This is a genomic window from Paractinoplanes pyxinae, from assembly GCF_026626335.1.
GTDB lineage: Bacteria > Actinomycetota > Actinomycetes > Mycobacteriales > Micromonosporaceae > Actinoplanes > Actinoplanes pyxinae.
The window spans coordinates 624527-682197 of the sequence record NZ_JAPNTZ010000002.1; the positions used below are offsets into that span (position 1 = coordinate 624527).

Consider the following 57671-nt stretch of genomic DNA (forward strand, 5'->3'; position numbering starts at 1 on the left):
ACCCCGGCCGTGGCCTACCTGGTCGGTCAGACCAACGCCGACCTCGGCGTGATGCTCTCGGCCTCGCACAACCCGATGCCCGACAACGGGATCAAGCTCTTCGCCGCCGGCGGCACCAAGCTGCCGGACGAGCTGGAGGAGCGGATCGAACAGGCCATCGAGGACGGGCACGGGCTGATCGGCCGGCCGACCGGCGCCGGCATCGGACGGGTCCACGACCTGCTCGACGGGGCCGAGCACTACGTCAAGCACCTGGTCGGCTCGACGCCGCACAGCCTGGCCGGCGTCAAGGTCGTGGTGGACTGCGCGAACGGTGCGGCCAGCGAGGTCGCCCCGGTCGCCTACGAGGAGGCCGGCGCCGAGGTCATCGCGATCCACGCCGACCCGGACGGCCTGAACATCAACGAGGAGTGCGGCTCGACCCACCTCGACAAGGTGCGCGACGCCGTGCTGGCCGAGGGGGCCGACCTGGGCCTGGCCCACGACGGCGACGCCGACCGCTGCCTGGCCGTGACCGCCTCGGGCGACGTCGTCGACGGCGACCAGATCATGGCCATTCTGGCCCTGGCCATGCGCGACGCCGGCACGCTGACCGACGACACGCTGGTCGCCACGGTGATGAGCAACCTCGGGCTGCGGATCGCCATGAAGCAGTCCGGCATCAAGCTGATCGAGACCAAGGTCGGCGACCGGTACGTGCTCGAGGAGCTGAACGCGGGCGGGCTGGCCCTGGGCGGCGAGCAGAGCGGGCACATCGTGATGCCGGCCTTCGCCACCACCGGGGACGGCGTGCTGACCGGCCTGCACCTGATGGCCCAGCTGGCCTCGACCGGCAAGTCGCTGGCCGACCTGGCGTCGGTCGTGCACCCGCTGCCGCAGGTGCTGATCAACGTCCGCGTCGGCGACCGCGCGGCGGGCGCGTCGGCTCCGGCCGTGCAGGCCGCCGTGGCGCTGGCCGAGAACGAGCTGGGCGAGACCGGCCGGGTGCTGCTGCGCCCGTCGGGCACCGAGCCGCTGGTCCGGGTGATGGTCGAGGCGGCCACCGAAGAGCAGGCCCGCGAGGTGGCCGAGCGCATCGCCGACGAGGTCCGGTCGGCCTCCCCGGCCTGATCAGTACTTTCAGCGGCCCAGCTTCGACAGACGCTGGGCCGCTTCGTCGATCACCGACTCGCGCTTGCAGAAGGCGAACCGGATCAGGTGGCGGCCCGCCGCCTGGTGGTCGTAGAACACCTGGGTCGGCACGGCCACGACGCCGCAGCGCTCGGGCAGCCGGCGGCAGAACTCGATGCCGTCAGTGCCGCCCAGCGGCGTGATGTCGGCCGTCACGAAGTAGGTGCCGTCGGACGGCTGCACTGCGAAACCGGCCTCGGTCAGCCCCGCCGCCAGATGGTCGCGCCGGGCCTGCAACTCGTCGCGGAAGCCGGTGAAGTAGTCGTCGCCCAGACCGAGCGCCACGGCCACCGCCGGCTGCAGCGGCCCGGCGTTGACGAAGGTCAGGAACTGCTTGACCCGGGTCACCGCGGACACCAGCCGGGCCGGTCCGGTGGCCCAGCCGACCTTCCAGCCGGTGCACGAGAACGTCTTGCCGGCCGACGAGATGCGCAGCGTGCGCTCGCGCATGCCCGGCAGGCTAGCCAGCGGGACGTGCGGCTCGGCGGCGTCGGTGAAGACCAGGTGCTCGTAGACCTCGTCGGTGACGGCGTACGTGTCGTGCTCCTGGCACAGCGCGGCGATCAGGTCCAGCTCGGCCCGCGTGAAGACCTTGCCGGTCGGGTTGTGCGGCGAGTTGAGCAGCACCAGCCGGGTGCGTGGCCCGAACGCGGCGCGCAGCTCACCCTCGTCGAAGCCGTAGCGCCCGCCCGGGCCGGGACGTAGCGTCACCGGCCGCCGGACGGCGCCGGCCAGCGTGATGGAGGCGGCGTAGGAGTCGTAGTACGGCTCGAACGTGACGACCTCGTCGCCGGGCTCACACAGCGACAGGATGGCGGCGGCGATCGCCTCGGTGGCCCCGGCAGTGACGACGACCTCGCCGCCCGGGTCGCGTTCCAGGCCCCAAAAGCGTTGCTCGTGCCCGGCGATGGCCTCACGCAGGGCGGGGATGCCCGGCAGAGGCGGGTACTGGTTGGCGCCCGTCTGCAGGGCCCGCGCGGCGGCGGCCAGCATCTCGGGCGGGCCGTCGGTGTCCGGGAAGCCCTGGCCCAGGTTGATCGATCCGGTGCGGGTGGCCAGGGCCGACATCTCGGTGAAGATCGTGGTGCCGAACGGGCGCATCCGTTCGACCAGCGGGTCGCTCGTCATCTGCTCTGCTCTGCCTTTAGTAGCCGCGCTCGCTCAGTCGATCGCGAAGTGGGTGCACGAGGCGGTGGCGACGGTACTGGCGCTCGAGGTCCGCTGCTTGACCTCGGCCCCGTCGACCAGGGCCCGGCAACTGATCGTGCCCTCCGCGTCGCCGATCCGCATGGCGACGACCGAGACCAGGGCCGGCGTCTCCATCCGGGTGGTGACCTTCCACGGCAGGTCGACGTTCTCGAGCCGCTTGGGCGCCTCGCCCAGCTTCTCCACGTACAGGATCTGCGACGCCTGACCCTCGCCGCTCACCTCGTACGTCACCGAGATCTGCCGGCCGTCCAGCCCGGGCCCGGCCGGCAGGCTGGGCAGGTCGGGCAGCTCGGTCGGCAGGTCCGGGATCTCGGGCACGGCCGTGGGCAGCTGGTTGATCGGCTCGACCGCCTTCTCGGCCCGGTCGGCCACGTTGCGGGCGATGAGCACGCCCGCGGTGGCGACGCCGCCGCACAGAAGCAGGGTGATCGCCACGAGCACGGCGACGATCGGCAGCTTGCTCTTGCGCGGCCGTGGGGCGGGCGGGCCCGGGTACGGCGGCTGCCCGGGATAGCCGGGAGGGGGATAGCCCGGCGGTGGGTAGCCGGGTGGCGGGCCGTAACCCGGGGGCGCGTACGCCTGAGGCGGGAACTGATCGGTCGGTGTGGCCGGGAACTCGGACGTCGGCGGGTAGTCCGGATTCGGCGGCTGAGGCAGGGGTGCGGACCCCGGCGTGAACGACGGCGGGCGCGGCGCACCCGGCTCAGAACCGCCGTCCGGCGGCCGATTGTCGGGTTGATTGCTCACCATGTCTCCCGAAGCGAGCGCGCTGTTGTGGCGCGGTAGCCGACGGTACGCCAACGACGCCAGCCGTCCGAGGGCGCCGTCGGCCTTTCGGTCTGTTCTGCGCAGACCGTGTGCTCGAAAGGGTGCTTCTCGAGCATGACGGGTGAGCGATCGTCGGCTAGAGTCACCGCCATGTGTGGCATCGTGGGGTACGTCGGCGGTCGTCCGGCGCTCAGCATCGTGATTGACGGACTGCGCAGGCTGGAATACCGCGGGTACGACTCCGCCGGTGTCGCTGTCGTGGACGACGGCGCCGTTCTGACCGAGAAGAAGGCGGGCAAGCTCGCCAACCTTGAGAAGGCGCTGGCCGAGGCGGCCGATCCCGGCATCGCGGCCGGTCTCACCGGCATCGGGCACACTCGGTGGGCGACGCACGGCGGCCCGACCGACCGCAACGCGCACCCGCACGTCTCGCAGGACGGCCGGGTCGCGGTCATCCACAACGGCATCATCGAGAACTTCGCCCGGCTGCGGGCCGAGCTCGAGGCGACCGGCGTCGAGTTCACCAGCGACACCGACACCGAGTGCGCCGCCCACCTGCTGGCGGCCGAGGTGCGCGCGCTGCGCGAGTCGGGCCACGCCGAGGGGCCGGAGCTGCTGGCCGAGGGCATGCGCCGCACCGTGCGCCGCCTCGAGGGCGCCTTCACCCTGCTCGCCATCGACGTCGAGGTGCCCGACGCGGTGGTCGCCGCCCGGCGCAACTCGCCGCTCGTGGTGGGCCGCGGCGAGGGCGAGAACTTCCTGGCCAGCGACGTGTCGGCGTTCATCGAGCACACCCGCGAGGCGATCGAGCTGGGCCAGGACCAGGTCGTGCTGATCACCCCGGCCGGCATCGAGATCACCGGCTTCGACGGCTCGCCCCAGCAGGGCAACGAGTTCCACATCGACTGGGACGCCTCGGCCGCCGAGAAGGGCGGCTACGACTACTTCATGCTCAAAGAGATCGCCGAGCAGCCCCAGGCGATCGCCGACACCCTGCTGGGCCGGCTGTCCGACCGGGGCGAGATCGTGCTCGACGAGGTCCGCCTCACCGACCAGGACCTGCGCGACGTCGACAAGATCTTCATCATCGCCTGCGGCACGTCGTACAACGCGGGCATGGTCGCCAAGTACGCGATCGAGCACTGGGTGCGCCTGCCGTGCGAGGTCGAGCTGGCCAGCGAGTTCCGGTACCGCGACCCGATCCTCGACCGCTCGACGCTGGTGATCGTGATCAGCCAGTCCGGCGAGACGATGGACACGCTGATGGCGCTGCGCCACGCGAAGGAGCAGAAGGCCCGCGTGCTGGCCATCTGCAACACCAACGGCTCGACGATCCCCCGCGAGTCGGATGCAGTGCTCTACACGCACGGCGGTCCCGAGATCGCGGTGGCCTCGACCAAGGCTTTCCTGACCCAGCTGGCCGCCTGCTACCTCATCGGCCTGCACCTGGCCCAGATCCGCGGCGTCATGTACGCCGACGAGGTCGCCGCCGTGGTCGAGAAGCTGCAGAGCACCCCCGACAGCCTGCGCCGCCTGCTGGGCTCGATGGAAGAGGTGCGCGCGCTCGGCCGTGACCTCAAGACCGCGTCGACGGTGCTCTTCATCGGTCGGCACGTCGGCTACCCGGTGGCCCTGGAGGGTGCGCTCAAGCTCAAGGAGCTCGCCTACATGCACGCCGAGGGCTTCGCCGCCGGCGAGCTCAAGCACGGCCCGATCGCCCTGATCGACGAGGGCACGCCGGTGGTCTGCGTGGTGCCGTCGCCGGCCGGCCGGGGCGTCATGCGCGACAAGGTCGTCTCGAACATCCAGGAGGTGCGCGCCCGCGGCGCCCGCACCATCGTGATCGCCGAGGAGGGCGACGACAGCGTGGCCGCCTTCGCCGACCACCTGATCCCCGTGCCGGCCACGCCGACCCTGCTCGCGCCGCTGATGACCACCGTGCCGCTGCAGATCCTGGCCTGCGAGATCGCCTCGGCCCGGGGCCACGACGTCGACCAGCCCCGCAACCTGGCGAAGTCGGTCACCGTCGAGTAGCCCGTTGCGTCCCGTGGCCGTCATCGCGCTGACCCCAGCGTGATGGCGGCCATCGTGTCGAGCGAGGGCGTGCCCGGCTCCCAGTAGCCGATGTGGCCGCTGCCGGGCGAGCTCGCGAACACGTGGCCGCCGAACCCGGGATCGCTCGGGTTGTGGCCGAACCACAAGTCGCGTTCGGGGCGCCCGAAGGCCAGCCACGGGCCGGCCACCGGCACGCCGCTCGCCACGGCCATGTCGCGGACGAACCCGCCGGGGGCGACCGCCGCGTACTGGATGACGTCGCTCCGCGAGGTGGTCGACCAGACTTCGCCCGCGGGCACCCGCAGGTCGCGGGCTGAGTCGACGCCGACCCCGGGCGAGCCCACGAAGACGACGCCGTCGGCCTCGAACCCGTCTGTGGCCGCCGCCCGGCCCACCACCAGCGACCCGTAGCTGTGGCCGAGCACCACCTGCCGGGCCGGCGATCCCTCGTGCGCTGCTCGCAGTCCCTCCTGGAAGTGCCGGAGCGCGGGCGTGGCGGCCTCGGCCCGGCGCGCGCCGGCCGCCTCGTCGACGAAGTCCGGCGCGTCGTAGTCGAGCCAGAGGATCGCGCTGGTCGGCGACCTCGGGTCCAACTCGGCCGCGCGCACGGCGACCCGCTCGGCCCGGGCCAGCTCGCCCCCGAACGAGGCCAGGTCGGCCGTCATCCCCGGCACGTGGGTGAGCACGCTGCTCGCCCGGTCGGGATCGCCCAGCGCCACCACGGCCCGGCCCTCCTCGCCGGTGTCCAGGCTCAGCAGGTAGGCCCGTGGGCCGTCCTCGTCGGCCAGCCGGTCGCTCAGGGCGGCCAGGCCGTCCCGCACCTTCCGCAGGCGGCCCCGCTCGCGGCCGGACGCGGCGGCGATGGCGCGGTCGAGCTCGGTCCGGCGGTCGTCCAGCAGCAGGCGGTTGGCGATATCCCGGTCGGCCGCCGGCAGCCCGTCGAGCCGGGCCAGCCAGGGCGCCTCGGTGGCCAGCAGCCAGTTGCGCTCGTCGACCGGCAGGGCGGACCACCAGCGGCGCACGCCGGCCGGCGGACTGGCGCAACTGGGCCGGCTCGCCTCGGCCGGCGCCCAGGGTGGAGTGCGCATCGCCAACGCCAGCCGTTCGAGCCGCTCGGTGGCCTCGGCGTCGGCCGGGCCGCCAGCGCGAGAGCGGCCGCCCGGTCGCCGGCCAGCAGCGCCCGGGCCCGGGCCAGGGCGGCGGCGAACTCGCTGGCCGCCTGGTCGGCCCGCCAGCAGTGCAGCCGGAACAGGGTGAGCCGGCGCCGCAACTCGTCGAGACGGCGACCGGCCGCCGTGGCGGCGGCGCCACGCCAGGCGCCAGCGACGGCGGCCACGCGGGAACCGAACTCGGCGGCCAGCCGGCCCGCCAGCGCCGCCCACCGGCGCCAGGACAGGGCGAACGCCCGCCAGCGGGCCGGATCGGTGACACGCAGGCGCGCGTGCACGGCGGCGGGGGTCATCGAGGCGGTGGTCATCGGGTCAGCCGCAGGCGGGTGACGGCGCGGGCATCGGCCAGCTCGTACGCCGCGGAGCAGTCGCCGACGCGGCGGGCGGTCTCGCCGATGTCGGCGCCGAGCAGGGCGAGCTGGCCGCGGGCGGCCTCGGCGGCCAGCTGGGCCGCGTCGGCGGTGGTCCAGCGCGGCACGACCGGGATCGGCGGTTCCCCGGCGGTCGCGGCGGCGACGCCGGCGCCGGTGGCGGCCACGTCGGAAGCCGCGCGCCGCAGCGCGTCGGTGTCGACTTCGAGGTCAGGGTTCATCGGGACGCCCCTTCTGGATCCGGCGGTGGGATGCGCCGACGTTAGGGGGCCCGGGACGGCCGTGGGACGCCCTGTGGACGACGGCCGGCGGCTGTCCACAGGGCTCGTCGGGCGCTCGCCCCCGTGCTAAAGGGGCCGACCGATAGGGTTGTGGCCGTGATCGTGGCTGTCGGCATCGATGTGGTCCTGGTGGAGCGCTTCGCGCGCGCCCTCGACCGGACGCCGTCGCTGGCCGTGCGGCTGTTCACCGAGGGCGAGCGGCTCAGCGCCTCGGGCAACCCGCGTTCGGCCGAGTCGCTGGCCGCCCGCTTCGCGGCCAAAGAGGCGGTGGCCAAGGCGCTCGGCGCGCCCGCGGGCATGCTGTGGCACGACTGCGAGATCGTCGCCGACCCGGACGGCCGGCCCTGGCTCACGGTCTCGGGCACGGTGGCCGCCGTGGCCGCCGAGCGCGGGGTCAACCGGTGGCACCTCTCGCTCTCGCACGACGGCGGCATCGCCTCGGCGATGGTGGTCGCGGAATCCTGACGGTCGCGGCCCGGCCGGGATCATCTCGTCGGAAGGTTGGAGGACGGATGCGGCAGGCATGGCGCGTCGCGGACGTGCGCGCGGCGGAAAGCACCCTGATGGCGAAGCTGCCCGAGGGCACGCTCATGCAGCGGGCGGCGGCCGGGCTGGCGAGGCGGTGCGCGCTGCTGCTCGACGACACCGGCGGCGTCTACGGCGCGCGGGTGGTGCTGCTGGTGGGCAGCGGCGACAACGGCGGCGACACGCTGTACGCGGGGGCTGCCCTGGCTCGGCGGGGCGCCCAAGTGCGCGCGCTGCTGATGCGGCCCGACCGCGTTCATCTGGCCGGTCTGCAGGCGTTGCGTGCGGCCGGCGGCTTCACCGTGCGTGACCTGCCCGAGCGGGCCGATCTGGTGCTCGACGGCATAGTCGGCATCGGGGCCAGCGGCGGCCTGCGCCCACCGGCCGCGGCCGTGGTGCATCGGCTGGGTGAGCTGCGCGGTCGTACGGGCGCGCGCCCCGCCGTGGTCGCCGTCGACGTGCCGAGCGGCGTGGCCGTCGACACCGGCGACGTGCCGGGCGAGGCGGTGACCGCCGACGTCACCGTCACCTTCGGCTGCCTCAAGCCCGCGCACGTGGTGGGCCCGGCCGCCGTACGCTGCGGTCAGGTCGAACTGGTCGACATCGGTCTCGGGCCGGTGCTGCGGGCCGACCCGGCGCTGTCCGTGCCCGACTCGATCGACGTCGCGGGGTGGTGGCCGCAGCCCGGCCCCGACTCCGACAAATACACCCGCGGCGTGGTCGGCATCGCCACCGGTTCGGCCACCTATCCGGGCGCCGCGCTGCTCGGCGTCAGCGGCGCGCTCGCGGGTCCGACCGGCATGGTCCGGTACGCGGGCAGCGCTCACGAAGAGGTCGTCCGGGCCCACCCGTCGGTGGTCGCCGCGCCCCGGGTCGCCGACGCCGGGCGGGTGCAGGCCTGGGTCTGCGGCTCCGGCCTGGGCACCGGCGACGAGGCCCGCACCACCCTGCGCAGCGTCCTGGCCACCTCGTTGCCGGTGGTGCTCGACGCCGACGCGCTGACCCTGCTCGTCGACGGCAAGCACGCCCGGGACATGCGCCGCGACGCGCCGATGGTGCTGACCCCGCACGACGGCGAGTTCAAGCGCCTGGCCGGCGAGGGGCCCGGCGCCGACCGGGCCGGGGCCGCCCTCAAGCTGGCCTCCTGGACCAACGCGGTGGTGCTGCTCAAGGGCGACCGCACGATCGTGGCCACCCCGGCCGGCGAAGTGCTGGTCAACCCCACGGGAACGTCCGTGCTAGCCACCGCGGGCAGCGGCGACGTGCTGGCCGGACTGCTGGGCTCGCTGCTGGCCGGTGGGCTGCCGCCCGAGCGGGCCGCGGCGGCCGCGGCGTACGCCCATGGGCTGGCCGGGCGGCGGGCGGCCGGCCACGGTCCGGTGACCGCGCCCGACATCGCCGCGGCGCTGCCGCCGACGGTCCGTGATCTCGGGCTCGAGCTGCGGTAACAAGAATTGTCATACGCATAAGTAGGCTGGGCGTATGTGGCAGGCCGAGGTCCGGATCGATCTGGACGCCATCCGGGACAACGTCGCGTTGCTGCGCGCCGGCACCACCGCCGAGGTCATGGCGGTGGTCAAGGGCGACGGCTACGGGCACGGCATGCTGCCGTCCGCGCGGGCCGCGCTGGCCGGCGGGGCCAGCTGGCTCGGGGTGGCCACCCTGGGCGAGGGGCTGGCGCTGCGCCGGGCCGGCTTCGAGGTGCCGGTGCTGGCCTGGCTGCACTCGCCGGGTCAGCCGCTGCACGAGGGCGTCGAGGCGGGCATCGACCTGAACGCGGGCAGCCTCGAGCTGCTGGGCGAGCTGGTCGCCGCCGCCCGCCGGGCCGAACGCACGGCCCGCGTCCACCTGAAGCTCGACACCGGCCTGGCCCGGGGCGGCGCCACCGCGGCCGAGTGGCCCGCCCTGCTCGAGGCGGCGGCCAAGGCCCAGGCCGACGGCGAGGTCGAGGTGGTCGGCGTCTGGAGCCATTTCGTGTACGCCGACGAGCCCGCCCACCCGACCAACGATCACCAGCTGGCCGCCTTCGCCGACGGGCTGGCCGTCGCCGAGCGTTTCGGCATCACCCCGCGCTACCGGCACATCGCCAACTCGGCGGCCACGCTGACCAGGCCCGACTCCCACTACGACCTGGTGCGCCCGGGCCTCGCGGTCTACGGCCTGTCGCCCGTCGCGGGTGAGACCTTCGGGCTGCGGCCGGCCATGACCGCCCGGGCCCGGGTCGCGCTGACCAAGCGGGTCCCCGCCGGCCAGGGCGTCTCGTACGGGCACACCTACTTCACCGAGCGCGAGACGACGCTGGCCCTGGTGCCGCTGGGCTACGCCGACGGGGTGCCCCGGGCCGCCTCCAACGCGGGGCCGGTGCAGCTGGGCGGCAAGCGCCGCACCGTCGCCGGCCGGGTCTGCATGGATCAGATCGTCCTCGACGTCGGCGACGATCCGGTGGTCTCGGGCGACGTGGCCACATTGTTCGGCCCGGGCGACGACGGCGGCCCGACCGCCGACGACTGGGCCGCCGTGGCCGGCACGATCAACTACGAGATCGTGACCCGCTTCGGCAGCACACGGGTGCCCCGGGTCTACGACGGGGGTGCGGCATGAGCCCGGCCAAGGGGTCCGCGAAGGGCCCGTCCCGGCGGGCCAAGCAGGTCGGCATCGCCGGCGCGGCCGTCGGTGTGCTGGCGGCCGGGCTGGCCACGGCGTTCGCGGTCGAGCGGGTGCTGGTGCGCCGCTCGGTCAACTTGCCCGGCGACCCGTACGTCGACGAGCCGTTCGGCGACCAGGCGCACGACAGCGAGCTGACCGTCACCGCGGCCGACGGCACCGAGCTGCACGTCGAGATCGTCGAGCCCACGAAGCCCGGCAACAAGCCGACGATCGTCTTCGTGCACGGCTTCGCGCTCGACATGGGCACCTTCTACTTCCAGCGCCAGGCGCTGACCGAGCAGGGCGAGCACCGCCTGGTCTTCTACGACCAGCCCGGGCACGGCCGGTCGAGCCGGCTCAAGTCCGGTGAGTACGACATCGCGGCGCTCGGCAAGTCGCTGGCCGCGGTGCTCAACGCGACCGTGCCGGACGGGCACATCATCCTGGTCGGCCACTCGATGGGCGGCATGACGATCATGGCGTTCGCCGAGCAGTACCCGGAATGGTTCGGCAAGCGGGTCACCGGTGTCGTGCTCATGTCCACCTCGGCCGGCCTGATCGACAAGTCCAAGCTGGGGCTGCCCACCCTGGTGGCCCGGGCCAGCGCGCCGTTCTTCCCGCTCTGGGGCAAGGCGGCCGACCTGGGCGGCACCACGATCGATCGGGCCCGGGTGGTGTCGTCCGACCTGGCCTGGCTGCTGACCCGGCGGTACGGGTTCGGTGAGCCGAAGCCGAGCCCGTCGCTGGTCACCTTTGTGGAGCACATGAACTCCAAGACCTCGGTCGAGACGCTGACGAAATACCTGCACACGCTGTACACGCACAACCGCTTCCCGGCCCTGTCGGCGTTGCGCGGCGTGCCGGTGCTGGTGATCGTCGGCACCAAGGACTACCTGACCCCGGTCACCCACTCGGAAGAGATCCTGCGGCACCTGCCCGACGCCGAGTTGATCAAAGTGGACAACAGCGGCCACGTGGTCATGCTCGAGAAGGCCGACCAGGTCAACGCCGCGCTGCTGCCGTTCGTGGAGAAGATCTCGTGAAGCTTCGTACGGTCGACGACACCCGCGAGTTCGGCCGGCGTCTCGCGGCGATCCTGCGCCCGGGCGACCTGGTGCTGCTGACCGGCCCGCTCGGCGCCGGCAAGACCGCGATGGTGCAGGGCATCGGGGTCGGCCTGCATGTGACCGGGCCGATCACCTCGCCCACCTTCGTCATCGCCCGGGTCCATAAGGGCCGCACGCCGCTGGTGCACGCCGACGCGTACCGTCTGGGCGACAGCCCCGACCCGCGGGCCGAGATCGACGACCTCGACTTGGACGCCTCGGCCGACGACGCGGTGACCGTGGTCGAGTGGGGCGCCGGCCTGGTCGAGCAGCTCAACGACGAATACCTGCAGGTGCGCATCGACCGCCTCGACGACGACACCCGCGTGGTCGAGCTGGTGCCGCACGGCGGGGACTGGGCCGCCCGCGTCGCGCGGCTCACCGATTAGCCGCGACACGGGCTCACCGACTAGCCACGACGCGGCTCACCGATTAGCTGAGAAGGGCAGACTGTGAATCTGGCGGAGATGCTGCCGGCCGACTGGCGGGCCGAGCTGACCGGCTTCCTCGACGAGAAGGCGACGGCCGCGCTGGGCGAGTTCGTGACCGCGGAGTACGCGGAGCACACCATCTATCCGCCGATCGAAGACCTGTTCGCCGCCTACCGCCTGTGCCCGCCCGCGCAGACCCGGGTGCTGATCCTCGGGCAAGACCCGTATCACGGCCCTGGTCAGGCGCACGGGCTCAGCTTCAGTGTGCGCGACGGCGTGCGGATCCCGCCCTCGCTGCGCAACGTGTTCAAAGAGCTGGCGGCCGACGTCGGGGTGGCGCCGCCCAAGTCGGGCGACCTGACCGGCTGGGCCCGGCAGGGGGTGCTGCTTCTCAACGCGGTCCTGACCGTCCGGGCCGGGGCGGCCGCCTCGCACAGCGGCAAGGGCTGGGAGGCGTTCACCGACGCCACGATCCGCGCGCTGAACGCCCGCGACGACCGGGTCGTCTTCCTGCTCTGGGGCGGCTACGCCCGGAAGAAGGCCGCGCTGATCGACAACCCCGCCCACGTGGTGCTCGAGGCCGGTCATCCGAGCCCGCTCAACCGGGCCGGCTTCCTCGACTCGCGCCCGTTCAGCGCGGCCAACAAGGCCCTGGCCGACGGCGGTCGCGAGCTGATCAACTGGGATCCGCGCCCCGAGCCGGCGGTGAGCTGAGCGCCACGGCCCGCCGCGCGTGAGCAGCGCGCCCGGCGCGTTAGGGTCGGAGCGTGCTTGTGCTGGCTCTGGACACCGCCACTCCCGCGTCGACCGCCGCCCTGGTCGAGGTGACCGCCGACGGGCTGCGCGGGGTGGCCGAGCGGCGGACGGTCGACCCCCGCGCGCACGGCGAGAAGCTGGCCCCCGAGATCGAGGGCGCCCTCGCCGAGGCCGGCGTGCGCCCGCGTGACCTCGGCGCGATCGTCGCGGGTCTCGGGCCGGGGCCGTTCACCGGGCTGCGGGTCGGGCTGGCCACGGCGGCGAGCATGGCCCAGGCGCTCGGCATCCCGGCGTACGGGGTGTGCTCGCTCGACGGTCTGGGCCGGGCCGCGGGGCCGGGGCGCGTGCTGATCGCGACCGACGCCCGTCGGCGTGAGGTCTACTGGGCCACGTACCTCGACGGCGTACGCGTCCTCGGCCCCGATGTGGCCCGCCCGGCCGACGTCGGCGCCCGCATCCTGCGGGCCGGCACCGCCACCAGCAGCCGGGCCCGCAATCGGGCTGCCACCGAGGCCGCCGCCCTGGCCGAGTCCGAAGTTCTCGAGGCGGCCACCTCGCTGGCCGGCGCGGACGCGGCCCGGGTCGCCGCCGCGCTGGCCCGGGCCGAGGCTGACACCCTGATCGGCCAGGCCACCACCCGCGACGACGGCGTGGACGTGACCGGGCGCGAGCCGGTGACTCCGCCGTCGAACGTGCACGGCCTGGTCGACCGGGTGGCCGGCGAGGGCGGCCTCAAGTACGGCGAGGTGCTGGGCGTGCCCGTCGAGGAACACCTGCTCTACCCGCCGGGCGCCGCGCTGGTGGCGCTGGCGGCCGATCGCATCCGGGCGGCCGCCCCCACCGAGGCGCTCACCCCGCTCTATCTGCGCCGCCCCGACGCCGTCGAACCGTCCGGCCGCAAGCCGGTGCTGACCTGATGCGGATCGAGCGTTTCCGCTGGTGGCACATAGCCGAGGTGCTGCCGTTGGAGGCCGATCTGTTCGGCGACGAGAAGTGGACGGGCGCCATGTTCTGGAACGAACTGGCGCAGCACAATTTCTACGTCGTCGCGACCGAGGGCGACGAGCTTCTGGGGTACGCCGGTCTGGCCGCCGCCCCGGACGAGGCCTGGGTGCAGAACATCGCCGTACGCCGTGACGGTCAGCGCCGCGGCACCGGGCGCGTCCTGCTCGAGTCGCTGCTGGACGAGGTCGCCCGCCTCGGGATCAAGCAGACGCTGCTCGAGGTCGCGGTCGACAACGCACCGGCTCAGCATCTCTACGCGAGGTACGATTTCGAGCCCGTCGGGGTCAGGCGCGGCTACTACCAACCCAGCAACACGGACGCCCTGGTGATGATGCGCAATGGCTGACGAGCCCCTGGTCCTCGGCATCGAGACCTCCTGCGACGAGACCGGTGTCGGCATCGTGCGCGGGCACACCCTGCTGGCCGACGCGCTGGCGTCCAGTGTGGACCAGCACGCCCGGTTCGGCGGCGTCGTGCCCGAGGTGGCCAGCCGGGCCCACCTCGAGGCGCTGGTGCCGACCATGCAGCGCGCCCTGACCGAGGCCGGGGTCACCCTGGCCGACATCGACGCGATCGCCGTGACCAGCGGGCCCGGGCTCGCCGGGGCCCTGCTGGTCGGGGTCGCGGCGGCCAAGGGGTACGCCCTGGCCGCCGAGAAGCCGATCTACGGCGTGAATCACCTGGCCGCGCACGTGGCCGTCGACACCCTCGAGCACGGCCCGCTGCCCGAACCCGCCGTCGCCATGCTGGTCTCGGGTGGACACTCGTCGTTGCTGCTGGTCGACGATCTGACCAACGGGGTCACCCCGCTCGGGGCCACCATCGACGACGCCGCGGGCGAGGCGTTCGACAAGGTCGCGCGTCTGCTCGGGCTCGGCTTCCCCGGTGGGCCGGTCATCGATCGTACGGCGAAAGAGGGTGACCGCCGGTCGATCGCCTTCCCCCGCGGCCTGACCGCGCCGAAAGACCTGGCCGCGCACCGGTTCGACTTCTCGTTCTCGGGGTTGAAGACAGCGGTCGCACGCTGGGTCGAGGCTCGCGAGCGGGACGGCGAGCCGGTGCCGATCGCCGACGTCTCGGCCTCGTTCCAAGAGGCGGTGTGCGACGTGCTCACGGCCAAGGCGATCGACGCGTGCCGGGCCAACGGGGTGGGGACGTTGCTGATCGGCGGCGGTGTCGCGGCCAACTCGCGGCTGCGGGTGCTGGCCGAGGAGCGAGCGGCCAAGCACGGCATCGAGGTGCGCGTGCCCCGGCCGCAGCTGTGCACCGACAACGGCGCCATGGTGGCCGCGCTCGGCTCCCGTCTGGTCGCCGCGGGCGTCGCCCCCAGTCGTCTCGATCTGCCCGCCGATTCCGCGATGCCATTGACCGCGGTCAGCGTGGCGGGGTAGGAAGCCAGCATGATCGCTCGGATGTGGGAGATACGAGCCTCGCTCAGCGGCTTCGACGAGCTGCTGGCGTGGGTCTGCGACGTGGCGGTGCCGCACATCGAGGTGCTGCCGCAACACGTGTCGAGCGACGTCTACTCGTCCACCGACAACCGCATCGTCGTGATCTCGAAGTGGCGCCACACGCCGCAGGATCTGCCCGCCCCGCCGGCCAAGTTGGTCGCCCGCGCCCCGCATGTATGGGACTTCACACCGGTCGATCGCTGAATCCCGTCGTACGAGGAGAAAAGCCGTCGCAAACTGTCGGACCCCGCCCGTAACGTCGGGGCACGATGCGAAACCTCCCCGACGCCGACCCCGGCGTTCCCGACGAACGGTCCGCCCTCGCCTACCTGCGATGGCTGATCCGCCGTGCCTGGCGGCCGGTGTACGCGGCAGTCGCGTTCGCCGTCCTCTGGATGCTGTGCCAAGCCTTCGTTCCCGCCGTCGTGGGCAAGGCGATCGACTCGGCCACCGGCCGCGACAGCCGCGGGCTGCTGACCTGGAGCCTGGTGCTGCTGGCGGCCGGCCTCGGGCAGGCCGTGTTCGGGATCGCCCGGCACCGGTTCGCGGTGGTCAACTATCTGGGCGCCATGTTCACCACGGTGCAGGTCACGGTCCGCCAGGCCGGGCGGCTCGGGTCGGCGCTCTCCCGCCGCCTGGACACCGGCGAGGTGGTGGCGATCGGCACGTCCGACATCCGCCAGATCGGCGGCGCGATCGACATCACGGCCCGGGGCACGGGCTCGCTCATCGCGGTCGTCGCGGTGTCGGTCATCCTGCTCACCACCTCGGTGCCGCTGGGCCTGGTGGTGGTGCTCGGCGTGCCGCTGCTGATGGCCGTGGTCGGCCTGCTGATCCGCCCGCTGCACCGGCGGCAGGCGGCCTCACGCGAACAGCAGGGCCTGCTCACCGGGCGCGCGGCCGATCTGGTCGGCGGGCTGCGGGTGCTGCGCGGCATCGGCGGCGAGGCGGTGCTGGGCGAGCGTTACCGGCACGAGTCGCAACGGCTGCGCGCGGCCGGGGTGCGCACGGCCGGGGTCGAGTCGCTGCTCGAGGCGGCCCAGATCCTGCTCCCGGGCATCTTCCTGGTGCTCGTCACGTGGCTGGGGGCCCGGTTCGCGCTGAGCGGGCACATCACCGTGGGTCAGTTGGTTTCCTTCTACGCGTACGCGGCCTTCCTGGTCACACCGCTGCGGCAGCTCACCGAGACGATCGACAAGCTGACCCGCGGCCACGTCTCGGCCCGCCGGGTCGTCGACATGCTGCGGGCGCAGACCGATTTGCCCGACCCCGCGGCGGCCGTGCCGGCCGACCGGTTCCGGGGCGAGCTGGCTGACCCGGCGTCCGGCGTGACGATCCGGCCGGGCGAGATCACCGCGATCGTCGCCTCCGTGCCGGCCGAGGCGGCCGCCATCGCCGACCGGCTGGGCCGCTACGCCGACGGGGCCACCGTCGACGGGGTGCCGCTGGGCGAATTCGAGCTGGCCACGGTGCGCGAGCGGGTGCTGGTGGCCGACAACGACGCCCGGCTGTTCACCGGCCCGATGCGGGCCGACCTCGACCCGTACGACAGCGGCCGCCTGCCCGCCGCCCTGCACACCGCGGCCGCCACCGACATCGTCGAGGCGTTGCCCGACGGCCTCGACAGCGAGGTCGCCGAGCGGGGCCGCACCTTCTCGGGCGGCCAGCAGCAACGGTTGCGGCTGGTGCGGGCGCTGGTGGCCGATCCCGATGTGCTGATCCTGGTCGAGCCGACCAGCGCCGTCGACGCGCACACCGAGGCCCGCATCGCCGACCGGCTGATCACCGCGCGGGCCGGCCGCACCACGGTGATCTGCACGTCCAGCCCGCTGGTGCTCGACCGCACCGACCGGGTGCTCTTCGTCGAGCACGGCCGGGTGGTCGCCGACGGCAACCACCACGCCTTGCTGTCAAGCGAGCCCGGCTACGCCCGCACGGTGCTGCGCGAGGAGGACCAGTGACCAACCTGCTGCCGGTGGCCGACGGCGCCCAGGTGCGGCGCTATGCCCGCGATCTGTTCCGGCGCTACCCGCGCGCGCTCAGTCTCACCCTTGGGCTGCACGTGCTGGCGGCCGTGGCCGGGCTGGTCGGGCCGCGGCTCCTGGGCGATCTGGTCGAGGCGATCCGGCACGGCGAGGGCGTCGGGGTGGTCGACCGGCTGGCCGCCGCCATCGCCGGGTTCGTCGTGCTGCAGGCCGTGCTGACCCGGTTCGCCCATCTGGCCTCGGCCCGGCTCGGCGAGCGGGTGCTGGCCCGGCTGCGGGAGGAATTCGTCGACCGGGTGCTCACCCTGCCGCTCTCCACTGTGGAAAAGGCGGGCTCGGGCGACCTGCTGACGCGGACCACCCGCGACGTCGACGCGCTGTCGCGCTCGGTGCGCCTGGCCGTGCCCGAGACGATGATCGGCCTGATCACTGTCGTGCTGGTGGTCGTGGCGATGGTGATCACCAGTCCGCTGCTCGCGGTCCCGTTGCTGATCGCAGTGCCGATCATCGTCGTCGGCACGCGGTGGTATCTGCGCCGGGCGCCCGAGGGCTACCTGCGGCAGAACGCGGTCTACTCGACGGTGACCGACGGGCTGGCCGAGACGGTCGAGGGCGCGCGCACTGTCGACGCGTTGCACCGCCGGCAGCAGCGGATCGAACGGTCCGACGCCGACTTGCGGCGGTCGTGGGCGGCCGAGAAGTACACCCTGTTCCTGCGCACCGCGTATTTTCCGGTCATCGACGTGAGCTACGTGCTGCCCGTCGTCGCCACGTTGCTGGTCGGCGGGTGGCTCTATCTGGGCGGCTCGGTGTCGCTCGGGCAGCTGACGGCCGCGGTGATCTACGTGCAGATGCTGATCGACCCGCTCGACCGGCTGCTCGGCTGGCTCGACGAGGTGCAGGTGGGGGCGGCGTCGCTGGCCCGGCTGCTCGGGGTCGCGGCCGGTGCCGGCGAACCCGAGCCGCACGGCGCCGAACCGGTGGGCACGCGGATCGAGGTGCGCGACGTCCATTTCTCCTATGTGGCCGGTCGCGAGGTGCTGCACGGCATCAACCTGACCCTCGAACCGGGGGAGAGGCTGGCCGTGGTCGGTCCGTCCGGGGCGGGCAAGTCGACGCTGGGCCGGCTGCTGGCCGGGGTGCACGAGCCGACCGCCGGCGGTATCACGGTGGGTGGCGTGGCCCTGCACGACCTGCCGCTCGACAAGCTGCGCAACGAGGTGGCGCTGGTGACGCAGGAGCACCACGTCTTCATCGGCACCCTGCGCGACAACCTGGCCATGGTCCGGCCGGGCGCCGGCGACGACGAGGTGCGCGCGGCGCTGGCCGCCGTGCACGCGCTCGACTGGGCGCTGGCGCTGCCGCAGGGGCTCGAGACGGTGGTCGGGGCGGGTGGCCATCCGCTGTCGGCGGCCCAGGCCCAGCAGCTGGCGCTGGCCCGGCTGGTGCTGGCTGATCCGCACACCCTGGTGCTCGACGAGGCGACGTCGCTGCTCGACCCGCGGGCGGCCCGCGACTTGGAACGCTCTCTCGCCGCTGTGCTGCACGGGCGCACGGTCGTGGCGATCGCGCACCGGCTGTTCTCGGCCCACGACGCCGACCGCGTGGCCGTCGTCGAGGACGGGCGGATCACCGAGCTGGGCTCCCACGACGAGCTGGTCGCCGCCGGCGGCCCCTACGCGGCGCTGTGGCGCTCCTGGCACGGCGAGCGAGTCCCCGACCCCGACGACGACCCCTGGGAGGAGGACGCCGCCCGGGCGGGCGCCACCCGCTGACGCTGGTCAGGCGCGGATCATGGCGATGAAGACGCCGAGCAGGATGAGGGTGGCGGCGGCCACGGCGAAGAGGATGAGCAGGTCGCGGCTCGGCTCGGCGGCCACTGTGCCGCCGGCGGACTCGGCGGGCAGGTCGCCGACGATCGCGGCCAGCTCGTCGAGGGTGCGGGCGTTGTGGGCGACCTTGGCGCGCTCGGCGAACTCGTCCAGCGTGAGGCGGCCGGCGCCGGCGTGCCGCTCGAGGGCGGCCACCGTGCGCTGCCGGTCGTCGTCGGATGCCCGGATCTCCACGGCCGCACTCTACCGCCGCGGCGCGACCCCGGGCAGGCGCTGAACACGAACGGACAAGTGCGACCCGACTGCGGACGCGCGCTGAACGCCAAGGCCGCGGGGGAAACGCGAAGGACAGGGCGGGCGGGAGAGAACGCGAAAGGGCGCGCCCTTCAGGGGGCGCGCCCTTTCTTTGTCGAGCTGCGGATCAGAAGCCCGGGCCGTGCTGGTGGCCGTGGCCACCGTGGCTGTGCCCGTGGCCACCGGCCGCGGCCGGCTCCGGCTCGGCCGGCTTGTCGACCACGAGGCTTTCCGTGGTCAGCAGCAGGCCCGCGATCGAAACGGCGTTGGAGACCGCGTTGCGGGTCACCTTCACCGGGTCGATGATGCCGGCCGCCGCCAGGTCGACGTACTCGTCGGTGGCGGCGTTCAGGCCGTGACCCCACCCGAGCTCGCCGACCTTGCCCACCACGACGTAGCCGTCGTGGCCGGCGTTCTGCGCGATCCACCGCAGCGGCTCGACCAGCGCCTTGCGGACGATCGACACGCCGATCGCCTCTTCGCCGGACAGGCCCAGACCGCCGTCGAGCTCCGTGGCCACCTGGGCCAGGGCGGCGCCGCCGCCGGGGACGGTGCCCTCCTCGACCGCGGCCTTGGTCGCCGCGATGGCGTCCTCGATGCGGTGCTTGCGCTCCTTCATCTCGACCTCGGTGGCCGCGCCGACCTTGATCACCGCGATGCCGCCGGAGAGCTTCGCGAGCCGCTCCTGGAGCTTCTCGCGGTCCCAGTCGGAGTCGGAGGCCTCGATCTCTTTGCGGATCTGCTGGACCCGGTCGGAGACCTCGGAGGACTGGCCGCCACCGTCGACGATGGTGGTGTTCTCTTTGTCGACCACGACGCGCCGGGCCGAACCCAGCATCTCCAGGGTGACCTGGTCGAGCTTGTAGCCGAGCTCGGGGGCGACGAGCTCGCCGCCGGTGGCGATCGCCATGTCCTGCAGCATCGCCTTGCGCCGGTCGCCGAAGCCGGGCGCCTTGACGGCGGCCACCTTCAGCGTCTTGCGCAGCGCGTTGACCACCAGGGTGGACAGGGCCTGGCCCTCGACGTCCTCCGCGATGATCAGCAGCGGCTTGCCCGACTGCAGAACCTTTTCGAGCAGCGGCAGCATCTCTTCGATACTGGAGATCTTCTGGGTCGTGATCAGGATGTGCGCGTCCTCGAGGACGGCCTCCTGCGACTCGGCGTCGGTCACGAAGTTCGGGGAGATGAAGCCCTTGTCGAACTGCAGACCCTCGGTGACCTCGAGCTCGGTCGCCATCGCCGAGCCCTCCTCGACGGTGATGACACCGTCGCGGCCGACCCGGTCCATCGCCTCGGCGATGAGCTCGCCGATGGTGGCGTCCTGGGCCGAGATGGTGGCCACGTTGGCGATCGCCTTGTGATCGGCGACCTCGACGGCCTTGCCCAGCAGAGCCTTGGAGACGGCCTCGGCCGCCTGGTCCATGCCCCGCTTGAGCGCGATCGGGTTGGCGCCCGCGGTCACGTTGCGCAGGCCCTCGCGGACCAGCGCCTGCGCGAGCACCGTGGCGGTGGTGGTCCCGTCGCCGGCGACGTCGTTGGTCTTGGTCGCCACCTCCTTGACCAGCTGCGCGCCGAGGTTCTCGTACGGGTCGGTGAGCTCGATCTCCTTGGCGATGGTGACGCCGTCGTTGGTGATCGTGGGAGCGCCGAACTTCTTGTCCAGGACGACGTTGCGACCGCGCGGGCCGAGGGTGACCTTGACCGTGTCAGCGAGCGAGTTGACGCCGTGCTCGAGCAGGTGGCGCGCGTCGTCCGAGAAGCTGAGAATCTTCGCCATTGTTCAATAGCCCTTCACGCACCACCGCCCTGACCCGTGAGCACGGGCCAGGGCGATTAGCACTGTCAGTAGGTCACTTCTCGATGACCGCGAGGACGTCGCGGGCGGAGAGCACCAGGTACTCCTCGCCGGCGTACTTGACCTCGGTGCCGCCGTACTTCGAGTAGAGGACCGTCTCGCCGACCTTGACGTCAACCGGGATGCGGTTGCCCTTGTCGTCGATGCGGCCGGGGCCGACAGCGAGGACGGTGCCCTCCTGCGGCTTCTCCTTGGCGGTGTCGGGGATCACGATGCCCGACGCCGTGGTCGTCTCAGCCTCGTTCGCCTGGACCACGATGCGGTCCTCGAGCGGCTTGATCGCAACCTTGGTCGCGGTAGTCACGGGCATACCCTCCTGGGTATCGTTTCGCCGGCCAGGACAGGCCGGCCAGCTGCCTCATGCCACCGGGCGGGACCGTCGTCGCGGGTGCCGGTCCGCCTGGTGCCCACCGAACCCCCGGGACGGGTGTTCGGCTGGCACCCTCATGTTGAGAGTGCTAATCGGAGATTAGGCCGGAACTAGCACTCCGTCAACCAGAGTGCCAGACCCGGTGTGCCGTGGAGAATGCCTGCGTGACTGCCGAGTCAACTGCCCGATTTCGTACGCCCGAAGGGGTGACCGCCCTGGCCCTGGCGGCCGGGACGGCCGGTGGCGATCCGCTCGCCGCCGCCTCCGCCCTGCGCTCGGCCGGGGTGGAACCCGATCTGGCCGCCGCCGCGCTCACGATGGTCGGTCTGCGCCGGCGTGCGGCCGCCAAGTTCGGCGCCGACGCGGCCGAGATGTTCTTCACGCGAGCCGGCCTCGAACAGGCGACCCGAGCCGTCGTGGCGAACCGCCGGGCCGCCCGGCTGGCCGCCGCCGGCGTCCGGACGCTGGCCGACCTCGGGTGCGGGCTGGGCTCGGACGCACTCGCGGCGGCCCGCGCCGGGATCAAGGTCTTCGCCGTCGACGCCGATCCGGTCACCGCCGAGTACGCCGCGGCCAACGCCCGGGCTCTGGGCCTGGCCGATCTCGTGACGGTGGAGTGCGCCGACGCCACCGCCGTGCGCGTGGAGGACTACGACGCCGTCTTCGCCGACCCGGCCCGGCGCAAGGCCGGCCGAGGGCGGGTGTTCGACCCCAAGTCGTACTCGCCGCCGTGGGATTTCATCGCCGGCCTGGCCGAAAGGGTGCCGCGCACGGTGCTGAAGCTGGCCCCCGGCATCGACCACGATCTGCTGCCGCCCGGCGCCGAGGGGGAGTGGGTCAGCGTGGGCGGCGACCTGGTCGAGGCCGCGTTCTGGTGCGGCCCGCTGGCTCGAGCCCCCCGCCGAGCCTCCCTCCTGCTGACCCGCCCGCACGCCGCGATCAGCGAGGACGCCGCGAGCGCGGGCGCTGCGAGCGCAGGCGCTGCGAGCGCAGGCGCTGCGAGCGAAGACGCGGCCAAGGGCGGGGTTACGGAGCTGACCGGCGGCGGCGACCGGTTGGCAGAGGTGGGCGGCGTCGGGGCGTACCTCTATGACCCGGACCCGGCGGTGGTGCGCGCCCACCTGGTGGCCGAGTTCGCCGACACCGTCGGCGGGCGGCTGGCCGACCCCTCGATCGCCTACGTCTACACCGACGACCCGGTCGACACTCCCTTCGCCCGGCGGCTGGCGATCACCGACGTGCTGCCGTTCTCGCTGAAGCGCCTGCGGGCTCTGCTGCGCGAGCGAGGCGTGGGCCGCCTGGAGATCCGCAAGCGTGGTTCGGCCCTCGAGCCCGATCAGCTACGCAAGGATCTGCGCCTGTCCGGCTCGCAGGCGGCTTCGCTGGTGCTGACCCGCGTGGCCGGCGCGCCAGCGGTGATCCTCTGCGAGCCCTGAAGTCCGGGCACGAGCGGCCGGGGTTGCCCGCGATCGGGCAGCGGCCGCGAGTAGCGTGCGCGGCATGGCTAAGAAGGCCGCGGCCGGCACCCCGGCCACCGCGCTGCTGACCGCGCAGAAGGTCGAGCACACGCTGCACCCGTACGTCGTGTCGCCGGACGCGCCGAACTACGGTGCGCTGGTGGCCCAGGCCCTCGGGGTGGCGCCGGAACGCGTCTTCAAGACCCTGATCGCCGAGGTCGACGGCGCGCTCGTCGTCGGGGTGGTGCCGGTGACCGGCGAGCTCGATCTCAAGGCGCTCGCGCACGCCGCGGGGGGCAAACGGGCAGTCATGGCCGTGCGCGCCGACGCCGAACGCAGCAGTGGATACGTACGCGGGGGAATCAGCCCGCTCGGGCAGCGCAAGAAGCTGCCCACGGTGGTCGACGACTCGGCGCTGAGCCTCGATCTCATGTACGTCTCGGCGGGCCGGCGGGGTCTGCAGGCCGGCCTGAAACCGGCCGATCTCATCCGCCTCACCGACGCCGTGGCCGCCACGATCCGGACATAGGGGAAGAAACTTCCGAAGAGCCGCGAGCCGTTACGACAACGTTACGCGCCGAGAGGATCTTTCTCTCGAGAACGGTACGAACCGGTCAGGGCCCTGACTTAGCGTCACAGGGTGAGCCACGTCAGCGATCGATCGGAGACGACGGACCCGCCTGGACCAGGGCCGTCCGGCCCCTATCACCGCCGTGTTGCCGGATTGTTATGCCGGGTTACGAGATCGCCCGGCGACACCGCTTGTGTAACCGGCCGCAACGGGAATACGTTGCCGGACACAACAAACTAGCTCCTGATCACTTTCGATCACTCCGCGTCTCGGGGAGCGACACTCCCGCAGCGCACACCATCGAATCCGATGTAGCCCGGATTTACCCGAAAGGACACTAGGAATGCGTAAGGGACTGTTCGCCCTTGCCGCGGTCAGCCTGCTGGCGACCGGCAGCATCGCCGCTTGCGGCGACGACAGTGGCAGCGACTCCGGCAGCACGGGTGGCGACAGCGCCGCCGCCGGCAAGGTCGGCATCATCCTGCCCGACACCAAGAGCTCGCAGCGCTGGGGCACCGACGACCCGAAGTTCCTGAAGGCGGCGTTCGACGCGGCCGGCGTTCCGGTCGAGATCCAGAACGCGCAGGGCGACAAGACGCAGTTCCAGACCATCGCCGACGGCATGATCTCGAGCGGCGTCAAGGTCCTCATGATCGTCAACCTCGACTCCGGCACCGGTAAGGCCGTCCTCGAGAAGGCCAAGAAGGCCGGTATCGCGACGATCGACTACGACCGTCTGACCCTGAGCGGCGGCGCCGACTACTACGTGTCGTTCGACAACGTCGCGGTGGGCAAGCTGCAGGGCGAGGGCCTGGTCAAGTGCCTCGAGGAGAAGAAGTACACCAAGCCGGTCGTGGCCGAGCTCAACGGCTCGCCGACTGACAACAACGCCACCCTGTTCGCCCAGGGCTACGACGGCGTCCTCGACCCGAAGTACTCGGACGGCACCTTCACCAAGGGCCCGAACCAGGACGTTCCGGACTGGGACAACGCGCAGGCCGGCACGATCTTCGAGCAGATGCTGACCTCGAACAAGAACATCAAGGGCGTTCTCGCGGCGAACGACGGTCTCGGCAACGCGGCCATCGCGGTCCTCAAGAAGAACAAGCTGAACGGCCAGGTCCCGGTCACCGGCCAGGACGCCACCGTTCAGGGCCTGCAGAACATCCTCGCCGGCGACCAGTGCATGACGGTCTACAAGGCGATCAAGAAGGAGGCCGACGCGGCTGCCGAGCTGGCCGTCGCCCTGGCCAAGCAGCAGAAGCCGACCACGGCCACCGGCACCACCAAGGACCCGGAGTCGGGTGCCGACGTCCCCTCGGTGCTGCTCGAGCCGCAGGCCATCACCAAGGAGAACGTCAAGGACGTCATCGCCGACGGCTTCGTGACCAAGGACGCGGTCTGCACCGCCGACTTCGCCAAGGCCTGCACGGACGCGGGAATCAGCTGAGAATCCTCAACTGATGACGGGCTAGACCCGAACTGACGACGGCGCCGCTCACCTCCCCAAACGGGGCGGAGGGCGGCGCCGGAGTTGGGTTTTCCCCCCAATCCGCCGGCCGGGGCGTCGTCCCGGTCGGCAACCGGTCACTTAGCGAAGGAGAACCACCGTGGCCGCGACACCCCTCTTGGAGATCAGCGGGATCAACAAAGGCTTCGGTCCCGTTCAGGTCTTGCACGACGTCGGCCTGAGCGTTTACCCCGGCGAGGTCACTGCCCTCGTCGGCGACAACGGCGCCGGCAAGTCGACGCTGGTCAAATGCATCAGCGGTATCTACACCATCGACTCGGGCACGGTTACCTTCGACGGCAACCAGGTGGCCATCCACAGCCCCCGCGACGCGTCGGCGCTGGGCATCGAGGTCGTGTACCAGGACCTCGCGCTCTGCGACAACCTCGACATCGTCCAGAACATGTTCCTGGGCCGCGAGAAGAAGCGCGGCATCGTGCTCGACGAGCCGACCATGGAGCAGATGGCCGGTGACACGCTCGCCAGCCTTTCGGTGCGCACCGTGAAGTCGCTGCGACAGCTCGTGGCGAGCCTCTCGGGTGGGCAGCGGCAGACCGTGGCGATCGCCAAGGCCGTGCTCTGGAACTCGAAGATCGTGATCCTGGACGAGCCGACCGCCGCCCTCGGTGTGGCGCAGACCGCTCAGGTGCTCGAACTCGTACGCCGCCTGGCCGACAACGGTCTCGGCGTGGTGCTCATCTCGCACAACATGAACGACGTGTTCGCGGTGTCCGACCGGATCGCCGCGCTCTACCTCGGCCGGATGGCGGCCCAGGTCAAGACCACCGACGTGACGCACTCCCAGGTCGTCGAGCTGATCACGGCCGGGCGCAGCGGCAACCTCGGTCTGCCTCCCGAGAAGCCCGCGGACTTCGGCGGAGACGTCGTCGACATCACGCCGGGAGGCGACAAGTGACCACCACCACGACCACCACGGCCGGCGGCGTCAAGGTCGTCAAGCCGACCGTCGGCAGCTACATCAACGACTACTGGGGCCGGGTTCGCGGCGGTGACCTCGGGTCGCTGCCGGCCATCCTCGGCCTGATCGTGCTGAGCCTGATCTTCGGCATCGCCCGGGACACGTTCTTCAGCTCGCTCAACTTCGCGAACCTGTTCAACCAGGGCGCCCAGGTCGTCTTCATCGCGATGGGCCTGATCTTCGTCCTGCTGCTGGGCGAGATCGACCTCTCGGCCGGTTTCGCCAGTGGTGTGTGCGGCGCTGTCGTCGCCATCCTGCTGACCAACCACGGCTGGGACTGGTACACCGCGATCCCGGTCGCGCTGGTCACCGGCATCGTGATCGGCTTCGTGCTCGGCTTCCTGGTCGCGAAGATCGGTATCCCGTCGTTCGTCGTCACCCTGGCCGCGTTCCTCGGCTTCCAGGGCCTGCTGCTGGTGCTGCTGGGCGGTGGCACCAACATCTCGACCCGCAACGAGTTCTTCAACTCGCTGAACAACGACAACCTGTCGGTGACCTGGAGCTGGATCCTGGCCATCGCCGCCGTTCTCGCCTACGCCGCGGTGCAGTTCAACCAGGTGCGCAGCCGGGCCAAGCGGAACCTGGTCACCGACCCGCTGGGCGTCGTGCTGCTGCGCATCGGCGGGCTGGCCGTGCTGATCCTGGTGGCGACCGCGATCCTGACCCAGGAGCGCGCCATCAACCCAGCCATCAACTCGCTCAAGGGTGTGCCGATCGTCGTCCCGATCATTGGGTTCTTCCTGGTGCTGTGGACGTTCGTGCTGGGTCGCACCAGCTACGGCCGGCACGTCTACGCGGTCGGCGGCAACACCGAGGCGGCCCGTCGCGCCGGTATCCCGGTCGACCGGATCCGCATCTCGGTCTTCGTGATCGGCTCGTTCATGGCCGCGATCGGCGGCATCATGGCCGTCAGCCGGGCCAGCTCGGTCGACCCGAACACCGGTGGCAGCAACATCCTGCTGTACTCGGTGGGCGCGGCCGTCATCGGCGGCACCAGCCTCTTCGGCGGTAAGGGCAAGATCATCAACGCCGTCATCGGTGGCGCGGTGATCGCCGTCATCGACAACGGCATGGGTCTGCTCGGCTTCAGCTCCGGTCAGAAGTTCATCTTCACCGGCGTCATCCTGCTGATCGCCGCCAGCGTCGACGCCCTGGCCCGGCGCAGAGCGGCCGCAACCGGCAACCGATGAACGAGATCCACCTGGTTCTGGGGACGGCACGCTGATGCGGGCCGGCCCCAGCCAGGAGGAGGTTCGCCGGCACAATCTCGGGACGCTGCTGCGGTACGTACACGTGCACGGCGCCACGTCCCGGGCGGAACTCACCAGCCGGCTCGGCCTGAACCGAAGCACCATCGGGGCCCTGACCGCCGACCTGACCACCGCTGGGCTGGTCACCGAGGCGGCACCACGAGAGACCGGCCGGGCCGGGCGACCGTCGCTGGTCGTCCGGCCCGAGTCGTCCAAGGTGTACGCGTACGCGCTGAGCATCGAGGTGGACCGCCTGCGGGCGGCCCGGGTCGGGCTGGGCGGCCGCATCCTGGACCGCCGCGAGACCGACCGGCCGCGCGGCATGCAGGTGCTGGACGCGGTGCAGCCGCTGGCCGAGTTCGTCCACGAGATGCGGGCCGACGTGCCCGGCGACGCCCGCTACGTCGGCACCGGCGTGGCGGTGGCCGGCATGGTGCGCCGGGCGGACGGGATGGTCCGCCTGGCGCCCACGATCGGCTGGGTCGAGGAACCGGTCGGCGCCGCGCTCCGCGCCGAACTCGGTGACGTGGGGAAGCTGACGCTGGGCAACCACGCGGACGTCTCCGCGCTGGTCGAGCACAGCCGCGGGGCCGCGGCCGGCTGCGACAACGTCATCTATCTGTACGGCGACGTCGGGGTGGGCGCCGGCATCATCGCCGACGGCCGCCGGGTGGCCGGTCACGGCGGCTACGGCGGCGAGGTCGGCCATATGGTGGTCAACCCGTACGGCCGCGAGTGCAGTTGCGGCTCGCGCGGCTGCTGGGAGACCGAGATCGGCGAGTACGCCCTGCTCAAGCACGCCGGCCGGGCCGAGCTGAGCGGACGCGAGGCGGTGCTGGGGGTGGTCGAGGCGGCGATGCGCGGCGACAGCCAGGCCCAGTTCGCTGTGCGCCAGGTCGGCGAGTGGATCGGCTTCGGCGTCGGCAACCTGGTCAACATCTTCAACCCCGAGGCCGTCATCTTCGGCGGCACCCTGCGCGACGTCTACCTGGTCGCCGCGGCTCAGATCCGCAGCCGGCTGACCGCGATCGCCCTGCCCGCCTGTCGTGAGCACATCCGGCTGCGCACCCCGGAACTCGGCGGCGACGCGGCCCTCATCGGGGCGGCCGAGCTGGCCTTCGAGCACCTCCTCGAGGATCCGCTGCTGAACTGAGGGTCGTGAAGGGCAAAAGTTGAAGGTCAACAACTGAAGATCAACTTCTCGACCGATGACGTACGGGTGTCCCGCTCGCAGAAGCAATGAAGCCGTTCCGCCCATGCGGAACGGCTTCGTCTTCGGTCCCGGCCGTCCCCGGCTTCCGGCGACGCCCGGTGGGCACGCGGGACCGATCAAGATCGTCTATGCTCCCGGCCCGTGACTGTCCTTTTCGACCCCGCGGACGCCTATCCCGCGGTGGCTGACGTGCGGGCGCGGCTGGCCGCCCAGGACTGGGCCGGCGTCCGTCGCGTGGTCGACGGCTTGCCGCCGGCCGGCCGCACCCTGGTCCTCCGGCACGGCTCCGCCGTCGACGGCGCCGAGCGAACCCTGCGCGAGGCGTTCGACCGGGATCCCGCCGACGGGGCGGCCGCGGCCATGCTGGGCTACCGCCTCATCGACATCGGCTGGAAGATCCGCTCGGCGGCCCGGGCCGACCACGTGAGCTCACAGCAGTTCGAGCAGTTCCACGACTGGCTGCGCCGGGCCGAGGCGGTGCTGATCGACGGGGCCGCCCGCACTCCCCGCGACCCGGCGATCTGGGCGGCCCGCCTGGTGTCGGCCCGCGGCCTCGAAGTGGGCCTGGCCGAGACCCGGCGCCGCTACGACAAGGTCAAGTCGATCGACCCGCACAACCTGACGGCCCAGTTCCAGATGCTGCAGCAGCTCTGTCCCAAGTGGAGCGGCAGCTGGGAGCTGCTGCACCCGTGGACCCGCGAGGAGATGCTGGCCGCACCGCCCGGCGCCGTGCAGGGCGTGCTGGTCGCCGAGGCGCACATCGAGCACTGGCTCGATCTGCCGGGCGGCACCCGCACGGCCTATCTGAACGGCGTGCCGGTCCGCCGGGAACTGCGCGAGGCGGCCGAGCGGTCGGTGCTGCACCCGGACTTCGGCCGCGAGCACGGCTGGGTCGAGGCGGCGAGCACCTTCGCCTTCGTCTTCAGCCTGCTCGGCGACCGCCGCTCGGCCGCACCCTGTTTCGAGATGCTGGGCGACCTGGCGACCGAGTACCCCTGGACCTACCTGGGCGACGACACGGCTGAACAGGTCAGCAACCACCGTCGTCGTGCGCTGGCCGGAGCGGCCCGATGATCAAGCAGACCGAGATCGACGGGGTGCCCGCTCTGCTGGCCCCGGCCACCGGCGTCACGCACGCCGGCCTGGCTTTCCGGGTCGGGTTCGCCGACGAGCCCCTGGCCCGGCGCGGCATCACGCACCTGATCGAGCACCTGGCGCTTTTCTCGACCGGGGTCGCCGACTACCACTACAACGGCGCCACCGGCGTCGAGTACACGTTCTTCCACATGCACGGCTCGGCCGGCGAGCTGGGCGAGTTCCTGTCCGCGGTCTGCGCCTCGCTGCGTGACCTGCCGATGCACCGGCTCGCCGTCGAGAAGGACCTGCTGCGGGCCGAGGCGAACGGGCGCAGTTCCGGCCCGGCCGACCAGATGGCACTGTGGCGGCACGGGGCCCGCGACTACGGCCTGTCCAGCTATCCCGAGTGGGGTCTGCCCGCGATCACCGAGGCCGATCTGCGCGAGTGGGTGGAGCGCTACTTCACCCGCGAGAACGCCGTGCTGTGGGTGGCCGGCGACGAGGTGCCGGCCGGCCTGCGGCTGGATCTTCCTTCGGGCGTACGCCGGAAGGCGCCCCCGATGTCGTCGGCGCTGCCGACCACTCCGGCCTGGTTCCCGGGCCACTCCGGGATGCTGGTCTGGGATTCCGTGGTGCCCCGGGCGCCCCGCTCGGCCGTCTTCGCCGGCGTGCTCGAGCGGGTGATGTTCCGTGAGCTGAGGCAGGAAGGCGGTTTGTCGTACGCGGCCCACGCCTCCTACGAGCCGGTCGGAGCCGACCACGGCCAGGTGACCGCCGTCGCCGATGCGCTGCCCGACAAGCAGGGTGCTGTGCTCGGCGGGTTCGTCGACGTGCTGGCTGCGTTGCGGGTGGGCCGGATCGACGAGGCCGACGTGGCCGCCGTGGTCAAGAAGCAGACCGAGGCGCTGCGGCACGCCGAGGAGCAGGGCGCGCGGCTGCCCGGTCAGGCGCTCAACCTGCTCTCCGGGCGCGACGTGCTCAGCGCCGACGAGGTGATCGACGGGCTGCGCGCGGTCACCGCGGCCGAGGTGGCGCAGGTGGCCGCCGAGGCCTGGGACGCCGGGTTGTTGCAGACCTCGCACAGCCGGGCCGACTGGGCCGGGTTCACCGCCGCCCCGACCACCTCCGACAGCGCCGTGACCGGCACCAAGTACCCCTCGCTGGACACGCCGGGCGAGAAGCTGATCGTCGGTTTCGATGGCGTCAGCATCGTCGCCGGGGACAACCGTGCGACCGTGCGGTTCGCCGACTGCGCCATCGTGCGGGCCTGGCCCGACGGCGGCCGTCAGCTGGTCGGGAGCGACGGCATCGTGGTGTTCGTCGAGCCCACCCTGTTCGAGGGGGCGGCCGACGCGGCCAAGAAGATCGATGCCAGCGTCGCGCCCGCCGTCCGGGTCGAGCAGCCCGCCCGCGAGCCCGGCCAGATCCCGCAGCCGGAGCCGGAGAAGGCCGCGCCGGCCGAGTCCGCGAAGCCGCGCCGAGGGATGGCGGGTGAGTGGCGAAGGGTTCTGCTGCTGATGCTGGGCGCCCTGGCCGGATTTGCGACGGCGGGCCAGGTCGGATATGAGCTCGTGAACGGTCTCACCGGGATTCTCTTCGGCATCCTGGCCGTCGTAGGCGGGTTCGTTTTGGCCGTGCTCTGTGTGATCGGCATCGTCAACACCGTCCGGGACGCCTTCAAGCCCTGAACTTTGTGCCGTGGTGTTGAGCACCGCGCTGATCGGCGCATGTGGCGTTGCTTACGCATTGCTTACGCGATGGCCTGAGCCGTCGTCGCCCGCCCGGACCGGGAGCAGGATGGGAGGGTGAAGCTTTCGGTGGGCGCCGGGCTGGCCGGCGTGGCCGCCGCCGCGGTCGCGGTCGGTGTGTCCGAGGTCGTGGCGGTGGCGAGCGGGCCGTTGACCGCGCCGCTGCCGGCCGTGGGCGGCGTGGTCATCGACAACGTGCCCGGGCCGGTCAAGGATTTCGGGGTCAGCGTCTTCGGCGTGCACGACAAGACCGCGTTGATCGTGGGCACGGGCGTCTTGCTGGCGATTTACGCGTACGGGGTGGGAGTGGCCGCCCTCCGGTCGTGGCGCCTGGGTCTGGCCGGCATCGGGTTGTTCGCGGTGATCGGCGTGGCCGCCGCGCAGACCCGGCACGACGCGGGCGTCTTCGCCTGGCTGCCCACGGTGGTGGGCGCCGCGCTGGCCGTCTGGGTGTTGCGCCTGCTGCTCGACCGGGCGGGCGAGCCGGTGCCGGCTCAGACGCCGGTGCTGGTCGGCGCGGGCGGCCCGGGCCCCGGTCCGGGGGCGCCGCCGCCGGCTGCGCCCGTGACGCCGTACGTCGAAGACCGTCGTTACTTCTTGAAGTTGCTCGGCATCGCCTTCGGCGCGGCGGCCGCGACCGGATTCGGCGGGCGATGGCTGGCCTCGCGCCGGGCGGTGACCGCGGCCCGCAACGACGTCGTGCTGCCCACGCCTCGCCAGACCGCGCCGCCGCTGCCCGCCGGCGTCCAAGTGCCGGGAGTGACGCCGTACATCTCGCCCAATAAGGACTTCTACCGCATCGACACCGCGCTGATCCCGCCCCAGGTCGACCCCTCGACCTGGCAGTTGCGCATCCACGGAATGGTCCGCAACCCGATCACCATCACCTGGGCTCAGCTGCTGCAACGGCCGATGATCGAGCGGTACGTGACCCTGGCCTGCGTGTCCAACGAGGTCGGGGGCGACCTGATCGGCAACGCGCTGTGGCTCGGAACGCCGATCCGGGAACTGCTCGAGGAGGCCGGTCCGCTACCCGGCGCCGACCAGGTCGTGCAGCGCGCGGTGGACGGCTGGACCTGCGGCAGCCCGACGTCGGTGCTGATGGACGGCCGGGACGCGCTGCTCGCGGTCGGCATGAACGGCGAGCCGCTGCCGGTCGATCACGGCTTCCCGGTGCGGATGGTGGTGCCCGGCCTGTACGGCTACGTCAGCGCCTGCAAGTGGATCACCGAGATCGAGCTGAGCCGGTTCTCCGACTTCGACGCCTACTGGGTGCCGCGCGGCTGGTCGCAGCAGGCGCCCATCAAGACGGAGTCGCGGATCGACACGCCCCGCGACGGGGCCTCGCGCAAACCCGGCCGCGTGGTTGTCGGGGGAGTGGCCTGGGCTCAGCACCGCGGCATCGATAAGGTCGAGGTCCAGGTCGACGATCAGCCCTGGGCCACGGCGACGCTGGCCGCCACCGTCTCGAGCGACACGTGGCGCGAGTGGAGCTTCGAGTGGCCGGCGACAGCGGGTGAACACCGCCTTCGCGTACGGGCCACCGACGGCTCCGGGGCGACGCAGACGAGCACACCGGCGCCGCCCGCGCCCGACGGCGCCTCGGGCTGGCACACGATCAAGGTCCAGGTCGAATAAGTGCCGGTTACTTGAAGGCCGCACCAGTGGTCCGTCGTCGGTGCGCAAGTCGCTCATACGGTGGGTTGCATGTCCACCGATGCGGTTGATGAAGAGCCGTCGAACAACTCGACCCGGCCCCCGACAGGGGACCGGATCGTCATGGTCATACCGGCTCGCCGGCGTCAGGCCGCGGGTGCCTGCCGCTGCGCCGGAACTGCCGACTTGTGGGGCCGGCCGAGCCGGGCCTCGAGCCGGGCAAGGTCGACACGTCCGTGATGGCGGTCGGCGGTGTCCTCCCAACCGACCGCGAGCAGCCGCAGCCGCTCCGCCTCGGTGAGGCCGCCCCAGACTCCGTACGGCTCACGAACCGCGAGGGCGTGGGCGGCACACTCGGCCCGAACCGGGCACGCGCCGCACATGCTCTTGGCTTTGGCCTCCCGGCGGTTGCGGGAAGACCCGCGCTCGCCGTCCGGGTGGAAGAACTGCGCACTGTCCCGGCCCCGGCACAGGCCCAGTCGCTGCCAGTCCCACAGGTCGGCGATGGGCCCGGGCAATCTGCGAACGTTCGACATGGAACACCCTCCTCCCGCGCGGCACCGCGGTGTGTCGTCATGAGGGCCCTTGCTCAGGCCTGCCGCGGTGTTACCCCGGTGATCCCCGGCTCACACGCAACTCGTCGATGTCTTCTGAAGTCGCATGACACCGGCCTGGCAAGTCATACCGATCTTTCCCATTTTTTCCATCTAAAGCGCGTAATGCTGCGGCCCTCGCGTGATCTCCTCTGAGAGAGAAGGAGGATCACTGTGCGTACCGTCCTCGTGTGCGTCCGTACCCCGCTGGCGGCCCAGACCGTCGCGTCCACCGCGGCCCGGCTCGGCATGACCGGCGTCGTCCGGACCGCGGTCAGCGAGACCGAGGCCATGATCCGCCTGGCTGAACGGCCGGCTGAAGTGGTCCTGGCTGACACCGCCGTGACTCGTCCCGACAGCGTCGGCTTCACCCGGCGCGTCCTGGCCCGTGCCCCGCAGGCGCAGGTAGTGCTCTTCGGCGCCGAAGACCCCCGGGTGGCCGCGGCGGCCGTCGCCGCCGGCGCCCGCGGCGTCATCCGCGGCGTCGAGCACGACCTGGTCAGCGTCGTCGCCAAGGCGCTGCTCCTGCTGCTGCTCCCGGTGCGCCCGCAGGGCATGCCGATCAACGGAGCCAACGCCCAGCCCGCCACCGTGGCCGGCGGGGCCCGCAACAACAACTCGACGGCGGCCCGGACCGCCTATCAGAACGGTGGGCTCGGCATGGGCTCACCCAACGCGGCCTCCGTGCCGGCCGTGCTCGGGCCCAACGCGCCGATGGTGCCGGCCCAGCGTGGCGACGCCCCGATCGACCCGGCCACCGGCCGGCCGATGGTGGCCTGGCCCGGCAACGAGACGCAGGTCGGCGTGGCCGACCCGGCGCCCGCTGGACGGCGGCTCACGCTCACCGAGCGCGAGCTGCAGGTGCTGCGGGGGATGGCCGACGGCAAGAGCAACGCCGAGATCGGCCGGGAACTGTTCGTCTCGGAGGACACCGTCAAGACCCACGCCCGGCGGCTCTTCCGGAAACTGGGGGCCAGGGACCGCGCCCACGCGGTGGCCGCCGGCTTCCGGGCCGGGCTGGTGGCGTAACAGCGGGGGCCGGCGAGCGCCGCCGGTGAGATGGCAGTCGGTTTTTCGACGCCCGCGGGGTTTGCGGGTGGCGGAAAATCGCCTGCCATCTCACCGGTTACAAGGCGATCGCCCGCGGAGCGAAGCGGAGCTGGCAGGCTCCGTCCCCCTTTTTATTCTTTCTCTTCCTCGTTGCCCTCGGTCAGCGTGTCGTGCACGCCGTCGGCGTAGCCGCGCGCGTACTCCCACGTGACGTAGTGCTCGGGGTCGGGGTCGAAGGCCGGCTCGTGCACGCGCGGGCGCCCGCTGCTCAGCAGATGGCGCAGATTGCCGCGCAGCAGATCCCAGTCGAAATAGTGCGGCTCGTGACAGTCCTCGCACTCGATGACGAGGCCGCGGATGCCGGTCGGGCTCAGGAGCGCCTGATAGATCTCGAGGTCGGAAAGATCCTCGAGAACGTCCTGCCGTTCGGCGTCGGTCAGCGGCTCGGCCTCGGCGTCCTCCTCGAGGTCGTCGAGCCCGGCGGCCGGGTCGGTGGGATCGCCGTTGAACGGGTCGATCGGCTCATCTTGCACCCCCTTACCGTACTCACCCTTCACGGATGTGTGCTGGCCCGCACGTGCTGTCCGTCGCGCGAGGCTCCGGAGAACGGATGGGTACGATGAACCATCCGTCTTCCAGCTTTTAGGGATGCTCCGTGGAAACTGACTCGGCCCGTACGGTTCCGCTCGGTCTGACCTTCGACGACGTGCTCCTCCAGCCCGGCGAATCGGACATCGTGCCGAGCCGGGTCAACACCAACACGCGGCTCACCCGGAACATCGAACTGACCATCCCGCTGCTGTCCGCGGCGATGGACACAGTGACCGAGGCGCGCATGGCCATCGCCATGGCCCGCGAGGGCGGCATCGGCGTGCTGCACCGCAACCTCTCGCCGGAGGACCAGGCGGCCCAGGTCGACCTGGTCAAGCGCTCCGAGTCCGGCATGATCACCAACCCCGTGACCTGCAGCCCCGACGCCACGCTGCGTGAGGTCGACGCGCTCTGCGGCCGCTACCGCATCTCCGGCGTGCCGGTCACCGACGCCGACGGCACCCTGGTCGGCATCGTGACCAACCGCGACATGCGCTTCGTCACCGACGACGACACCAAGGTGCGCGACGTCATGACGAAGATGCCGCTGATCACCGCCCCGGTCGGCGTCAGCAAGGACGACGCGCTGGCCCTGCTGCAGCAGCACAAGATCGAGAAGCTGCCGCTGATCGACGACAACGGCCGGCTGCGCGGGCTCATCACGGTCAAGGACTTCACCAAGAGCGAGCAGTTCCCCAACGCGACCAAGGACGCCCAGGGCCGTCTGCGGGTCGCCGCCGCGGTCGGCGTGGGTGACGAGTCCTACAAGCGGGCCCGCGGCCTGATCGACGCCGGCGTCGACGTGATCATCGTGGACACCTCGCACGGTCATCAGCGCCAGGTGCTCGACATGATCGCCCGGCTCAAGCGGGACACGAGCACCGACATCGTCGGGGGCAACGTGGCCACGTACGCCGGGGCCAAGGCCATGGCCGAGGCCGGCGCCGACGCCGTCAAGGTCGGTGTGGGCCCGGGCGCGATCTGCACCACCCGCATCGTGGCCGGGGTCGGCGTCCCGCAGATCACCGCCGTGATGGAGGCGCAGCGCGCCTGCTCGCCGTTCGGCGTCCCGGTGATCGCCGACGGCGGCATCCAGTACAGCGGCGACATCGCCAAGGCGATCGTGGCCGGGGCCGAGACGGTGATGCTCGGTGGCCTGCTGGCCGGCTCGGAAGAGAGCCCGGGCGACCTGATCTTCGTCAACGGCAAGCAGTACAAGAGCTACCGGGGCATGGGCTCGCTGGGCGCCATGCAGTCGCGCGGTCAGGCCAAGTCGTACTCGAAGGACCGTTACTTCCAGCATGATGTGCCGGAGGAGAAGCTCGTTCCCGAGGGCGTCGAGGGTCAGGTGCCCTACCGCGGCCCGCTCTCGCGGGTGGTGGCCCAGCTGGTCGGCGGTGTGCGGCTGGCCATGGGTTACGCCGGGGCCGAGACGATTCCCGACTTGCAGCAGCGTGGCCAGCTCATCAGGATTACCGCGGCGGGCCTCAAGGAAAGCCACCCGCACGACATCCAGATGACCGTCGAGGCCCCGAACTACCACTCCCGCTAGGAAGAAGAGAAGGCATGCGCGACGTAGTGGAGATCGGTCTCGGCAAGACCGCCCAGCGGGGGTACCACCTGGACGAGATCGCCATCGTCCCGAGCCGGCGCACCCGCGACGTGGACGACGTGTCCACCGAGTGGCGCGTCGACGCGTACCCCTTCAAGATCCCCTGCGTCGCGCATCCCTCCGACGCGACCATGAGCCCGGAATCGGCTATCGCCCTGGGCCAGCTCGGTGGCCTGGGCGTGCTCAACGCCGAGGGCCTGTGGACCCGCTACGAGGACCCGAGCAAGATCCTCGAAGAACTCGCGTCGCTCGACGAGGACGCGGACGCCACCCGGCGCCTGCAAGAGGTCTACTCCGAGCCGATCAAGCCCGAGCTGATCGCCGAGCGGGTGCGCACGATGCGCGAGGGCGGCATCACCGTCGCCGTGCGGGTGTCGCCGCAGCACACGCTCGCGCTGGCCCCGGTGGTGCTCGACGCGGGCGTCGACCTGCTGGTCATCCAGGGCACCCTGGTCAGCGCCGAGCATGTGTCCACGACGGACGAACCGCTGAACCTCAAAGAGTTCATCGCCGACCTCGACCTGCCGGTGATCGTCGGCGGCTGCACCGACTACAAGACGGCGCTGCACCTCATGCGTACGGGCGCGGCCGGCGTCATCGTCGGCGTCGGCGCCGACGAGTGGTCGACGACCGACACGGTGCTCGGCATCCGCGTGCCGATGGCGACCGCGATCGCCGACGCCGCCGCGGCCCGCCGCGACTACCTCGACGAGACCGGCGGCCGGTACGTCCACCTGATCGCCGACGGCGGCATCTCCACCTCGGGTGACATCGCCAAGGCGATCGGCTGCGGCGCCGACGCGGTCATGCTGGGCGAGCCGCTGTCGCTGGCCGAGGGCGCTCCGGCCGGTGGCGCCTGGTGGCACTCGTCGGCCAGCCACCCGCAGCTGCCGCGCGGCGGCTTCTGCATCGCCGGCGAGCCCGACGGCACGCTGGAAGAGCTGCTGTTCGGCCCGGCCGACCGGCCCGACGGGCAGCTCAACCTGTTCGGCGGCCTGCGGCGGGCGATGGCCAAGTGCGGCTACCGCGACGTCAAAGAGTTCCAGAAGGTCGCGCTGGTCCTCGACCGCTGACGCCCTTTCCCCGTCCTTTCGGGTGACGGCGCTAACCTCGCGCCTATGAGGCGTACGGGTGTTGCCGCAGTTCTTTGTGTCGCGTTGACGGTGGCCGGTTGTTCCGCTGACGACGAGCCGGCGCAGACCCCGTCGGCCACACCTTCCTCCGCGCCGGCCTTCGCTCCCGGCGCGGAGGGCATCGGTGACCCGTACTTCCCGAAGTACGGCAACGGCGGCTACGACGTCGCCGGCTACGACCTGAAGCTGCGCTTCGACCCGAAGACGGACCAGCTCACCGGCACCGCGACGATCACCGCGACCGCCACCCAGGACCTGTCCCGGTTCAACTTCGACCTGTCCAAGCTGACCGCGAAGAACGTGACGGTCGACGGCGTCCGGGCGTCGTCGAAGGCCGAGGGCACCGAGCTGGTCGTCACCCCGGCCCAGGGCATCGTCAACGGCCGCCCGTTCACCGTGGTGGTCGAGTACGGCGGCCGGCCGGCCCAGCTGGGCAACGCGGTGCTCGGCCAGGGCGGCTGGCTCGAGAACGGGCAGGGCGCCATCGCGCTCGGCCAGCCCGAGTCGGCCAGCACCTGGTTCCCGGTGAACGACCACCCGTCCGACAAGGCCACCTTCAAGCTCGAGATGACCGTGCCCGAGGGCGTCGAGGCGATCAGCAACGGCGTGCCCGGCCCGCGCCGCACCACCGGCGGCTGGACGACGTGGAGCTGGTCGGAGGGTTCGCCCATGGCGAGCTACCTGGCCATGGTGGTGATCGGGCAGTACCGGGTCACCACCACCACGCACAACGGCAAGCCGCTGGTGCTCGCCGTCGCCGAGTCGCTGCCGGCGAACGGGCCGGCCGCTCAGTCGCTGGGTAAGACGGCCGAGATCACCGACTTCCTGGCCACCAAGTTCGGGCCGTACCCGTTCGACGCCAACGGCGGGGTCGCGGTGGACGACCGGAAGATCGGCTACGCGCTCGAGACGCAGAGCCGCCCCGTCTACGGTCCCGCGTTCTTCAACGGCGGCCCGAACGAGTCGGTGATCGCCCACGAGCTGGCCCACCAGTGGTTCGGCGACAGCGTGGCCCTCGAGAAGTGGCAGGACATCTGGCTCAACGAGGGCTTCGCGACCTACGCCGAGTGGATGTGGGACGAGCACAAGGGCACCCAGACGATCGAGCAGAGCTTCGACGACGTCTACAACTCGTACCCGTGGAACCAGCCCGGCGAGGCCGGCAACCCGGGCGCCGAGCGGATCTTCGGCAACGCCGTCTATCAGCGCGGCGGCATGACGGTCTACGCCCTGCGCAAGACCATCGGCGACGCCGCCTTCGACCAGCTGCTCAAGCGGTGGACCACCGAGCACAAGGACGGCAACGCCAGCACCGACGACCTGATCGCCCTGGCCGAGCAGGTGTCGGGCAAGCAGCTCGACGACCTTTTCCAGTCGTGGCTGTTCACCACCGGCAAGCCGGCCAAGCCCTGACGGTCATTTGTCGATCAGCTTGGGGTGGCTCTTCAGATAGGCGGCGACCTTGTCGTCGGCGACGGCCTCGACGAAGCCCCGCCCCTCGGCCGTGAGCTGCTCGCCGAGGTAGCCGCTGCCCCGCCCGACCCCGCGGCCGGGCAGGCTGACCCGGGTGATCTTGCTGGGGGAGAGGCCGCGCAGGGCGTACGCGTACTCGACCGGCTTGCGCCCGCCCAGATAGACGAAGGTGTCGCCGAGCGCGTCGATCAGCGGGTCCACTTTGTCCGGATCGGTGGCGAAGCCCTGGCCGAGAGCCTTGGTCAGCAGTGCGGTCACGACCTGCCGCTGGTGGCGCTGCCGGTCGTAGTCGCCGTCGGGCAGCCCGTAGCGCTGGCGGGCGTAGTCGATCGCCTGCCAGCCCACCAGGTGCCGGCGGCCGGGCTGGTACACCGCCTGCGGGCCGATGTAGTCGCCGCCCCGCAGCGGGCGCAGCGTGCCGTCCGGCTTGCGGTGCCGCGACTCGACCCGCTGGTCGATCACCAGGTCGATGCCGCCGAGCTGGTCGGTCAGCTTGGCCAGCCCGCCGAAGTTGAGGATGGCGCCCGCCTGGAACTGCTTGATCCCCGTGTACGCGCTGAGCGACCTCGTCAGCAGCTGGTAGCCCTTCTCGGTGCTGGGCTGCTTGCTTCCCGCGACCCGGGAGCCGACGCTCATCGCCTCGGTGACCTTGCGGGTGCCGTGACCGGGAACGGCGACCCGCAGGTCGCGCGGCAGCGAGTAGAGGTACGCCGACTTCAACCCGCGCTCGACGTGCAGCAGCATGATGGCGTCGGCGTGCGGCTCCCAGCCCGGGATCGAGACCCGGGTGTCGACGCCGATCAGCAGCAGGTCGAGCGGCCCGTCGATGTCCGCGCCGGGTGAAGGCGGCGGCGTCGCGGGCTCGGCCGAGGGCGTCGGCGGGGCGGCGGATGGCGGCGATGCTGTAGGTTTGTCCGATCCCGAGCGGACGGCCAGCGCGATGCCACCGCCCGCGAGCAGCGCCACGGCCACCGCGCCGGCGACCGCCAGGCCCACCCTCTTGTTCCGCATGCCGGAACAGTAGAGCAGCGATAGCGGCAGCTCAATCACTCAAGATCTCGAAATGTGAAACGGGTGATTGCTTTCCCCGCTTTCACCCGTACGCTGACCGCCGCGAATCAACGGGGGAGGCAAGTGCTTCAATGAAGCTCAACAAACGACGGGTCACCGTCGGTCTGATCTCCACCGCCGTCGTCGTCTCGATGACGAGCGTGTCCACTTGGGCCCTGGCCGCCGACGACGCCAAGACGACGTCGGCCGCTGCCAATACGCCCGTCCAACTCATCGTCGGCTACAAGGCCGGCGTGGCCAAGACCGCCTCGGCGCGCATCCTGTCCGCGGCCGGGCTGCGGACCACCGACTCGGTCACCTCGCAGTCGGCGCTGGCCGAGATCAACGCCTCGCGCGTCACGGTGTCGAGCGGTCGCAGCGCCTCGGTGATCGCTGCCCTGCGCAGTGACCCCAACGTGTCGTACGTCGAAAAGGACACGGCGGTCAAGGAATTCGACACGATTCCCAACGACCCGTCCTTCAAGTACCAGAACGAGCTGTACGCGGCGAGGACCCCGAAGGCGTGGGACACCACCCGCGGTTCCTCCAGCGTGATCGTCGCCGTGATCGACACCGGCGTCAACGGCGTCGGTGACCTCTACGGCGCCACCGTTCCCGGCCACGACTTCGTCAACAACGACGCCACGCCGTACGACGACCGCGGTCACGGCACCTCGGTGGCCGCGCTGATCGCCGCGCGCGGCAACAACGGCAAGGGCATGGCCGGCGTCTGCTGGTCCTGCCGGATCATGCCGGTCAAGGTGCTCGACAAGAACGGTTCGGGCACGGCCAGCGGCGTCGCCCAGGGCATCGTCTGGGCCGTCCAGCACGGCGCCCGCGTCATCAACCTGTCGCTGGGTGGTCCCGGCGCCAAGGTGCTGCAGGACGCGGTGCAATACGCCAACATCAACAACGCTGTCGTGGTGGCCGCCGCCGGCAACGAGGGCAACACCGCCCTCCAGTACCCTGCCGCCTACCCCGACGTGGTGACGGTCGCCGCGACCCGGCGCTGCCCGGACTGGCAGACCGACGCCGACTGCACCTACGGCAACCAGACCCTGACGCCGTATTCCTCGCGCAACGCGAGCGGCGCGACCTGGGTCGACGTGGCCGCCGTGGGTGACGTCATGACCATGGACCGCTACGGCAACTACAACTCGGGCACGAGCGGCACGTCGTTCTCGGCGCCGATCGTCTCCGGTGTGGCCGCTCTGGTGAAGACCAGGAATCCCAGCTACACCGGATGGTCGGTCGCCAGCTCGATCTACAAGGGCGCCTCGACCCGCAAGGTCGCCGGCGTCACGTACGGCCTGGTCGACGCCTCGGCCTCGTTCGACATCCCGACCGACACCGTCGCGCCGACCGCCACCGGCATCACGCCGAACAACGCAACCGTCAAGGGCACCATCGCGGTCCGCCCGGTGGGGCTCAAGGACGACCGTTCCGGCATCCAGCGGTCGCTGCTCTACGTGAACGGCGTCTTCAAGACCTACAGCCGCAACGCGCCCTGGGGCATCATGTTCAACACCAAGGGCTACTCGGGCAAGACGAACATCGAGCTGCGGATCTTCGACAAGGCCAACAACCAGAAGGTCGTCAAGGGCGTCGTCACCGTCAGGAACTAGGCGCTGAGCTACACCCGATAGCACCCCGTCCGCTCCGGTGATCCAACCGGACGGGCGAGCAACGGACCGAATGTGAAAGAGCCGGCCATCGTGGCCGGCTCTTTCCTTTTGCGAGGTCCTCAGCATGCGCAAGCTCGTCGCCGGTCTGCTCGCGGGCGCGTCCATGCTGGTCGCGGCGCCGGCCCAGGCCGCACCGGTCCGCCCGTCCGACCCCGGTTTCGCCGCCCAGTGGGGCGTGACCCAGACCCGCGTCGACGAGGCCTGGTCGTCCACCCGGGGCTCGTCGCGGGTGGTCGTGGCCGTGGTCGACACCGGGGTGAGCCCGCTGCCCGACCTGGCCGGTCGCCTGCTGCCGGGCCAGGACTTCGTCAACCACGACGCCGACCCGTCCGACGACAACGGGCACGGCACGATGGCCGCCACGGTGATCGCCGCGTCCGGCAACAACCGCACCGGGATCGCCGGCGTCTGCTGGTACTGCCGGATCCTGCCGGTCAAGGTGCTCAACGCCAAGGGCGGCGGCAGCTACACCGACATCGCCCTGGGCATCCGCTACGCCGCCGACCGGGGCGCCTCGATCATCAGCCTGTCGCTCGGCGGCTCGGACGACAGCCCGCTGCTGCGCGACGCCGTCGACTACGCCGAGACCAAGGGCGCGCTGGTGGTGGCCGCGGCCGGCAACCGGGGTGTCTCGACCCCGCACTATCCGGCGGCCATCCCGTCGGTGCTGGCCGTCGGCGGCATCACGTCGTCCGGCAGCCGCTACGACTGGTCCAACTACGGCAGCTGGGTCGACGTCACCGCGCCCGGCTGCAACTCGGCCCAGGGTCCGTCCGGGGTAGTCGGGCCGTACTGCGGAACCTCGTCGGCCACGCCGTTCGTGGCCGGGGTGGCGGGCCTGCTCGCCGCGACCGACCCGGCGCCCTCGGCGGCGCAGATCCGGACCGCGCTCACCGCCACCCGGGTGCTGCCGTCCGGGCGGGTCGACGTGCCGGCCGCGTTGCGGGCCCTGCCCATCGACGGCGACGTCACCCGGCCCGCCGTCGCCTTCGGCGCGGTCGGAACCCTCGTGCGGGGGCGGGTCACCATCACGGCTGCGGCTTCCGACCAGCACGGCGTCTCGCGGGTCCAGCTGTACGCCGGGGGTCGCCTGGTCGCCACTGACACCACCGCGCCGTACTCGTTCGCCTGGCAGTCCGCGCCGAACACGGCCGCCGTTCCGCTGGAGCTGCGCGCCTACGACCGCCGCGGCAACCTGACCGTGGTCCGCCGCAACGTGCGCGCCGACAACGCCGGGCCGGCCGTGCAGCTGACCGTCGCCCGGACCATGCGTGCCGCCGGCGCCCGACCGGCCGGACGCACCGTGACCGTCCGGGCCACCGACCCGGCCGGCGTGGCCCGGCTCGAACTGCTTGTCAACGGCCGGGTCACCGCGCGTAAGGCCGGAGCCACGGGCCGGTTCGCCGTGCCCGCGAAGGCACGCAGCGTACAGGTCCGGGCGTACGACCGGGCCGGGAACCCGCGGGTCGTCAACGGTAAACTCGGCGGGTGAGTACTCCCCGCCCGGTTCTCGTCGTCGACTTCGGCGCTCAATACGCCCAGCTGATCGCCCGCCGCGTGCGTGAGGCGCGGGTCTATTCCGAGATCGTCCCGCACTCGATGCCCGTGGCCGAGATGCTGGCCAAGAACCCCGCCGCGATCATCCTGTCCGGCGGCCCGTCCAGCGTCTACGAGCCCGGCGCGCCGGTGCTCGACGCGGGCCTGTTCGACAACGAGGTGCCGGTGTTCGGCATCTGCTACGGCTTCCAGGCCATGGCGCAGGCGCTCGGCGGCACGGTGGCCCACACCGGCTCCCGTGAGTACGGCCGCACTCTGCTCACCGCCCAGGGCGGCACGCTGCTGCGCGAGCTGCCGGACGACCTGCCGGTCTGGATGAGCCACGGCGACAGCGTGGCGGTCGCCCCGCAGGGTTTCGCGGTCACCGCCTCGACCCCGGGCGCCCCCGTGGCCGCCTTCGAAGACCTGACCGCCCGGCGGGCCGGCGTGCAGTTCCACCCCGAGGTGGCGCACACCGAGCAGGGCCAGCGGATGCTCGAGCGCTTCCTGTACGACATCGCCGGCCTCGAGCCCACCTGGACGCCGTCCAACATCATCGACGACCAGGTGGCCGCGATCCGGGCCCAGGTCGGCGACAAGCAGGTGATCTGCGGCCTCTCCGGCGGGGTCGACTCGGCGGTTGCCGCCGCGCTCGTGCACAAGGCCATCGGCGACCAGCTGACCTGCATCTTCGTCGACCACGGCCTGCTGCGCGCGGGCGAGGCGGAGCAGGTCGAGAAGGACTACGTGGCCGCCACCGGCATCCGGCTCAAGGTGGTCGACGCGTCCGAGTCGTTCCTGGGCCACCTGGCCGGCGTCACCGACCCCGAGCAGAAGCGCAAGATCATCGGCCGTGAGTTCATCCGCACGTTCGAGGCGGCGGCCCGCGAGCTCGACGCCGAGCGCAACGTCGAGTTCCTGGTGCAGGGCACGCTCTACCCCGACGTGGTCGAGTCGGGCGGCGGCACCGGCACGGCCAACATCAAGTCGCATCACAACGTGGGCGGCCTCCCCGACGACCTGCAGTTCGCGCTGATCGAGCCGCTGCGCACCCTGTTCAAGGACGAGGTTCGCGCCCTCGGCGCCGAGCTGGGCCTGCCGGAAGAGATGGTGCAGCGGCACCCGTTCCCCGGCCCCGGCCTGGCCATCCGCATTATCGGCGCCGTCGACCGGGAGCGGCTCGACCTGCTGCGCGCGGCCGACCTGATCGCCCGGGAAGAGCTGACCGCGGCCGGCCTCGACCGCGACGTCTGGCAGTTCCCGGTGGTGCTGCTGGCCGACGTGCGCAGTGTCGGCGTGCAGGGCGACGGGCGTACGTACGGTCACCCGGTGGTGTTGCGCCCCGTCTCGAGCGAGGACGCGATGACGGCCGACTGGTCGCGCCTGCCCTACGAGACGATCGCCAAGATCTCGACCCGGATCACCAACGAGGTGCGTGAGGTCAACCGGGTCGTCCTCGACGTCACGAGCAAGCCCCCGGGCACTATCGAATGGGAGTGACGGGTTCCTCCGGCATCAGGAACCACATGATGGGGTAGGCGATCAGGGCCGCGCCGAGGGTGATCACCGCGAGCAGCGCGAAGGCGACGCGCACGAGCACGGGGTCGATGTCGAAGTAGCGGCCGACCCCGCTGCAGACGCCCGCGGCGAGACGGTCGTCGAGAGGCCGGCGGAGCTGCTTGTACGGCGCCTCGAAGCTGCCGTGGGGGAGCTGATTCATAAGCCCATGGTGGCCGTGTCAAGGCCCCGCCGACCTCGGTGAACCCCCGGATGCGGACCCTGAATTAGCCATTACGCCGTGTAGTGGATCACGAGCGCTTTGTGCAGGGAAACGCTCTGATCAGCGATTACGCAGCGCAAACCACCTGTCAGGAATCCGACAGACGTTTTCTGGAGTTCACATAATCCGGGCAGAATGCCGCCCTGTGACCCCCGCACTGGAACCGCTCCGCCGGATCGCCGCCTACGCCGTTGCCACCGACGACGACGGCCGCGTGCTGCTCGTCCGTGCCTCCAGCAGCTCCGGCACGCCCGGCGTCTGGTCGCTGCCCGGCGGCGCCGTCGACCACGGCGAAGACCCCAACCACACCGTCGTCCGCGAGACGGCGGCCGAGACCGGCCTGTCCGTCGCCGTCGCCGGCCTGCGCGACGTCCTGGCCGACATGCGCGCGCTGCCCCACCGCGGCGTCACCATCCACACCGACCGCCTCATCTACTCGGTCTCGATCCGGGGCGGCACGCTGGTCGACCGGGTCGGCCACCCGACCGACCTGGCCCGCTGGCACACGCTGGACGAGGCCGGGCGCCTCAAGCTGCGGCAGTTCACCGCGAACGCGCTCGGGCTGGGCGGCGCCTCGGCCGACCTGCGCCCCGAGCCGGCGCCGACCTTCCCGTCGTTCTACGCCTACCCCGGGCCGGACGGGCTGCACCGCGCGCAGCGCTTCGCGGCGTACGCGATCGCCACCGACCCGCAGGACAGCACCCTGCTGCTCACCCGCATCGCCCCCGGTTATCCCGGCGAGGGGCGCTGGCACCTGCCCGGCGGCGGCACCGACTACGGCGAGCAGCCCGGGCCCGCGCTGATCCGCGAACTGGTCGAAGAGACAGGTCAGGCCGGTCGGCTGGTCGAGCTGCTGGGAGTGGCGAGTCACCGGGACGCGGCTTCGCTCGGCCCCGAGGGCTACCCGATCGACTGGCACGGCGTCCGGGCCTTCTACCGGGTGATCGTGGACGACCCCACCGAGGTCGCCGTCAAGGATGTGGGCGGCTCCACCTCCGAGGCCCGCTGGGTGCCGGTCAAGCAGGTCGCCGACCTCCCCGAGGACGAGCTGACCGAAGTAACCGCCGAGGCGCTGAGGAAGGCCGGACTAATCTAGGCCCGGTGAAGATCAGACGGGTCGGCGCGTACGGGATCTGCCGCGACGAGGCCGGGCGGGTGCTCCTCGCCCGGAACTCGCCGCTGAGCTCGTTCCCCGGCCTGTGGACGCTGCCCGGCGGCGGTGTCGAGCAGGATGAGCACCCGGACGACGCGGTGGTGCGCGAGTTCGGTGAGGAGACCGGTCTGTCTGTCAAGATCGAGGCGCTGCACTCCGTCACCGCCGACGTCTTCCGCCTGCCCACCGGCGAACTCGAGCACACCGATCGGGTTATTTACGACGTACGGGTGACCGGTGGGTCGCTGCGCTTCGAGACGCAGGGCACCACGGAGCACGTCGACTGGATTGCACAGACCGATCTGTCTGATTTGCCGCTCATGCCGTTCACGGCGGCCGTCCTGGGCGTCGGCACCGCGGTCGAATCGGACACCCCGAACCCCGGCGAAGAGCTGGCCAAGCCGGCCCGCGTGCAGCGCTTCGGCGCCTACGCGGCGGCAACCGACCCGGACGGCCGGATCCTGCTCACCCGCATCGCCCCGGGCTATCCCGGCGCCGGCCGCTGGCACCTGCCCGGCGGCGGCACCGACCACGGCGAGACGCCCGAGGCGGCGCTGGCCCGCGAGCTGATCGAAGAGACCTCGCAACACGGCCGGGTGACCGGCTTGCTCGGCACGTCGCACCGGTACGACCCGGCGGCCCTCGGCCCGGAAGGCGTGCCGATGGACTGGCACGTCATTCGTGTGCTGTTCAGGGTTTCGATCGACGTGCCGACGGAATCATTAGTGACCGAGGAAGCAGGCGGATCCACCGCCGAGGCGGGCTGGTTCACGCTCGCCGAGGCGAAGGGTCTGGAGCTCACCGAACTCGCCGCCACGGCCGTAGCCCGGGTCGGGGCGGAACGGGCGAGGTAAAATCGCCTCAGGGAGAGGTGAGGCAAGTGACCTGTCCCCTCCGCTGTCTCCGAGCCGAGCGGCTCTGAACAGGCGGAGCGAACGGGCCAACGACTGACGATTCGGCTTCTCGCCAAGGTCGACTCGCTGTGCGATGGTGTTACCCGCACATTTCCCCGGGCCCCATGTGCGAAGGGCTACCGGGCCGCCGCCCACCGCGATCGTGGTGGGCCACCTGATCCCATGGAGGAAACACGTGCCGAGAACCCCTTGGCGCCGGCGTCGCTCGACGGATAGTCCCCGTCCCGCCGGTCGTCGTTGGGCAGGCCGGTTGCGCCGCAGCGGAACGATCGCGCGGCAGGCCCTGTTGGTGCGCGTGGGGCGCCGGGCCGAGTCCGGCCGCGCCGCCACCGCCACCCGGGCCGAAGTCATCTACACCGGTGCCGAGCACGGCCGGGTCCATGGGCCCGTCGCTCCGCACCTCGCGATCCCGGCGCCGGTCGAGCCGCCGGCCGAGGTCTCGCTGCTTCCCGGCGAGCACACGACCGCGCGCCGGCTGAGCTTCGCGCTCGTGCAGGGCTGCACGCTGGCCAGCCTCGGCTTGGGCCTGACGGCGATCCTGCTCGCCATGCACGGCGAGGCCCGGCTCGCGGCCGCCTTCCTGGTCGCGTGCGTGGCCTTCGACGGCCTGGACGGCGCGCTGGCCCGCAAGCTGGGCGTCTCGAGCCCGTTCGGCGCGCAGATGGACTCGCTGGCCGACATGTGCTCGTTCGGCCTGGCCGCGCCCGTCGTGGTGTACGCCTCGCTGGCCCACACGGTGCCCACGCCGGCCGCCGCGGTGGCCTGCATGCTGGTCGCCGCCTGCGCCGCCATCCGGCTGGCCCGGTTCAACGTCTCGCCGAAGGACGGCAAGTTCTTCTCGGGCGTCCCGACGACGCTGGTCGCCGCCGTGCTCGCGCTGACCGTGCTGATCGACCTGCCGCTGCCCGGGCCGGTCATCCTGGGCGGGGTGGCTGTGCTCGCCTTCGCGATGGTGTCCAGTTTCCCGTACGCGAAACTGGCCCGTCTCGTCCGGCTGCCCGCCTGGTTCTGGCTCGTCCCGATCGTCGGCGCGCTGGTCGACGCCCGGCTCACTTTCGTCCTGATGGTGGGGATGTACCTGCTCAGCGGCCCGGTCATGTGGCTTCGCGCCCGCAAGGCAGCCGTTTAAACCAGACACACGAAAAGGGCCGCCCCGACCGGGGCGGCCCTTTTCGTTTCCTCAGATCCAGCGGGCGATGACTGACGCGCCGCCCAGCACCTTGTCGTTGACGCTGACCAGGGGTTCGGCCCGGTCGGCGGGCAGGTAGACGTCGGTGCGGGAGCCGAAGCGGATCAGGCCCATGCGCTCGCCCCGGGCCACCAGCGTGCCGGCCGGGACCCGCTGCACGATGCGGCGGGCGATCAGACCCGTCCGCTGGGCCACCACCACCGTGCCGTGGTCGGTGTCGAGCACCGTGTACGCGGCCACGTTGTGCTCGGCGGCGGCGGTCATCGCGTTCGCGTAGCCGCCCTCCTCGACGAAGTAGTCGGACACCCGCCCGGCCACCGGCACCCGGTTGACGTGCACGTCGAGCACCGACAGGAACACCGCGATCCGCAGGAACTCGCCCGGCCCGAAGCGCTCGTCGGTCATCCGCTCGACCGACAGCACCCGCCCGTCCGACGCCGCCACCACCGCGGCCGGGTCGTCGGGCAGCTCGCGCTCGGGGTCGCGGAAGAACGCCGCCACCGGGGCCGCGGCCAGCGCCGGCAGCAGCCACAGCTTCGACTTCGGCCGGGCGATGCGGGCCACGGCGGCCAGGCCGAGCGTGATGCCCGCGGCGGCGACGCCGTTGGAGTCGATGTGCATGGCCCGGGTGACCGGAACGCTGGACGGCCGGTAGACCGGGGCCAGGGTCGCCGCGACGCTCGGGTCGGCCGGGGTGAAGCGCAGCTTGTGCACCCGCAGCGGCGGCTGGTTGCGCACCACCAGGTCGGAGCCGACCCCGAACAGCGCGCCCTGCCGGAACAGCTCGGCCGCGGCCCCACCCGTGCGACCCGGGGTGGCCGGCACCGCGAGGGTGACCACGCCGCCGTCGCTGAGGTGCTTGCCAAGCTGGTCGAGCAGGTCACGCACGTCGCCGGCGGTGCCGCTCAGCGGCTCGCCGACGATCACCACGTCGGCCGGCTCGGCCTCGTCGAGCGACTCGACCACCCGGACCCGGTCGGCGATCCAGCCGCCCAGGCCGTCGATGTGGTCACGCAGCAGATCGGCCGTGCTGCGCTCGCCGGCGACCAGGGTGAGCCGGTCGCCGGGCAGCAGGGCCTCGACCGCGCTGGCCACCACCGGCGAGGAGTGGTCGGCGCCGATCACGATCGCGGACGTGGCCGCGTTGTGCCGGGCGAACTCGGCGGTCAGGGCTCGGGCGGCCGTGAGACCGACTCCGACGATCGGCGCACGGGACACAACGGGGAACGCAGTCATGCCGACGAGCATATTGCGCGCACCGTTCTAGTCCTTGCGGGGCTGGTCGGATGCCAGGCCGGGATGCTGCTGCGAGAACCGGTCGCCCGGGTCGTCCAGCAGTTCCCGCACGATCGAGGCGTGCACCTCGGGGGAGAGGTCACCGGGCAGTTCCGGCTCGGCCGGGCGCTCGGGCTCGGGCGCCGGGGCCGGGGGCGTGGCCGAGCGGGCCGACCGCAGCGCGCCGAGCAGGCCGATCACGCCGAAGACGATCAGGCCGCCGGCCACCAGCCAGCCCACCGCGGGCAGGTGCACGTCGATCACCCGTGACACCGCCCACCAGGCCACGACCAGCAGGAACAGGATGCCGAAGCTGAGCGAGACGCCATCGGTGCGATGTGGCCTCATCGGAGCACCTCCACGTTGCCCGTGTCCATCTGCAGGTCGAGTTTCAGCGTGCCGCCACCGGCGCCGTCCGGCCCGAGGTCGGTCACGGTCCGGCCGTCGGCGTCCCGGTCGTTGAACTCCTGGTCGAAGAGCACGGCCCGGCCGTTGTCGATCTGCACCGAGGTGGTGGTGTCGACGTTGGCCGGCACGAGCACCCGCACCTGGCCGACCTTCATGGTGACGGTGATCGCCTGGCTCTGCCCGGCGAAGTTGACCTGCCGCAGGTCGAGCGTGGCGTTACCGGCCGTGAAGTCGTACCGGTCGGCCACCCCGGCCAGGGTGGCCGGCCGATAGGTGCTGTTGCCGACCTCGCTGCCCCAGCGCTCGGCGCCGGTCGAGATGAGCAGCCCGACCGAGGCGATCAGGCCCAGCGCGATCAGCCCGCGGGCCCGGCCGAGCCAGGCCCCCACGATCAGGCCGGCGGCGATGGTGGCGACCGCGGCGGCGAAGTAGGCCGACACCGCGATGCTCGCGCCCGCCATGTCGATGGCGGCCATCACGCCGATCACCATGATCAGGCCGAAGAAGGTGAGCCGGCCCAGCTTGGAGCGCTCACGCGGCGGCTTCGGCGGCTTGGGCGGCTTGACCTGCACCGGCGGCGCCGGCGGCCCGGGCGGATAGGTGACGGGCGTGGGCCGGGCGTACGGGCCGTGCGGCGCGAACGGCGGCCGGTACCCACCGGCGGGCGGCGCGTACGGCGGCGGCGGGACCGGCGGCACCACCGGCTCGGTCACCGGTTCGGCGGGCGATGCGGCCGGGGCCGCCGCCGGCGCGGTGGGCGGGACGGCGCCGAACTCGGCCGTCTTGTCGAACGGGCCCGGCTCGAACGGCCCGGGCGGCGGCGGTGGTGGCGGGGCCGCGGGAAACGCCGACGGCTGCTGCTGGTTGTTGCCGCTGCGCTTGATGAGCAGGATCGCGCCCAGGATGACCGCGCAGGCCAGCAGGCTGGCGCGCATGCCGTCCTGCACGATGAAGGCGAACGACAGCACGGCCGCGCCGCCGAGCAGCACCACCGAGACCGGCGTCATGCCCGAGCGGCCCTTGCCCAGCAGCGACTCGATCGGCGAGGCGGTGTCGCCCTCGGCCGGCATGACCAGCCAGCCGATCAGGTAGAGCAGCACGCCGACCCCGCTGATCACACCGAGCACGGCGAACAGCACCCGCCACAGCACCGGGTCGGTGTTGGTGGCGCGGGCCAGGGCGCCGCAGACGCCGGCCAGGTAGCGGCCCTGGCGAGGGCGGACCAGCTTGTCCCGAGAGAAATTGTCCCGCGAGAAGGTCGGACCGTCGCCGGCCGCCGAGAACCACGGCGGCGGCTCGGAGGCGGGGCCGGGCTCGGTCGCTGGGCCGGGCTCCGTGCCCGGGCCGGGCTCCGTGCCGGGGCCGGGCTCGGTGGCCGGACCGGGTTCGGTGGCCGGCGGCACGTCCTGCGACGGACCGGCGGGACCCCGTGCGGCGGCAGCTTCGTCGTTCATGCCATCGATCCTCACCCCGGGGGCACCCGATCCGCTTCCGGCTCCGACCCTGAGGCCACCCTGAGATCCCAGGGCCGATACCTGGGGGAGTTCCCCGTGGCTCAAGCCGCCCGGACGTGTGACGATCGGAGGACACAAGCCGAGGAGGAGCCATCACCGCCGCCACCCAGCCCACGCGCCGCCTTTACCGGCCGCGCGACCACCGCATCGTCGCGGGTGTCGCGTCCGGGCTGGCGCAGCACCTGGGCGTTCCCGTGCTGGTCGTGCGCATCGCGCTGGTGGTGCTGCTCGGCTTCAACGGCCTCGGCCTCCTTCTGTACGCGGCCTTCTGGGCCGTGCTGCCGCAGCAGGCCGTCACGGCCGACCCGCCCCAGCGCCGCGACCGGGCCATGCTGCTGCCGTTCGGCGCCATCGGCCTCGGCGTGGTGCTGCTGCAGGCCCTGGTCTTCGAGGACAGCGTGGCCGGCACGGTCGGCTGGCTCATCGCGGTCGTCGCCGTCGGCGCCGGCATCATCTGGCACCAGTCCGACCCCAGCCGGCGCACGCTGGGCGGCTCGATGCCGCAGCAGCCGTGGCTGGCCGCCGTGGTGGCCGAGAGCGACCGCCGTTTCTTCCTGTTCCGCTTCATCGGCGGCGGGGTGCTGGTCGCCACCGGCATCATCGGCGTCGTCGCGGTCTACGCCCCGGCCGGCAGCCTGTCCGCCGTCGTCAACGGTGTCATCTTCGCTCTGGTCGGCCTGCTCGGCGTCGGCGTGGTGGCCGCGCCGCTGCTGTGGCGCATGTTCAACCAGCTGCGCGCCGAGCGTGAGGGCCGCATCCGCGAGCAGGAAAGGGCCGAGCTGGCCGCCATGATCCACGATCAGGTGCTGCACACGCTGGCCCTGATCCAGCGCAACTCGGCCGACATCAAAGAGGTGCAACGGCTGGCCCGGGGTCAGGAGCGCAGCCTGCGCAACTGGCTCTACAAGCCGACCGCCTCGCCCACCGAGCGCTTCGCGGCCGCCCTCGAGCAGGCCGCGGCCGAGGTCGAGGACACGTACGCGATCACGGTCGAGACAGTTGTGGTCGGCGACACCGAGTGCGACGACCGGGTCGCCGCCCTGGTCGCGGCGGCGCGTGAGGCCCTGGTCAACGCGGCCCGCCACTCCGGCGTACAGACGGTCTCGCTCTATGCCGAGGTCGAGGCGGAGGAGCTGAGCGTCTTCGTGCGCGACCGCGGCGCCGGGTTCGACCTGTCCGGTGTGCAAGAGTCGCGCCACGGCGTGCGAGGCTCCATCATCGGGCGTATGCAGCGCCACGGTGGCAAGGCCGAGATCCGCAGCGCCCCCGGCGACGGCACCGAAGTCCGGCTGACCATGTCCGTCTCGCGGGAGAGCGTGGCGGCCGGGAAGGAGACAGCACGATGACCGAGCCCCAGGAGTCCCCGGCCGACCGGCGGCTCACCGTCTTCCTGGTCGACGACCACGCCATGTTCCGGGCCGGCGTCCGCGCCGAACTGGGCGCCCACGTCGAGGTGGTCGGCGAGGCGAGCTCGGTGGCCGAGGCGGTCAGCCGCATCGCCGCCATCGAGCCCGACGTGGTGCTGCTCGACGTGCACATGCCCGACGGCGGCGGCCGGGCCGTGCTCGACGCGATGCGGCGCACGCATCCCCACGTACGCTTCCTGGCTTTGTCCGTCTCGGATGCCGCCGAGGACGTGATCGGCCTGATCCGGGCCGGCGCCCGGGGATACGTCACCAAGACCATCTCGCCCGACGAGCTGGCCGCGGCGATCCGCCGGGTGGCCGACGGCGACGCGGTGTTCAGCCCCCGCCTGGCCGGGTTCGTGCTCGACGCGTTCGCCTCCCGGCCCGACGTGCCGGTGGCCGACCCCGAGCTCGACCAGCTCACCAACCGCGAGCGTGAGGTCCTGCGCCTGCTCGCGCGGGGTTACGCGTACAAGGAAATCGCCAAGGAGCTGTTCATCTCGATCAAGACAGTCGAGACGCATGTCTCGAACGTCCTGAGGAAGCTCCAAATGAGCAACCGTTACGAATTGTCACGATGGGCGGCTGATCGTCGCCTGGTCTGACGGTCGGTTGCGGATCGTGCACCGAACGGCATCGCCGCAGCTCAGGGGCCTGCTTCACGGAGTGATCGAAGGGTCTGACTAGTATCGGCTTGATAACGGGGCCTTGGCATACGTTGGCTCTGTGTCACAGTTGCTGCGTCTCACACGACCCCCGTGAGCGCCCCTGAAGGAGGCACCCCCCACATGCCTGGGAAAAGCCCGTGGAAGGTGGTGGCCTCCCTGGCCGCCATCGCCTTAGTGGCGGCCGGCTGCAGCGGTAGCACGTCGGATGACACCGAAGTTCTGCCCAACAGCATCAGCATCGGCATCGGCGAGCCCTCGAGCCTCGTCCCGCAGAACTCGGTCGAGTCGAACGCCTCGCAGGTGCTGGCGTCGCTCTTCTACCCGCTCGTGCGGTTCGACCCGAAGAACAAGCCGTACCCCGTGGCCGCCCAGTCGATCACCCACGACAAGGCCAACCGGGTCTGGACCGTCAAGCTCAAGCCGGGCTTCACCTTCAGCAACGGCGAACCGGTCACCGCCGACAACTACATCGACGCCTGGAACTTCGGCGCCTACGGCCCGAACGGCCAGCTCGCGTCGTACTTCTTCAGCCGCATCGACGGCTTCGCCGACCTGCAGTCGAAGGATCCCGACGACGGCGGTCCCGAGAAGGCGCCCGAGCCCAAGGCGACCAAGCTGAGCGGGCTCAAGAAGGTCAACAACCTGACCTTCACCGTGACGTTGTCGGAGAACTTCGCCGGCTGGGAATCGGTCATGGGCTACGACGCCTTCTATCCGCTGCCCAAGGCGGCCTTCGCCAGCGAGGGCGTGCTGAAGAAAGAGTACGGAGAGGCGCCGATCGGCAACGGCCCCTTCAAGATGAAGGGCACGTGGACCCACGACGAGAAGATCGTGGTCGAGCAGGTGCCCGACTTCAAGGGCACGGTTCCCAAGATCGGCGGCATCACCTGGAAGATCTATCAGGAGCTGGGCGCGCAGTACGCCGACCTGATGGCGGGCAACCTCGACGTCGAGACGAAGATCCCGATCGAGAGCCTGGGCTCCGCCTCGGGTGACCTCGGCGCCCGCCTCGGCAAGAGCCCGAGCTCCTCGTTCTCGTTCATGGGCTTCCCCCTGTACGAGGACAAATGGAAGAACCCGCAGGTGCGGCGCGCGCTGTCCATGGCGATCAACCGGGAAGAGATGACCGACCAGGTCTTCCTGGGCTCCGAGACGCCGGCCAAGTCGTTCGTGTCGCCGGTGGTGTCGGGCGCCCGCCCCAACAGCTGCGGCGAGGCGTGCGACTACAACCCGACCAAGGCCCGCCAGCTCTACACGGCCAACAACGGCCCCAAGGACATCAAGATCGGCTACAACGCGGACGGCGGCCACAAGGCCTGGATCGACGCGATGTGCAACCAGATCAAGGGCTCCCTCGGCGTCAACTGCACCGGCGCCCCGCAGCCGAAGCTGGGCACGCTGGTCGACAAGGCGCGGGCCAAGGAGGACGTCGGCCTGATCCGGCTCGGCTGGGCGATGGACTACCCGCTCATGGAGAGCTACCTCGGCCCGCTGTACACCAGCGACGGCTCGTCGAACTACTACGGCTACAAGAACAGCACGTTCGACAGCCTCGTCCGGCAGGGCTCGGCCGCCCCCACCACCACCCAGGCCGAGAAGCTGTGGCGTGAGGCGGAGGACCTGCTGGTCCGGGACATGCCGGTGCTGCCGCTGCGGTTCGGCCAGAACGTGTTCGGCTACTCCGATCGCGTCACCGACGTGACGATGGATCTCTACCAGAAGGTCGACATCTACTCGATCGACTTCGCCGACTGAGTGACCGTTCGAACGGTGGTGGCGCCACGGTTGAGGTGAAACCGTGGCGCCACCGCTGTCTGCCCGTCCCCTCCGCGCCCAAAAGGCTTCTCCATGTTCCGCTACATCGTGCGGCGCCTGCTTCAGATGGTTCTCACCTTCTTCGGGGCCACCTTCGTCGTCTACGCGCTGATGTTCGCCAACATCGACGACCCGTTCCAGGCCCTCGTCGGTGACCGCCCGCTCACCGACACTCAGCGCGCCGCCCTGAACGCGCAGTACCACCTGGACGACGGCTTCCTCACGCAGTATTGGCACTACGTGACCGGCCTGCTCACCGGCGACTTCGGGCGGTCGCTGACCGGCCGCTCGATCGGCGAGATGCTGGCCCAGGCGTGGCCGGTCACCATCCGGCTGGCCCTGCTGGCAATCGTCATCGCCTCTGTCATCGCGGTCGGAGCCGGTGTGCTCGCCGGCCTGCGCCGGGGCGGGGCGTTCGACACCGTCACCCTGGTGCTGACGCTGATCGTGCTGGCCATGCCGATCGTGGTGCTGGCGCCGCTGGCCCAGCTGGTGTTCGGCATCCAGCTCGGCTGGTTCCCGCCCACGGCCACCCGCGACGCGAACCTCTACCAGCTGCTGCTGCCGGCCCTGGTGCTGGGCACCCTCGTGGTCGCCACCGAGTTGCGGGTGACCCGGGCGTCGGTGGCCGAGAACCTTCGGGCCGACTACGTCCGTACGGCCCGGGCCAAGGGCCTCGCCCCGAAGCGCGTGGTCGGCGTGCACGTGCTGCGCAACTCGCTGATCCCGGTGATCACCCTCATCGGCGTCGACATCGGCGTGCTCATGTCCGGCGCGGTCGTGACCGAAGGCGTCTTCAACATCCCGGGCGTGGGCTTCAACCTGCTGCGCGGCATCCGCACCGAGGACGGCCCACTGGTGGTCGGCTTCGTCAGCGTGCTCGTCATCGTCTTCCTGGTCATCAACCTGATCGTCGACCTGCTCTACGCCGCCCTCGACCCCCGGATCCGCTATGAGTGACCCCAACGCCGTCGCCGTCGCCGAGGCGCCGTCGACCGCACCGCGGAGCCTGGCCGGCGACGCGTGGCTCGACCTGCGTACGCGGAAGATCTTCTGGATCGCGGCGGTGCTGGTCGTGGTCGTGCTGCTGATGGCCGTCTGGCCCTCGCTCTTCACCTCGGCCGACCCGCGCGACTGCCTGCTCGCCCGCAAGAACGCCGGAGCCGGCGGCGGCGCGCTCTTCGGCTACGACTTCCAGGGCTGCGACGTCTACGCCAAGACCGTGTACGGGGCCCGCGACTCGATCCTCGTCGGTGTCACGGCCACGCTCATCGCCGGCGTGATCGGCCTGGTCGTGGGGCTGGTGGCCGGCTATTTCGGCCGCTGGGTGGACGCGCTGCTGTCCCGCTTCGTCGACATCGTGCTGGCCGTCCCGTTCATCCTGGCCGCGATCGTGCTGGCCCGGCGGCTGTCGTCGAACCCCGAGAGCAACGGCATCGTGGCCGTGATCGTGACGCTCGGCGTGCTCGGCTGGACCACCGCGGCCCGGGTCATGCGCTCGGCGGTCATCTCGGCCAAGAACCAGGACTACGTGGCGGCGGCCCGGATGCTCGGGGCGAGCCCGGCCCGGCTGATGCTGCGGCACATCCTGCCCAACGCGATCAGCCCGTTCATCGTGGTGCTGACGGTGCTGCTCGGCATCAACATCGCGGGCGAGGCCACACTGTCCTATCTGGGCGTCGGGCTCAAGGGCGACGCGATCAGCTGGGGCCTGGCCATCGCGGACGCCGGCCCGTACGCGCGAACCGCGGCCGCCCCGCTCGTCTGGCCGTCGGTGTTCCTGGCGGCCACCGTGCTCGCCTTCATCATGCTCGGCGACGCGATCCGCGACGCCTTCGACCCGAAACTGCGGTGAGGCGCCGATGACCGACATCACGGCTCAAGTGGACGTGCTGCCCGGCCTGGACCCGCGGGCGCCGTTGCTGCACGTGGAAGACCTGAACGTCGAGTTCCGCACCCGCGACGGCGTCGCCCGCGCGGTGAACGGCGTCAACCTGTGGCTCAACCCGGGCGAGACGCTGGCCGTGCTGGGCGAGAGCGGCTGCGGCAAGTCGGTGACCGCGCAGGCGATCATGGGCATCCTCGA

General features: G+C 71.5%; 53 protein-coding genes (2 of these 53 running past the window's edge). 39 read left to right on the forward strand and 14 right to left on the reverse strand.

Annotation, left to right across the window (positions count from 1 at the left end; translation table 11 throughout):
• On the forward strand, positions 1-1110 hold the 3' portion of the coding sequence (gene glmM, locus OWR29_RS07620) for a phosphoglucosamine mutase (protein ID WP_267561790.1). The gene continues 243 nt to the left of window position 1, outside the view; the window shows 1110 of its 1353 coding nt (coding positions 244-1353); its start codon lies beyond the left edge, outside the window; it ends in the stop codon at positions 1108-1110.
• 9 nt (positions 1111-1119) lie between these two features.
• Here glmM and OWR29_RS07625 read toward each other — a convergent pair whose 3' ends face one another.
• Both OWR29_RS07625 and OWR29_RS07630 read right to left on the reverse strand, forming a co-directional pair.
• A complete protein-coding gene (locus OWR29_RS07625; RefSeq protein ID WP_267561791.1) occupies positions 1120-2298 on the reverse strand; it encodes a pyridoxal phosphate-dependent aminotransferase in 1179 nt (392 codons plus the stop codon).
• Between the two features lie 33 nt (positions 2299-2331).
• A complete protein-coding gene (locus tag OWR29_RS07630; RefSeq protein ID WP_267561792.1) occupies positions 2332-3126 on the reverse strand; it encodes an MmpS family transport accessory protein in 795 nt (264 codons plus the stop codon).
• Between the two features lie 171 nt (positions 3127-3297).
• Between OWR29_RS07630 and glmS the strand changes: the two genes are divergently transcribed.
• Positions 3298-5181 carry a glutamine--fructose-6-phosphate transaminase (isomerizing) gene (glmS, locus tag OWR29_RS07635; protein WP_267561793.1) on the forward strand — a complete coding sequence of 628 codons (1884 nt, stop codon included), beginning with the start codon at positions 3298-3300 and terminating at the stop codon, positions 5179-5181.
• A 20-nt stretch (positions 5182-5201) separates the two neighbouring features.
• Here glmS and OWR29_RS07640 read toward each other — a convergent pair whose 3' ends face one another.
• Entirely contained in the window at positions 5202-6290 is a 1089-nt protein-coding gene (locus tag OWR29_RS07640) for an alpha/beta hydrolase (RefSeq protein ID WP_267561795.1), read from the reverse strand.
• A gap of 385 nt (positions 6291-6675) precedes the next feature.
• Entirely contained in the window at positions 6676-6963 is a 288-nt protein-coding gene (locus OWR29_RS07645; protein ID WP_267561796.1) for a hypothetical protein, read from the reverse strand.
• Positions 6964-7119: 156 nt separating this feature from the next.
• Here OWR29_RS07645 and OWR29_RS07650 point away from each other — a divergent pair, with 156 nt between their 5' ends.
• The 12 genes from OWR29_RS07650 to OWR29_RS07705 all read left to right on the forward strand — a co-directional run bounded on the left by OWR29_RS07650 (position 7120) and on the right by OWR29_RS07705 (position 18703).
• The gene (locus tag OWR29_RS07650) at positions 7120-7488 is read left to right on the forward strand and encodes a holo-ACP synthase (protein ID WP_267561797.1); all 369 of its coding nucleotides are present in this window, start codon (positions 7120-7122) and stop codon (positions 7486-7488) included.
• A 47-nt stretch (positions 7489-7535) separates the two neighbouring features.
• Complete coding sequence (locus tag OWR29_RS07655; RefSeq protein ID WP_267561798.1) at positions 7536-8996, forward strand: NAD(P)H-hydrate dehydratase; 1461 nt, start codon at positions 7536-7538, stop codon at positions 8994-8996.
• Between the two features lie 34 nt (positions 8997-9030).
• On the forward strand, positions 9031-10149 hold the full coding sequence (gene alr / locus OWR29_RS07660) for an alanine racemase (RefSeq protein ID WP_267561799.1): 1119 nt from the start codon (positions 9031-9033) through the stop codon (positions 10147-10149).
• The gene (locus OWR29_RS07665) at positions 10146-11237 is read left to right on the forward strand and encodes an alpha/beta fold hydrolase (RefSeq protein ID WP_267561800.1); all 1092 of its coding nucleotides are present in this window, start codon (positions 10146-10148) and stop codon (positions 11235-11237) included. Before alr ends, OWR29_RS07665 begins: the two co-directional genes overlap by 4 nt.
• Complete coding sequence (gene tsaE / locus OWR29_RS07670; protein WP_267561801.1) at positions 11234-11689, forward strand: tRNA (adenosine(37)-N6)-threonylcarbamoyltransferase complex ATPase subunit type 1 TsaE; 456 nt, start codon at positions 11234-11236, stop codon at positions 11687-11689. Before OWR29_RS07665 ends, tsaE begins: the two co-directional genes overlap by 4 nt.
• Before the next feature lie 78 nt (positions 11690-11767).
• On the forward strand, positions 11768-12445 hold the full coding sequence (ung, locus tag OWR29_RS07675; protein ID WP_267561914.1) for a uracil-DNA glycosylase: 678 nt from the start codon (positions 11768-11770) through the stop codon (positions 12443-12445).
• 53 nt (positions 12446-12498) lie between these two features.
• Entirely contained in the window at positions 12499-13404 is a 906-nt protein-coding gene (gene tsaB / locus OWR29_RS07680; RefSeq protein ID WP_267561802.1) for a tRNA (adenosine(37)-N6)-threonylcarbamoyltransferase complex dimerization subunit type 1 TsaB, read from the forward strand.
• Positions 13404-13838: a ribosomal protein S18-alanine N-acetyltransferase gene (rimI, locus tag OWR29_RS07685; RefSeq protein ID WP_267561803.1), complete on the forward strand. Its 435-nt coding sequence runs from the start codon at positions 13404-13406 to the stop codon at positions 13836-13838. Before tsaB ends, rimI begins: the two co-directional genes overlap by 1 nt.
• Positions 13831-14883, forward strand: coding sequence for a tRNA (adenosine(37)-N6)-threonylcarbamoyltransferase complex transferase subunit TsaD (tsaD, locus tag OWR29_RS07690; RefSeq protein ID WP_267561804.1), 1053 nt, complete (start codon positions 13831-13833; stop codon positions 14881-14883). The genes rimI and tsaD overlap by 8 nt, the downstream gene beginning before the upstream one ends.
• A gap of 9 nt (positions 14884-14892) precedes the next feature.
• On the forward strand, positions 14893-15147 hold the full coding sequence (locus tag OWR29_RS07695; RefSeq protein WP_267561806.1) for a hypothetical protein: 255 nt from the start codon (positions 14893-14895) through the stop codon (positions 15145-15147).
• A gap of 65 nt (positions 15148-15212) precedes the next feature.
• Positions 15213-16904: an ABC transporter ATP-binding protein gene (locus OWR29_RS07700; protein ID WP_267561807.1), complete on the forward strand. Its 1692-nt coding sequence runs from the start codon at positions 15213-15215 to the stop codon at positions 16902-16904.
• Positions 16901-18703 carry an ABC transporter ATP-binding protein gene (locus OWR29_RS07705; RefSeq protein WP_267561808.1) on the forward strand — a complete coding sequence of 601 codons (1803 nt, stop codon included), beginning with the start codon at positions 16901-16903 and terminating at the stop codon, positions 18701-18703. Before OWR29_RS07700 ends, OWR29_RS07705 begins: the two co-directional genes overlap by 4 nt.
• Positions 18704-18709: 6 nt before the next feature.
• Here OWR29_RS07705 and OWR29_RS07710 read toward each other — a convergent pair whose 3' ends face one another.
• The 3 genes from OWR29_RS07710 to groES form a co-directional block, all read right to left on the reverse strand.
• A complete protein-coding gene (locus tag OWR29_RS07710; RefSeq protein ID WP_267561809.1) occupies positions 18710-18994 on the reverse strand; it encodes a DUF1707 SHOCT-like domain-containing protein in 285 nt (94 codons plus the stop codon).
• Between the two features lie 187 nt (positions 18995-19181).
• Positions 19182-20831, reverse strand: coding sequence for a chaperonin GroEL (gene groL, locus OWR29_RS07715; RefSeq protein ID WP_267561810.1), 1650 nt, complete (start codon positions 20829-20831; stop codon positions 19182-19184).
• Between the two features lie 73 nt (positions 20832-20904).
• Positions 20905-21213, reverse strand: coding sequence for a co-chaperone GroES (gene groES / locus OWR29_RS07720; RefSeq protein WP_015619077.1), 309 nt, complete (start codon positions 21211-21213; stop codon positions 20905-20907).
• 230 nt (positions 21214-21443) lie between these two features.
• Between groES and OWR29_RS07725 the strand changes: the two genes are divergently transcribed.
• The 9 genes from OWR29_RS07725 (at position 21444) to OWR29_RS07765 (ending at position 32722) form a co-directional block, all read left to right on the forward strand.
• Positions 21444-22715 (forward strand): class I SAM-dependent methyltransferase, encoded by a 1272-nt coding sequence (locus OWR29_RS07725; protein WP_267561811.1) that lies wholly within the window; start codon positions 21444-21446, stop codon positions 22713-22715.
• Positions 22716-22779: 64 nt separating this feature from the next.
• Entirely contained in the window at positions 22780-23265 is a 486-nt protein-coding gene (ybaK, locus tag OWR29_RS07730; RefSeq protein ID WP_267561812.1) for a Cys-tRNA(Pro) deacylase, read from the forward strand.
• A gap of 385 nt (positions 23266-23650) precedes the next feature.
• Positions 23651-24757 carry a sugar ABC transporter substrate-binding protein gene (locus OWR29_RS07735; RefSeq protein ID WP_267561813.1) on the forward strand — a complete coding sequence of 369 codons (1107 nt, stop codon included), beginning with the start codon at positions 23651-23653 and terminating at the stop codon, positions 24755-24757.
• A 160-nt stretch (positions 24758-24917) separates the two neighbouring features.
• Positions 24918-25733: an ATP-binding cassette domain-containing protein gene (locus OWR29_RS07740; protein WP_267561814.1), complete on the forward strand. Its 816-nt coding sequence runs from the start codon at positions 24918-24920 to the stop codon at positions 25731-25733.
• Positions 25730-26986 (forward strand): sugar ABC transporter permease, encoded by a 1257-nt coding sequence (locus OWR29_RS07745; RefSeq protein WP_267561815.1) that lies wholly within the window; start codon positions 25730-25732, stop codon positions 26984-26986. The genes OWR29_RS07740 and OWR29_RS07745 overlap by 4 nt, the downstream gene beginning before the upstream one ends.
• 34 nt (positions 26987-27020) lie before the next feature.
• Positions 27021-28199, forward strand: a complete 1179-nt coding sequence (locus tag OWR29_RS07750; RefSeq protein WP_267561816.1) for an ROK family transcriptional regulator — start codon at positions 27021-27023, stop codon at positions 28197-28199.
• 201 nt (positions 28200-28400) lie between these two features.
• Positions 28401-29333 (forward strand): hypothetical protein, encoded by a 933-nt coding sequence (locus tag OWR29_RS07755; protein ID WP_267561817.1) that lies wholly within the window; start codon positions 28401-28403, stop codon positions 29331-29333.
• Positions 29330-31024, forward strand: coding sequence for a M16 family metallopeptidase (locus tag OWR29_RS07760; protein WP_267561818.1), 1695 nt, complete (start codon positions 29330-29332; stop codon positions 31022-31024). Before OWR29_RS07755 ends, OWR29_RS07760 begins: the two co-directional genes overlap by 4 nt.
• Positions 31025-31141: 117 nt before the next feature.
• The gene (locus OWR29_RS07765; RefSeq protein ID WP_267561820.1) at positions 31142-32722 is read left to right on the forward strand and encodes a molybdopterin-dependent oxidoreductase; all 1581 of its coding nucleotides are present in this window, start codon (positions 31142-31144) and stop codon (positions 32720-32722) included.
• A gap of 164 nt (positions 32723-32886) precedes the next feature.
• Here OWR29_RS07765 and OWR29_RS07770 read toward each other — a convergent pair whose 3' ends face one another.
• Positions 32887-33276, reverse strand: a complete 390-nt coding sequence (locus OWR29_RS07770; protein WP_184953664.1) for a WhiB family transcriptional regulator — start codon at positions 33274-33276, stop codon at positions 32887-32889.
• A gap of 231 nt (positions 33277-33507) precedes the next feature.
• Here OWR29_RS07770 and OWR29_RS07775 point away from each other — a divergent pair, with 231 nt between their 5' ends.
• Entirely contained in the window at positions 33508-34362 is an 855-nt protein-coding gene (locus OWR29_RS07775; protein ID WP_267561823.1) for a helix-turn-helix transcriptional regulator, read from the forward strand.
• A gap of 152 nt (positions 34363-34514) precedes the next feature.
• Here the strand turns inward: OWR29_RS07775 and OWR29_RS07780 are convergent, their stop codons facing one another.
• Positions 34515-34916, reverse strand: a complete 402-nt coding sequence (locus OWR29_RS07780) for a DUF5319 domain-containing protein (RefSeq protein ID WP_267561824.1) — start codon at positions 34914-34916, stop codon at positions 34515-34517.
• A 122-nt stretch (positions 34917-35038) separates the two neighbouring features.
• Between OWR29_RS07780 and guaB the strand changes: the two genes are divergently transcribed.
• From guaB to OWR29_RS07795, 3 genes are read left to right on the forward strand one after another with little or no spacing between them, the layout of a single operon-like run.
• Entirely contained in the window at positions 35039-36526 is a 1488-nt protein-coding gene (gene guaB, locus OWR29_RS07785; protein WP_267561825.1) for an IMP dehydrogenase, read from the forward strand.
• A gap of 14 nt (positions 36527-36540) precedes the next feature.
• Positions 36541-37659 carry a GuaB3 family IMP dehydrogenase-related protein gene (locus OWR29_RS07790; RefSeq protein WP_267561826.1) on the forward strand — a complete coding sequence of 373 codons (1119 nt, stop codon included), beginning with the start codon at positions 36541-36543 and terminating at the stop codon, positions 37657-37659.
• Positions 37660-37704: 45 nt separating this feature from the next.
• Positions 37705-39132 carry a M1 family metallopeptidase gene (locus tag OWR29_RS07795; protein WP_267561827.1) on the forward strand — a complete coding sequence of 476 codons (1428 nt, stop codon included), beginning with the start codon at positions 37705-37707 and terminating at the stop codon, positions 39130-39132.
• 3 nt (positions 39133-39135) lie between these two features.
• On the opposite strand, the gene OWR29_RS07800 is transcribed toward OWR29_RS07795, so the two are convergent.
• On the reverse strand, positions 39136-40203 hold the full coding sequence (locus tag OWR29_RS07800) for an LCP family protein (RefSeq protein ID WP_267561828.1): 1068 nt from the start codon (positions 40201-40203) through the stop codon (positions 39136-39138).
• Between the two features lie 131 nt (positions 40204-40334).
• Between OWR29_RS07800 and OWR29_RS07805 the strand changes: the two genes are divergently transcribed.
• From OWR29_RS07805 to guaA, 3 genes are all read left to right on the forward strand, one after another.
• The gene (locus OWR29_RS07805; protein ID WP_267561829.1) at positions 40335-41867 is read left to right on the forward strand and encodes a S8 family serine peptidase; all 1533 of its coding nucleotides are present in this window, start codon (positions 40335-40337) and stop codon (positions 41865-41867) included.
• Positions 41868-41991: 124 nt separating this feature from the next.
• Entirely contained in the window at positions 41992-43419 is a 1428-nt protein-coding gene (locus OWR29_RS07810) for a S8 family serine peptidase (RefSeq protein WP_267561830.1), read from the forward strand.
• Positions 43416-44963 carry a glutamine-hydrolyzing GMP synthase gene (gene guaA / locus OWR29_RS07815; RefSeq protein WP_267561831.1) on the forward strand — a complete coding sequence of 516 codons (1548 nt, stop codon included), beginning with the start codon at positions 43416-43418 and terminating at the stop codon, positions 44961-44963. Before OWR29_RS07810 ends, guaA begins: the two co-directional genes overlap by 4 nt.
• Here the strand turns inward: guaA and OWR29_RS07820 are convergent.
• The gene (locus tag OWR29_RS07820) at positions 44947-45183 is read right to left on the reverse strand and encodes a PspC domain-containing protein (protein ID WP_267561832.1); all 237 of its coding nucleotides are present in this window, start codon (positions 45181-45183) and stop codon (positions 44947-44949) included. The genes guaA and OWR29_RS07820 overlap by 17 nt on opposite strands.
• A gap of 205 nt (positions 45184-45388) precedes the next feature.
• On the opposite strand from OWR29_RS07820, the gene OWR29_RS07825 reads away from it, so the two are divergent.
• The 3 genes from OWR29_RS07825 (at position 45389) to OWR29_RS07835 (ending at position 48439) form a co-directional block, all read left to right on the forward strand.
• The gene (locus tag OWR29_RS07825; RefSeq protein WP_267561833.1) at positions 45389-46339 is read left to right on the forward strand and encodes an NUDIX hydrolase; all 951 of its coding nucleotides are present in this window, start codon (positions 45389-45391) and stop codon (positions 46337-46339) included.
• 5 nt (positions 46340-46344) lie between these two features.
• Positions 46345-47250 carry an NUDIX hydrolase gene (locus OWR29_RS07830; RefSeq protein WP_267561834.1) on the forward strand — a complete coding sequence of 302 codons (906 nt, stop codon included), beginning with the start codon at positions 46345-46347 and terminating at the stop codon, positions 47248-47250.
• A gap of 310 nt (positions 47251-47560) precedes the next feature.
• A complete protein-coding gene (locus tag OWR29_RS07835; protein ID WP_267561835.1) occupies positions 47561-48439 on the forward strand; it encodes a CDP-alcohol phosphatidyltransferase family protein in 879 nt (292 codons plus the stop codon).
• A gap of 51 nt (positions 48440-48490) precedes the next feature.
• On the opposite strand, the gene OWR29_RS07840 is transcribed toward OWR29_RS07835, so the two are convergent.
• From OWR29_RS07840 to OWR29_RS07850, 3 genes are read right to left on the reverse strand one after another with little or no spacing between them, the layout of a single operon-like run.
• Positions 48491-49735: a phosphatidylserine decarboxylase gene (locus OWR29_RS07840; protein WP_267561836.1), complete on the reverse strand. Its 1245-nt coding sequence runs from the start codon at positions 49733-49735 to the stop codon at positions 48491-48493.
• A gap of 27 nt (positions 49736-49762) precedes the next feature.
• The gene (locus OWR29_RS07845; protein WP_267561837.1) at positions 49763-50122 is read right to left on the reverse strand and encodes a hypothetical protein; all 360 of its coding nucleotides are present in this window, start codon (positions 50120-50122) and stop codon (positions 49763-49765) included.
• Positions 50119-51636: a PspC domain-containing protein gene (locus OWR29_RS07850; protein WP_267561839.1), complete on the reverse strand. Its 1518-nt coding sequence runs from the start codon at positions 51634-51636 to the stop codon at positions 50119-50121. Before OWR29_RS07850 ends, OWR29_RS07845 begins: the two co-directional genes overlap by 4 nt.
• 152 nt (positions 51637-51788) lie before the next feature.
• Here OWR29_RS07850 and OWR29_RS07855 point away from each other — a divergent pair, with 152 nt between their 5' ends.
• From OWR29_RS07855 to OWR29_RS07880, 6 genes are all read left to right on the forward strand, one after another.
• The gene (locus OWR29_RS07855) at positions 51789-53042 is read left to right on the forward strand and encodes an ATP-binding protein (protein WP_267561915.1); all 1254 of its coding nucleotides are present in this window, start codon (positions 51789-51791) and stop codon (positions 53040-53042) included.
• Positions 53039-53707, forward strand: coding sequence for a response regulator (locus OWR29_RS07860; protein WP_267561840.1), 669 nt, complete (start codon positions 53039-53041; stop codon positions 53705-53707). The genes OWR29_RS07855 and OWR29_RS07860 overlap by 4 nt, the downstream gene beginning before the upstream one ends.
• A 183-nt stretch (positions 53708-53890) precedes the next feature.
• Positions 53891-55525: a peptide ABC transporter substrate-binding protein gene (locus OWR29_RS07865; protein WP_267561841.1), complete on the forward strand. Its 1635-nt coding sequence runs from the start codon at positions 53891-53893 to the stop codon at positions 55523-55525.
• Between the two features lie 93 nt (positions 55526-55618).
• A complete protein-coding gene (locus OWR29_RS07870; RefSeq protein WP_267561842.1) occupies positions 55619-56545 on the forward strand; it encodes an ABC transporter permease in 927 nt (308 codons plus the stop codon).
• The gene (locus tag OWR29_RS07875; RefSeq protein WP_267561843.1) at positions 56538-57440 is read left to right on the forward strand and encodes an ABC transporter permease; all 903 of its coding nucleotides are present in this window, start codon (positions 56538-56540) and stop codon (positions 57438-57440) included. Before OWR29_RS07870 ends, OWR29_RS07875 begins: the two co-directional genes overlap by 8 nt.
• 7 nt (positions 57441-57447) lie before the next feature.
• Positions 57448-57671: the start of an ABC transporter ATP-binding protein gene (locus tag OWR29_RS07880; protein ID WP_267561845.1), read on the forward strand. It continues 805 nt past the right edge of the window; the window shows 224 of its 1029 coding nt (coding positions 1-224); it begins with the start codon at positions 57448-57450; its stop codon lies beyond the right edge, outside the window.

Coding starts and splice junctions, on each gene's coding strand:
- groL (WP_267561810.1), bottom strand. CDS start 20,831: ATGGCGAAGATTCTCAGCTTCTCGGACGACGCGCGCCACCTGCTCGAG.
- OWR29_RS07750 (WP_267561816.1), top strand. CDS start 27,021: ATGCGGGCCGGCCCCAGCCAGGAGGAGGTTCGCCGGCACAATCTCGGG.
- tsaD (WP_267561804.1), top strand. CDS start 13,831: ATGGCTGACGAGCCCCTGGTCCTCGGCATCGAGACCTCCTGCGACGAG.
- OWR29_RS07665 (WP_267561800.1), top strand. CDS start 10,146: ATGAGCCCGGCCAAGGGGTCCGCGAAGGGCCCGTCCCGGCGGGCCAAG.
- OWR29_RS07625 (WP_267561791.1), bottom strand. CDS start 2,298: ATGACGAGCGACCCGCTGGTCGAACGGATGCGCCCGTTCGGCACCACG.
- OWR29_RS07735 (WP_267561813.1), top strand. CDS start 23,651: ATGCGTAAGGGACTGTTCGCCCTTGCCGCGGTCAGCCTGCTGGCGACC.
- OWR29_RS07840 (WP_267561836.1), bottom strand. CDS start 49,735: ATGACTGCGTTCCCCGTTGTGTCCCGTGCGCCGATCGTCGGAGTCGGT.
- OWR29_RS07640 (WP_267561795.1), bottom strand. CDS start 6,290: ATGCGCACTCCACCCTGGGCGCCGGCCGAGGCGAGCCGGCCCAGTTGC.
- OWR29_RS07870 (WP_267561842.1), top strand. CDS start 55,619: ATGTTCCGCTACATCGTGCGGCGCCTGCTTCAGATGGTTCTCACCTTC.
- OWR29_RS07800 (WP_267561828.1), bottom strand. CDS start 40,203: ATGCGGAACAAGAGGGTGGGCCTGGCGGTCGCCGGCGCGGTGGCCGTG.
- OWR29_RS07850 (WP_267561839.1), bottom strand. CDS start 51,636: ATGAACGACGAAGCTGCCGCCGCACGGGGTCCCGCCGGTCCGTCGCAG.
- OWR29_RS07655 (WP_267561798.1), top strand. CDS start 7,536: ATGCGGCAGGCATGGCGCGTCGCGGACGTGCGCGCGGCGGAAAGCACC.
- OWR29_RS07845 (WP_267561837.1), bottom strand. CDS start 50,122: ATGAGGCCACATCGCACCGATGGCGTCTCGCTCAGCTTCGGCATCCTG.
- ung (WP_267561914.1), top strand. CDS start 11,768: ATGCTGCCGGCCGACTGGCGGGCCGAGCTGACCGGCTTCCTCGACGAG.
- ybaK (WP_267561812.1), top strand. CDS start 22,780: ATGGCTAAGAAGGCCGCGGCCGGCACCCCGGCCACCGCGCTGCTGACC.
- OWR29_RS07695 (WP_267561806.1), top strand. CDS start 14,893: ATGATCGCTCGGATGTGGGAGATACGAGCCTCGCTCAGCGGCTTCGAC.
- OWR29_RS07760 (WP_267561818.1), top strand. CDS start 29,330: ATGATCAAGCAGACCGAGATCGACGGGGTGCCCGCTCTGCTGGCCCCG.
- OWR29_RS07770 (WP_184953664.1), bottom strand. CDS start 33,276: ATGTCGAACGTTCGCAGATTGCCCGGGCCCATCGCCGACCTGTGGGAC.
- OWR29_RS07810 (WP_267561830.1), top strand. CDS start 41,992: ATGCGCAAGCTCGTCGCCGGTCTGCTCGCGGGCGCGTCCATGCTGGTC.
- OWR29_RS07820 (WP_267561832.1), bottom strand. CDS start 45,183: ATGAATCAGCTCCCCCACGGCAGCTTCGAGGCGCCGTACAAGCAGCTC.
- OWR29_RS07790 (WP_267561826.1), top strand. CDS start 36,541: ATGCGCGACGTAGTGGAGATCGGTCTCGGCAAGACCGCCCAGCGGGGG.
- rimI (WP_267561803.1), top strand. CDS start 13,404: ATGCGGATCGAGCGTTTCCGCTGGTGGCACATAGCCGAGGTGCTGCCG.
- OWR29_RS07805 (WP_267561829.1), top strand. CDS start 40,335: ATGAAGCTCAACAAACGACGGGTCACCGTCGGTCTGATCTCCACCGCC.
- OWR29_RS07700 (WP_267561807.1), top strand. CDS start 15,213: ATGCGAAACCTCCCCGACGCCGACCCCGGCGTTCCCGACGAACGGTCC.
- OWR29_RS07645 (WP_267561796.1), bottom strand. CDS start 6,963: ATGAACCCTGACCTCGAAGTCGACACCGACGCGCTGCGGCGCGCGGCT.
- alr (WP_267561799.1), top strand. CDS start 9,031: ATGTGGCAGGCCGAGGTCCGGATCGATCTGGACGCCATCCGGGACAAC.
- OWR29_RS07795 (WP_267561827.1), top strand. CDS start 37,705: ATGAGGCGTACGGGTGTTGCCGCAGTTCTTTGTGTCGCGTTGACGGTG.
- OWR29_RS07860 (WP_267561840.1), top strand. CDS start 53,039: ATGACCGAGCCCCAGGAGTCCCCGGCCGACCGGCGGCTCACCGTCTTC.
- OWR29_RS07875 (WP_267561843.1), top strand. CDS start 56,538: ATGAGTGACCCCAACGCCGTCGCCGTCGCCGAGGCGCCGTCGACCGCA.
- glmS (WP_267561793.1), top strand. CDS start 3,298: ATGTGTGGCATCGTGGGGTACGTCGGCGGTCGTCCGGCGCTCAGCATC.
- OWR29_RS07865 (WP_267561841.1), top strand. CDS start 53,891: ATGCCTGGGAAAAGCCCGTGGAAGGTGGTGGCCTCCCTGGCCGCCATC.